This is a genomic window from Methylobacterium sp. SyP6R, from assembly GCF_019216885.1.
Taxonomy (GTDB): Bacteria; Pseudomonadota; Alphaproteobacteria; order Rhizobiales; family Beijerinckiaceae; genus Methylobacterium.
The window spans coordinates 1-56308 of record NZ_JAAQRC020000002.1 but is presented as its reverse complement, the minus strand read 5'-3'; the positions used below and the strand labels follow the sequence as shown (position 1 = coordinate 56308).

Annotated in this window: 49 protein-coding genes and 1 pseudogene (1 of these 50 cut by a window edge); 30 read left to right on the top strand and 20 right to left on the bottom strand. The window is 70.5% G+C overall.

Annotated features, from left to right (window positions below; genetic code table 11):
* Together HBB12_RS29705 and HBB12_RS29700 are read right to left on the bottom strand one after the other, a co-directional pair.
* On the bottom strand, positions 1 to 1819 hold the 5' portion of the coding sequence (locus HBB12_RS29705) for an AMP-dependent synthetase/ligase (RefSeq protein WP_236993283.1). 50 nt of this gene lie to the left of the window's left edge; the window shows 1819 of its 1869 coding nt (coding positions 1–1819); its start codon is at positions 1817 to 1819; the stop codon falls past the left edge of the window.
* A complete protein-coding gene (locus HBB12_RS29700) occupies positions 1812 to 4661 on the bottom strand; it encodes an AMP-binding protein (protein WP_236993282.1) in 2850 nt (949 codons plus the stop codon). Before HBB12_RS29700 ends, HBB12_RS29705 begins: the two co-directional genes overlap by 8 nt.
* 202 nt (positions 4662 to 4863) lie before the next feature.
* Here HBB12_RS29700 and HBB12_RS29695 point away from each other — a divergent pair, with 202 nt between their 5' ends.
* Positions 4864 to 5229 carry a c-type cytochrome gene (locus HBB12_RS29695; RefSeq protein WP_236993281.1) on the top strand — a complete coding sequence of 122 codons (366 nt, stop codon included), beginning with the start codon at positions 4864 to 4866 and terminating at the stop codon, positions 5227 to 5229.
* A 227-nt stretch (positions 5230 to 5456) separates the two neighbouring features.
* Positions 5457 to 5669 (top strand): YgaP family membrane protein, encoded by a 213-nt coding sequence (locus HBB12_RS29690; protein WP_236993280.1) that lies wholly within the window; start codon positions 5457 to 5459, stop codon positions 5667 to 5669.
* Between the two features lie 646 nt (positions 5670 to 6315).
* Here HBB12_RS29690 and HBB12_RS29685 read toward each other — a convergent pair.
* Entirely contained in the window at positions 6316 to 6543 is a 228-nt protein-coding gene (locus HBB12_RS29685) for a hypothetical protein (protein ID WP_236993279.1), read from the bottom strand.
* A 198-nt stretch (positions 6544 to 6741) separates the two neighbouring features.
* Positions 6742 to 7248 (bottom strand): annotated as a pseudogene (locus tag HBB12_RS34335) (methyl-accepting chemotaxis protein); the annotation flags it as partial.
* Positions 7249 to 7611: 363 nt separating this feature from the next.
* Between HBB12_RS34335 and HBB12_RS29675 the strand changes: the two are divergent.
* Positions 7612 to 8694 carry a PAS domain-containing protein gene (locus tag HBB12_RS29675; RefSeq protein ID WP_236993278.1) on the top strand — a complete coding sequence of 361 codons (1083 nt, stop codon included), beginning with the start codon at positions 7612 to 7614 and terminating at the stop codon, positions 8692 to 8694.
* Between the two features lie 29 nt (positions 8695 to 8723).
* Here HBB12_RS29675 and HBB12_RS29670 read toward each other — a convergent pair whose 3' ends face one another.
* Positions 8724 to 9050, bottom strand: coding sequence for a hypothetical protein (locus HBB12_RS29670; RefSeq protein ID WP_236993277.1), 327 nt, complete (start codon positions 9048 to 9050; stop codon positions 8724 to 8726).
* Between the two features lie 496 nt (positions 9051 to 9546).
* On the opposite strand from HBB12_RS29670, the gene HBB12_RS29665 reads away from it, so the two are divergent.
* Positions 9547 to 11766 carry a methyl-accepting chemotaxis protein gene (locus HBB12_RS29665; RefSeq protein WP_236993276.1) on the top strand — a complete coding sequence of 740 codons (2220 nt, stop codon included), beginning with the start codon at positions 9547 to 9549 and terminating at the stop codon, positions 11764 to 11766.
* 396 nt (positions 11767 to 12162) lie between these two features.
* Here the strand turns inward: HBB12_RS29665 and HBB12_RS29660 are convergent, their stop codons facing one another.
* From HBB12_RS29660 to HBB12_RS29650, 3 genes are read right to left on the bottom strand one after another with little or no spacing between them, the layout of a single operon-like run.
* Positions 12163 to 12516 carry a cupin domain-containing protein gene (locus HBB12_RS29660; RefSeq protein ID WP_236993275.1) on the bottom strand — a complete coding sequence of 118 codons (354 nt, stop codon included), beginning with the start codon at positions 12514 to 12516 and terminating at the stop codon, positions 12163 to 12165.
* 23 nt (positions 12517 to 12539) lie between these two features.
* Positions 12540 to 14417 (bottom strand): TRAP transporter large permease, encoded by a 1878-nt coding sequence (locus HBB12_RS29655; protein ID WP_236993274.1) that lies wholly within the window; start codon positions 14415 to 14417, stop codon positions 12540 to 12542.
* 11 nt (positions 14418 to 14428) lie between these two features.
* On the bottom strand, positions 14429 to 15454 hold the full coding sequence (locus HBB12_RS29650) for a TRAP transporter substrate-binding protein (RefSeq protein ID WP_236993273.1): 1026 nt from the start codon (positions 15452 to 15454) through the stop codon (positions 14429 to 14431).
* 88 nt (positions 15455 to 15542) lie between these two features.
* Here HBB12_RS29650 and HBB12_RS29645 point away from each other — a divergent pair, with 88 nt between their 5' ends.
* Positions 15543 to 16211 (top strand): GntR family transcriptional regulator, encoded by a 669-nt coding sequence (locus HBB12_RS29645; RefSeq protein ID WP_236993272.1) that lies wholly within the window; start codon positions 15543 to 15545, stop codon positions 16209 to 16211.
* Here HBB12_RS29645 and HBB12_RS29640 read toward each other — a convergent pair.
* Positions 16190 to 16456, bottom strand: a complete 267-nt coding sequence (locus HBB12_RS29640; protein WP_236993271.1) for a hypothetical protein — start codon at positions 16454 to 16456, stop codon at positions 16190 to 16192. The genes HBB12_RS29645 and HBB12_RS29640 overlap by 22 nt on opposite strands.
* Positions 16457 to 16783: 327 nt before the next feature.
* Here HBB12_RS29640 and HBB12_RS29635 point away from each other — a divergent pair, with 327 nt between their 5' ends.
* From HBB12_RS29635 to hutC, 23 genes are all read left to right on the top strand, one after another.
* Positions 16784 to 17275 (top strand): DUF992 domain-containing protein, encoded by a 492-nt coding sequence (locus HBB12_RS29635; RefSeq protein ID WP_236993270.1) that lies wholly within the window; start codon positions 16784 to 16786, stop codon positions 17273 to 17275.
* 98 nt (positions 17276 to 17373) lie between these two features.
* On the top strand, positions 17374 to 19695 hold the full coding sequence (locus tag HBB12_RS29630) for a sensor histidine kinase (protein WP_236993269.1): 2322 nt from the start codon (positions 17374 to 17376) through the stop codon (positions 19693 to 19695).
* A 111-nt stretch (positions 19696 to 19806) separates the two neighbouring features.
* Positions 19807 to 21129 carry a sn-glycerol-3-phosphate ABC transporter substrate-binding protein UgpB gene (gene ugpB, locus HBB12_RS29625; protein ID WP_236993268.1) on the top strand — a complete coding sequence of 441 codons (1323 nt, stop codon included), beginning with the start codon at positions 19807 to 19809 and terminating at the stop codon, positions 21127 to 21129.
* Positions 21130 to 21287: 158 nt separating this feature from the next.
* Positions 21288 to 22235, top strand: a complete 948-nt coding sequence (locus HBB12_RS29620; protein WP_236993267.1) for an AEC family transporter — start codon at positions 21288 to 21290, stop codon at positions 22233 to 22235.
* Between the two features lie 123 nt (positions 22236 to 22358).
* Entirely contained in the window at positions 22359 to 22805 is a 447-nt protein-coding gene (msrB, locus tag HBB12_RS29615; RefSeq protein WP_236993266.1) for a peptide-methionine (R)-S-oxide reductase MsrB, read from the top strand.
* Between the two features lie 674 nt (positions 22806 to 23479).
* Entirely contained in the window at positions 23480 to 26494 is a 3015-nt protein-coding gene (locus tag HBB12_RS29610; RefSeq protein WP_236993265.1) for a PAS domain S-box protein, read from the top strand.
* Positions 26495 to 26939: 445 nt separating this feature from the next.
* The gene (locus HBB12_RS29605) at positions 26940 to 27098 is read left to right on the top strand and encodes a DUF3309 family protein (RefSeq protein ID WP_093567232.1); all 159 of its coding nucleotides are present in this window, start codon (positions 26940 to 26942) and stop codon (positions 27096 to 27098) included.
* A 130-nt stretch (positions 27099 to 27228) separates the two neighbouring features.
* Positions 27229 to 27402: a hypothetical protein gene (locus tag HBB12_RS29600; protein ID WP_236993264.1), complete on the top strand. Its 174-nt coding sequence runs from the start codon at positions 27229 to 27231 to the stop codon at positions 27400 to 27402.
* Positions 27399 to 27782, top strand: coding sequence for a cell wall-binding protein (locus tag HBB12_RS29595; protein WP_236993263.1), 384 nt, complete (start codon positions 27399 to 27401; stop codon positions 27780 to 27782). Before HBB12_RS29600 ends, HBB12_RS29595 begins: the two co-directional genes overlap by 4 nt.
* A gap of 9 nt (positions 27783 to 27791) precedes the next feature.
* The gene (locus HBB12_RS29590) at positions 27792 to 28742 is read left to right on the top strand and encodes a LysR family transcriptional regulator (protein ID WP_236993262.1); all 951 of its coding nucleotides are present in this window, start codon (positions 27792 to 27794) and stop codon (positions 28740 to 28742) included.
* A 418-nt stretch (positions 28743 to 29160) separates the two neighbouring features.
* The gene (gene relB, locus HBB12_RS29585; RefSeq protein ID WP_236993261.1) at positions 29161 to 29493 is read left to right on the top strand and encodes a type II toxin-antitoxin system RelB family anti-toxin; all 333 of its coding nucleotides are present in this window, start codon (positions 29161 to 29163) and stop codon (positions 29491 to 29493) included.
* A gap of 192 nt (positions 29494 to 29685) precedes the next feature.
* Positions 29686 to 30783 carry an ABC transporter ATP-binding protein gene (locus HBB12_RS29580; protein ID WP_442919392.1) on the top strand — a complete coding sequence of 366 codons (1098 nt, stop codon included), beginning with the start codon at positions 29686 to 29688 and terminating at the stop codon, positions 30781 to 30783.
* A 37-nt stretch (positions 30784 to 30820) separates the two neighbouring features.
* Positions 30821 to 31555, top strand: coding sequence for an HAD-IA family hydrolase (locus HBB12_RS29575; protein ID WP_236993259.1), 735 nt, complete (start codon positions 30821 to 30823; stop codon positions 31553 to 31555).
* Positions 31556 to 31557: 2 nt separating this feature from the next.
* On the top strand, positions 31558 to 32859 hold the full coding sequence (locus tag HBB12_RS29570) for an NAD(P)/FAD-dependent oxidoreductase (protein ID WP_236993258.1): 1302 nt from the start codon (positions 31558 to 31560) through the stop codon (positions 32857 to 32859).
* 31 nt (positions 32860 to 32890) lie between these two features.
* Positions 32891 to 33931: an ABC transporter substrate-binding protein gene (locus tag HBB12_RS29565; RefSeq protein WP_236993257.1), complete on the top strand. Its 1041-nt coding sequence runs from the start codon at positions 32891 to 32893 to the stop codon at positions 33929 to 33931.
* A gap of 503 nt (positions 33932 to 34434) precedes the next feature.
* Positions 34435 to 35304: an ABC transporter permease gene (locus HBB12_RS29560; protein WP_236993256.1), complete on the top strand. Its 870-nt coding sequence runs from the start codon at positions 34435 to 34437 to the stop codon at positions 35302 to 35304.
* Complete coding sequence (locus HBB12_RS29555) at positions 35304 to 36098, top strand: ABC transporter permease (protein WP_236993255.1); 795 nt, start codon at positions 35304 to 35306, stop codon at positions 36096 to 36098. The genes HBB12_RS29560 and HBB12_RS29555 overlap by 1 nt, the downstream gene beginning before the upstream one ends.
* The gene (locus HBB12_RS29550) at positions 36095 to 37807 is read left to right on the top strand and encodes a GMC family oxidoreductase (protein WP_236993254.1); all 1713 of its coding nucleotides are present in this window, start codon (positions 36095 to 36097) and stop codon (positions 37805 to 37807) included. The genes HBB12_RS29555 and HBB12_RS29550 overlap by 4 nt, the downstream gene beginning before the upstream one ends.
* 644 nt (positions 37808 to 38451) lie before the next feature.
* Positions 38452 to 39234 carry a transporter substrate-binding domain-containing protein gene (locus HBB12_RS29545; protein WP_442919401.1) on the top strand — a complete coding sequence of 261 codons (783 nt, stop codon included), beginning with the start codon at positions 38452 to 38454 and terminating at the stop codon, positions 39232 to 39234.
* A gap of 20 nt (positions 39235 to 39254) precedes the next feature.
* The gene (locus HBB12_RS29540; protein WP_236993252.1) at positions 39255 to 39899 is read left to right on the top strand and encodes an amino acid ABC transporter permease; all 645 of its coding nucleotides are present in this window, start codon (positions 39255 to 39257) and stop codon (positions 39897 to 39899) included.
* Entirely contained in the window at positions 39896 to 40558 is a 663-nt protein-coding gene (locus tag HBB12_RS29535; RefSeq protein WP_236993251.1) for an amino acid ABC transporter permease, read from the top strand. The genes HBB12_RS29540 and HBB12_RS29535 overlap by 4 nt, the downstream gene beginning before the upstream one ends.
* Positions 40555 to 41361 (top strand): amino acid ABC transporter ATP-binding protein, encoded by an 807-nt coding sequence (locus tag HBB12_RS29530; protein ID WP_236993250.1) that lies wholly within the window; start codon positions 40555 to 40557, stop codon positions 41359 to 41361. The genes HBB12_RS29535 and HBB12_RS29530 overlap by 4 nt, the downstream gene beginning before the upstream one ends.
* On the top strand, positions 41358 to 42161 hold the full coding sequence (gene hutC, locus HBB12_RS29525) for a histidine utilization transcriptional repressor HutC (protein WP_236993249.1): 804 nt from the start codon (positions 41358 to 41360) through the stop codon (positions 42159 to 42161). Before HBB12_RS29530 ends, hutC begins: the two co-directional genes overlap by 4 nt.
* A gap of 238 nt (positions 42162 to 42399) precedes the next feature.
* On the opposite strand, the gene HBB12_RS29520 is transcribed toward hutC, so the two are convergent.
* Positions 42400 to 42936, bottom strand: coding sequence for a flavin reductase family protein (locus HBB12_RS29520; RefSeq protein ID WP_236993248.1), 537 nt, complete (start codon positions 42934 to 42936; stop codon positions 42400 to 42402).
* 86 nt (positions 42937 to 43022) lie between these two features.
* Positions 43023 to 44375 carry an LLM class flavin-dependent oxidoreductase gene (locus tag HBB12_RS29515; RefSeq protein ID WP_236993247.1) on the bottom strand — a complete coding sequence of 451 codons (1353 nt, stop codon included), beginning with the start codon at positions 44373 to 44375 and terminating at the stop codon, positions 43023 to 43025.
* Positions 44376 to 44561: 186 nt separating this feature from the next.
* Between HBB12_RS29515 and HBB12_RS29510 the strand changes: the two genes are divergently transcribed.
* On the top strand, positions 44562 to 45473 hold the full coding sequence (locus tag HBB12_RS29510; protein ID WP_236993246.1) for a LysR substrate-binding domain-containing protein: 912 nt from the start codon (positions 44562 to 44564) through the stop codon (positions 45471 to 45473).
* Here the strand turns inward: HBB12_RS29510 and HBB12_RS29505 are convergent.
* A complete protein-coding gene (locus HBB12_RS29505) occupies positions 45468 to 46040 on the bottom strand; it encodes a HutD/Ves family protein (protein ID WP_236993245.1) in 573 nt (190 codons plus the stop codon). The genes HBB12_RS29510 and HBB12_RS29505 overlap by 6 nt on opposite strands.
* Positions 46041 to 46465: 425 nt before the next feature.
* A complete protein-coding gene (gene hutH / locus HBB12_RS29500; RefSeq protein WP_236993244.1) occupies positions 46466 to 48004 on the bottom strand; it encodes a histidine ammonia-lyase in 1539 nt (512 codons plus the stop codon).
* A 1056-nt stretch (positions 48005 to 49060) separates the two neighbouring features.
* On the opposite strand from hutH, the gene HBB12_RS29495 reads away from it, so the two are divergent.
* Positions 49061 to 49495 (top strand): GlcG/HbpS family heme-binding protein, encoded by a 435-nt coding sequence (locus HBB12_RS29495; protein WP_236993243.1) that lies wholly within the window; start codon positions 49061 to 49063, stop codon positions 49493 to 49495.
* 124 nt (positions 49496 to 49619) lie between these two features.
* Here HBB12_RS29495 and HBB12_RS29490 read toward each other — a convergent pair whose 3' ends face one another.
* The 7 genes from HBB12_RS29490 to urtB form a co-directional block, all read right to left on the bottom strand.
* Positions 49620 to 50675 (bottom strand): aliphatic amidase, encoded by a 1056-nt coding sequence (locus HBB12_RS29490; RefSeq protein WP_236993242.1) that lies wholly within the window; start codon positions 50673 to 50675, stop codon positions 49620 to 49622.
* Between the two features lie 61 nt (positions 50676 to 50736).
* Positions 50737 to 51048 (bottom strand): FmdB family zinc ribbon protein, encoded by a 312-nt coding sequence (locus HBB12_RS29485; RefSeq protein ID WP_236993241.1) that lies wholly within the window; start codon positions 51046 to 51048, stop codon positions 50737 to 50739.
* 1 nt (position 51049) lies between these two features.
* Complete coding sequence (gene fmdA, locus HBB12_RS29480) at positions 51050 to 52279, bottom strand: formamidase (RefSeq protein ID WP_236993240.1); 1230 nt, start codon at positions 52277 to 52279, stop codon at positions 51050 to 51052.
* Positions 52280 to 52606: 327 nt separating this feature from the next.
* Positions 52607 to 53350, bottom strand: a complete 744-nt coding sequence (gene urtE, locus HBB12_RS29475; RefSeq protein WP_236993239.1) for an urea ABC transporter ATP-binding subunit UrtE — start codon at positions 53348 to 53350, stop codon at positions 52607 to 52609.
* A 14-nt stretch (positions 53351 to 53364) separates the two neighbouring features.
* Positions 53365 to 54138 carry an urea ABC transporter ATP-binding protein UrtD gene (urtD, locus tag HBB12_RS29470; RefSeq protein WP_236993238.1) on the bottom strand — a complete coding sequence of 258 codons (774 nt, stop codon included), beginning with the start codon at positions 54136 to 54138 and terminating at the stop codon, positions 53365 to 53367.
* A 10-nt stretch (positions 54139 to 54148) separates the two neighbouring features.
* Entirely contained in the window at positions 54149 to 55279 is a 1131-nt protein-coding gene (urtC, locus tag HBB12_RS29465) for an urea ABC transporter permease subunit UrtC (RefSeq protein WP_236993237.1), read from the bottom strand.
* 12 nt (positions 55280 to 55291) lie between these two features.
* Entirely contained in the window at positions 55292 to 56218 is a 927-nt protein-coding gene (gene urtB, locus HBB12_RS29460; RefSeq protein ID WP_236993236.1) for an urea ABC transporter permease subunit UrtB, read from the bottom strand.
* Between the last annotated feature and the right edge of the window lie 90 nt (positions 56219 to 56308).

Genomic DNA, 56308 nt, shown 5'->3' with positions numbered 1-56308 from the left:
CCGGCGGCGCCGTCTCCTCGCGCAGGTCCGCGAGCGCGCCGGCGAACCGGCCGTGCAGGACGGCGCGGCGCAGCTTGCGGGTCGGCGTGACGAGGCCGTCCTCGACGGTCCAGGGTCCCGGAACGAGGCGCACGGCCTCGACGCGCATCGCGCGCGGACGATCGCCGAGCGCCCGGGCGATGCGGGAGAGGGCGGCGCGCCGGACCTCCGGACGGTCGAGGGCGCCGGCTTCCGCCGGATCGAGGCCGAGACCGCGGGCGAGCCGCGCGAACTCCGCCGGATCGACCGCCACCAGGGCGCTCAGCCGCGGCCGGCCGTCGCCCACCACCATCGCCTGGAGGACGAGGGGGTCGCGGGCCATGGCCACCTCGACGACCTCCGGCGAAACCTTCTCGCCGGTCGACAGGACGATGAGTTCCTTCATCCGGCCGGTGACCACGAGGCAGCCGTCCCGCAACGCGCCGAGGTCGCCGGTATGCAGCCAGCCGTCGCGCAGGGCCTCGGCGGTCAGCGCCGGCTCGCGCCAGTAGCCGCGCATCACGCCGGGCGAGCGCACCAGGATCTCGCCGTCCTCGCCGAAGCGGATCTCCATCCCGGGCAGGGGCGGCCCGACGGAGCCCGGGACGGTCTGGCCGAGGGCGAAGGCCGCGACCGCCGAGGCGGCCTCGGTCAGGCCGTAGCCCTCGACCAGCGGCAGGCCGAGCGCGAGGCAGAAGCGGGCGACGTCCTCCGGCAGCGGGGCGCCGCCCGAGACCGCGAGCCGCAGGCGCCCGCCGAAGGCGCGGCGCAGGCGCCAGGCCGTCAGGCTCCGCAGGGCGGTGCCCGCGACCCGGCGGGCGAGTCCCAGCGGCCGGCCGTCCCGCCGGGCGGCGTAGAGGTCGAAGCCGAGGGCGAGGGCGGCCCGGAGCAGGTGGCGCGTCGGCGCGGAGCGCCCGGCTTGCTCGGTCACGGTGTGGTGCAGGCGGTCGAGCACGCTCGGCACGACGAGGAGCACGGTCGGGCGCGCGAGGCGCAGATCCTCGGGCAGGTGCGCGACCGAGCGGGCGAACACCACCGGCGCACCGAGGATCAGCGGCAGGACGCAGCCGACCACCCGCTCGAAGATGTGGGCGAGCGGCAGGTAGGACAGGAAGACGTCCCGCTCCGTCCCCGGATTGCGCGCCAGCACCGCGTGCGCGACCGACACGAGGTTGCGGTGGCTCAGCATGACGCCCTTGGGCCTGCCCGTCGTCCCGGAGGTGTAGACCAGGGTCGCCAGGGTGTCGGGACCGATCGCCGGGGCGGGCGCGGGGGCGCCCTCGGCCTGCGCGAGCCAGGGGCCGAGGGCGCGCAGGCGCGGATCGGCCTCGGGACCGGGCACGCCGTCGATCGCGATCACGCACCGCACGGCAGAGAGGCCCGCCGCGTGCTCGCCCAGGCCCTGCCACGCCTCCGGCCGCGGCACCACCACGAGGCAGGTCCCGGAATCGGCGAGCAGCAACGCGATCGTCGCCCGCGCTTCGTCGGGAAACAGCGGCACCACGACGAGGCCGAGCGACAGGGCGGCCTGGTCGAACCAGACCCATTCGAGGCCGTTCGGCAGCCAAAGCGCGATCCGTTCGCCCACGGTCACGCCCTGGCGCGCGAGTGCGGCGGCGCGAGCGGCGACCCGCGCCGCCGTCCCGGCCCAGTCGTGGAAGACGAGACGGCCGGTGCCGGGATCATGCGCCGCGTAGGCCCGGCCTTGCGGGCGGCTCGCGGCCCGGCTCCGCAGCAGGGCCGGGAGGGTGTCCGGCGCCTCGCCTTGGGGCAGGATCGGGGGCTCGCCGCGCTCAGCCATGGCCGTCGGCCCCCGCACCCGGCGCAAAGGTGGGGCCGGCGCCGAGGTCCGGCTCGCCGCATCGCGCCAGGATGACCCCGCGCACCGCGTCGCGCAGGCGGATCGCCGCCGGGAAGCCGGTTCCGTCGGGGGCGATCGGGGCGCCGAGAACGACGCGGATCGTCCCGCGCCGGGGAAACCACTGGTCGGCGCGCAGCCGCGACCGCGTGCCGATGATCGCGGCGGGGACCACCGGCACGCCCGCCCGGCAGGCCGCCGCGAAGGCGCCGAGATGGAAGCCGCCGAGGCCCGGCGCGCGGGTGAAGGTGCCCTCGGGAAACGCCACGATCTGCTCGCCCGCCTCGATCCGCGCGAGGAGCGCGCCCGCATCAGCGACCCCCTCCGCCGTGCCGCGATGGACGAAGGCCACGCCCAGGCGCCGCAGGAACGGACCGGCGACGCGCTGGCCCGCCAGCTCGTGCTTGGCGACGAAGACCGGAGTGCCGGGCAGGATCGCGGCGAGGACCGCCGCGTCGAGGTAGCTCGCGTGGTTGGCGACGATCAGTGCCCCGGGGAGCGGCGGACCGCCCTCGGTGGCGAGCGGCATCCCGGAGAGCCGGAAGAACATCCGCAAGGCGGCGCGCAGGGTCGCGTGGCGCAAGGTCCGGCTCGGCAGGACCAGCATCAGCGGCCACAGGACGGCGCCGAGGGCGACGACGAACCCCCACCAGGCGGCGGCATAGGCCGCCTCGCCCGCGAGCCGGGTGCCGCGCCGCAGCCGCGCCGGGACGCTGCCGAGGGCGAGGCGGGCGAGTTCTCCCCGCGGGCCGGGCCGGGCTCCGCCGAAATCGCCGGATTCGTAGAGCGCCCGCATCGCCGCGCGGCGGATCTTGCCGCTCGAGGTCTTGGGCACGGTGTGGGGCGGGCAGAGCAGGATCTCGTCGGGCGGCTGGTCGAGCAGGGCGGCGGTGGCCCGCATCAGCCTTCCGTGCAGCTCCGCGCGTGCGGCCCCGTCCGTCAGCCGCGTCTCGGCGACGAGGATCAGGCGCTCGGTCCCCGTGCGCGGGTCGCGGCCGGGGATCGCCGCGACGCAGCCCTTGCGCACGCCCGCGACCGCGCCCGCCGCCGCCTCGATCTCGTGCGGATGGATCTTGCGGCCGGCCCGGATGATGATGTCCTTGGTCCGCCCGGTGACGTGGATCTCGCCGCCCGCCAGGTAGGCGAGGTCGCCGCTCTCGAGCCAGTCGCCGCGGAACAGGGCGCGGGTCAGGTCGGGCCGGCGGAAGTAGCCGGCGGTGGCCGAGGGGCCGCGGAACTGCAGGCGGCCCTCCCGGCGCTCGGGCAGCTCGTGCCCGGCCTCGTCGACGATGCGGATCTGGTGGCCGGGCAGCGGCCCGCCGCAGGACGGACACCCGATCGAGTCCCGCGCGCCCGGGGGTGCCGGCCGGGCGACGCCGTCGCGGTCGAGCGCCGCGCGTTCGATCCAGTCGATGCGCGGCCCTCGGCCGAGGGGCGGAAAGGCGAGGCCGACCGCGCATTCGGCGAGGCCGTAGACCGGCATGAGGGACGAGGCCTGCAACGCATGCGGGCCGAAGCGCTCGGCGAACCGCGCCAGCGTGTCGGGGCTCACCGGCTCGGCCCCGTTGGTGAGGACGCGTAAGCAGCCGAGGTCGAGCCCCGTCAGGTCCTCGTCGCGCAAGGAGCGCAGGCAGAGCTCGTAGGCGAAGTTCGGCGCCGCCGAGATCGTGCCGCGGTGCCGGTGGATCGCCTGGAGCCAGGACGCCGGATCCGCCAGGAAGGCCAGGGGCGACAGGATCACCGCGGGCGCCCCGAAATAGAGGCTGCCGAGCCAGCAGCCGATCAGCCCCATGTCGTGGTAGAGCGGCAGCCAACTCACCACCACGTCCGACGACGAGGCGCCGAGCGCCTCGCCCATGGCGCGGATGTTGGCGAGAAGGTTGGCGTGGGTCAGCATCACGCCCTTCGGGTCGCCGGTGCTGCCCGACGTGTACTGGATCAGCGCGAGGCTCGCGCCCGTCGCCGGGACGGCAGCGTGGAGCGGGTCCGCGGCGGCCAGCTCCTCCACGCTCGCCAGCACCCGCAGCGTGTCGACGCGGTCGCGCAAGAGCCGGCTGAAGGGCGCGAGGTCCGGGCTGCCGATCAGGATCTCCGGGCCGGCATTGGCCAGGATGCCGGCCTGGCGCTGCAGGTGGTCCTCGATCCCGGTGCGCCGGAACGGCGGATAGAGCGGCACCGGCACGCCGCCCGCCAGCAGGGTCCCGAGGAAGGCCGGGAAGAAGTCGGGCCCGGTCGGCAGCATGATCGCGACCCGGTCGCCGCCCGCGAGCCCGTGGCCGAGGAGGCCCGCCGCCACGCGGCGGGCGCGCGCGTCGAGATCCGCGTAGGTGAGGATCGTCTCGGGTCCGGCCTCCTGCGGGAGCCGGAGATGCGGCCGGTCGGGATGATGGCGGACGTGGAAGGCGAGCACGTCGAGCAGGGTCTCTGCCCGGTGCGGCTCGGCCGCAGGCGGCAGCGCGCCCTCCTCCCCTGCGACCACCCGGACGGTACGGGCCGCGCCGGCCGCCTGGATCGCGGCGAGAAGGTCGGCGGGTGTCGCCGCCTCGCCGATCAGGCGAGCCGGCAGCGAGACCCGGAAGGTGCGCGACAGGCGCAGGAGAAGCTCGGCCCGACCGAGGCTGTCCAGGGCGAGGTCCCGCTCGAGGTCGCTGTCGAGGTCGACCGGGACCGGCCGGCGCAAGTCGGGATGCAGCTCACTGAGGAGCGACCGGATCACGCCGAGGAGGGCCGCCGCGGCCGGCGGCGTATCGTCGGTCGTGCCGACCTGAAGAGCCGTTCCCGGCACGATGCACTCCCGCTCTGGGCCCGACCCCGACGTAAGGGGGAGCCCGTCTCCTGCCGCAGCCTCGCACCCGCTCCTCGCACCGCCTTGATCTTCCTCAATGTGCGTCCCGCGCCGGGCTGGACTTCTGGGAGTGCTGCAGGCCGCTCCGCGGGCGGACCGGCGGCGATGGGGACGCGGTGGTCGAGACGAGGAGGCGAACGCGATGATCGCAGCGGGCCGTTCCGGTTTTTGCGCCCTCTGGCTGGCGCAGGTCCCCTGGCTTTTCGCGTTCCTCGCCGCCGCACACGACGCGGATGCCGGGCGCGGCCTCGCCTTCGCGCGGGCGCATTGCGCGCATTGCCACGCCGTCGCTCCCCGGGGTGCCGCGTCTCCCTCGGGCAAGGCCCCCACGAGCCCGATGCGGCACGCACCCCCGTTCCGGGACTTGGCCGGACGCATCCCGGTCGACGATCTCGCCGACTTCCTCGTCGAGGGCGTGGCTGTCCGGCATCCCGCCATGCCCGAATTCCGCCTCGCCCCGGACGACGCCTCGGACCTGACTGCCTATCTCAAGTCCCTGAGGCCGTGATCCGTACGCCCGCCGCTTCGCTCCGGTGAGACGGTCGTGTCCGGCATGATGACGATCCGACCTTGATCCATCGCAAGGCGCAATCGATCTCGCCGTCCTATCGACGGTCATGGTTTTTACCTTCGATAGACAAATGAAAAGACCCCATCGAGAGTCTCCGGACATGAATTCCGGAACGAACCTCAGCGTCTCGTCCTGTCGAATCACCCGCGCGATGGATGGCCGCCATGACTGCAAACATCGGAACGATCGACCGTTCGCTTCGGGTCGTCCTCGGCCTGGCGCTGCTGATCTCGGCCTATGATGTCCTATCGGGTATCTGGGTGTGGCTCGCCGCCGCGTTCGGAGCGGTTCTGCTGGCGACGGCCCTCATCGGGACCTGCCCGGCCTATTCCCTGCTCGGCGTCAGCACCTGTTCCGATCGTCTGAGGGGGGCGTGACCGCGGCGCTCTGATCACGCACCGGCTCCGACGGGAGGATCCTTGGCGGCTTCCGCCGATCCGGCTGCTCAGCGTCAGCAGGGACTGTCCCGCAGGCCCCGGGCGATGGAACGGCCGCGCCAGGACGACCTCGCCGAGCGTGAAGAGCGCGATGGTCGCGGCGATGTCCGCCGGGCCGAGGGCCAGCCGTCGTCGCAGCACGAGGAGGGGCGGGAGCGCCTCCGGGATTTGGTCGAGGCCGAAGGCCTGTGCATGAGCCGGCAGCCCGAGCCGGCGCTCGGCGCAGCTGGCGGCGAGGTCCCCGGTGAGCGACGCCGCCGCGAGAGCGAGCCCGGTCGCGGGGCCCCCCCAAGGCGGGGGCGGCGAGCTGCAGTGGCGGCACAGGAGGCCGCAAGCCCGCGATAGGTCTCCCCGGGCCCAAAGAAGGGTCGTCCGTCGGCGACCGTCCGGTCGAGGTCGATGGGCGTCGCGACGCGGTCGCCCAGCAGCGTCCGCGCCAGGATCGGCGCGCCATTCGCGACCGCCAGCAGGATGAGCGGCCTGCCGAGCCGGGCCAGGTCACGCGCAGGGTCATGGTCACGCGCAGGGTCACGGTCACGCGCAGGGTCACGGTCACGCACGGGATCACGCCTGGCGGCGGACCGGCTCATCGAATCCGGTCCCAGGGCTGGGGCATCGTGGGTGAGACCGGGATCTCGGCGGGTGTGCCCGGCGGCACACCGACCGGCTCGTCCTCGCGCGGCAGAACCGGCGAGACCGGGATTCCCGCCGGCTCCGGCACGGGCACTTCCGGCGGTTCGGCCGGCCGGGCCGGAGCCGGATAGGGGTCGGCCGGCGTCGGCCACACTGAGGGATCGCCCGACATCATCGACATGGCCTCCGGCATCGTCCCCGAGCGTGGAGCGCGCCCGGCCGTGCCGCCTTGTCACAGATCAAGCGGCGACGACCGCTGGACCAGCCGTCCCGCGCCGGCCTGCCAGGCAACGGTCCCGCCCGGTCGGCGGGCTCATCCGGCCATGCTACGGGAGGCGTCGCGGACCAGGCGGGCCGCGTCGTCAACCGCCCGGGTCGAGGAGGCCCGCGCGGTCTGGGCCGCGAGGCTCTTCACCTCGGCGGCGACGACCGCGAAACCCTTGCCGGATTCGCCGGCCCGGGCCGCCTCGATGCTGGCGTTCAGCGCCAGCAGGTTGGTCTGGCCGGCGATCTGGTCGATCGTCTCCACGACCTCGCCGATGCGCTGGGCGGCCGCCGCGAGGCCGGTCACCACCGCCGAGGTGGCCTCGGCCTGACCGACGGCCCGCCGCGTCACCTCCAGCGACCGCCCGACCTGCTGGCTGATCGCCCCGACCGACGCGGCGAGTTCCTCGGCCCCCGCGGCGACGCTCTGGGTGTTGCCCGTGGCCTGCTCGGCGGCGCTCGCCGCGGTCACGGCCTGCCGGGAGGTCTGCGAGACCGCAGCCGCGATGCCGTCGAGGTCGCGGTCGATGCCGTGGTGGAGTTCCGCCCGCCGCAGCCGCCGCTCCACGGCCGCCGTGACGTCGACGGCAAACTCGACCACCTTCATCAGGCGGCCGGATGCGTCGATTTGAGTGCAGGACTCCCCAGCAGCATCATCGTCCCCATCCGCGAAACGGGGTCTTCGCCCCTCCCGCCCGCAGATTGCATCCCTGCCGACTGCCGGACCCTGAACGAGGACCCGCAAAAGCAGGCATATGCCGGGATGGTCGACCGGCATTTCCGCTCATTCTCCGGACGCCCGGAACCGGGACCGGCAAATTTGAAAGATTTCCCATCGATGACATGACGTTGCGGCAGGATTGGAGCGGCAGGTACGCCGGTACGCCCTCGCCCAATCCACGATTCGATGCATTTAAGCTTTCCTTAATGGCCCGAATGGCATGAAACCCGCCACTGCGACGCCCGGACGGACAGAGGTGGAGAGATGCCGACGCGTGCCCTGATGCGAGCGCCCCCGACGCAGGCCGCCCCGCACGCCTTCTCCTCGCGCCACTTCCTCAAGCTCATCGAGGATACCGGCAAGGTCGGCTTCTGGTCGTCCGACCTGCATTCCGAGCGGCTGACCGCCTCGCCCGGCCTGTACCGCATCCTGGGGCTCGACCCGGCCACCGAGATGACGTTCGGCTTCGGGCTCGACATGATCCACCCCGACGACCAGGCCGCCCACCGCGACCAGATCGAGGTCCTCCGCTCCGGCCAGGCGGTGAGTCGCGAGTTCCGCATCGTCCGGCCGGACCGGACCCAGCGCTGGATCCTCCACCATGCCGAGGCGATCCTCGGCCCGGACGGCGCCCCCTGCCGCGGCATGGGCGTGGTGTTCGACGTGACGGCCCAGCACGATGCGGCGCGCGCCCTGCTGCAGCGGCACGACCGGCTGAACGCCCTGATCGCCGCCACCGCGTCGGTGTTCTGGGTCAACAAGGCCAACGGCGAGCCGAGCGAGATGCCGCAATGGATGGCGCTCACCGGCCAGACCCACACGCAGATGCAAGGCCTCGGCTGGCTCGACGCCGTCCACCCCGACGACCGCCCCCGGACGCTGGCGGCCTGGACGACGGCGGTGGAGCATACGGCGCCCTACAACACGGATTACCGGGTCCTGTGCGCGGACGGGATCTACCGCTGGTTCAACGCCCGGGGCGCCCCGGTCCTCAACCGCGACGGCTCGGTACGGGAATGGGTCGGGGTCTGCCTCAACGTCCCGGGCCGGACCCGCTACGGCGCCGCCGCGCCCGAGACGCCGCCGGCCCCAGGACCTGCCCCGGCCGGCACCGAGGGACTGACCCCCGGCCAGGTCCGGGCCGCCCGCGGCATGGCGGGCCTGTCGAAGGAGGAGCTGGCGAGGCTCGCCGACGTCTCGATCTCGACCGTCAACCGGCTGGAGGATTCCGGCTCCGTCGTCCGGCCCCGCGCCGACACCGTCCTGGCGGTGCGCCGCGCCCTGGAGAGAACCGGGATCGTCTTCACCTTCGAGCCCGGCGTGAAGCCCGGCCTGCGCGAGGCGTGACGCCACGGGCCCCGGCGATGCGGTGAGCCTCACTCCCGGCGCGCGCTTCCGGGCGGGCCGTGCATCAGGTCGGTATCGATCCACCGCATCACGGTCTGCACGATCTGCGCCGTGGCGAGGGCCGCCTCGCAGAGCCGGCACGAGACGGGGTCTCCGTCCGGCAAGGCGGCGACGACCCGCCGAACGTCGTCCCCGAGGACTTCCAGCGCCTGCGCCAGCGACTCCGACAGGCCGGCGATCTGCACGCGCCGGGAGCCGAGATCGACGCCGGCCCGCGCATCGCGCTCCAGCTGGGCGCAGAGGCGCAGGGCGCCGTCCGGCGTGAGGTGGAGCGGGAGGACCCGAACGTTGGTCATGACGGACCGATCTCCCGGATGGTCGCACCCCGTTCCCCGATCGACGCCGCAACGGCGACCAGGCTCGCCGCGCAGGGGGCGACGCCGATGAGGGCGGCCGGACGGAGAGCCCGAGGTCGCAATGATGGAACCATGACCGTGATCACGAGAACAAGCGGCATGTCGTCGATGGTCGCGAACGGCGATTAAGGAACAACGAATCTTTGCCATTCCTTGTCGTCGTGACGTGACACGATTTCTCGCATTGCCGCTCATCGAACGACGCCGGACGGCGCCGGCTTCCGCGACGATCAAACGCGCATTGATCTGGATCAAACCGCAAAGACAGGAAAAACAACTCACTTGATACATTGGTCTAAAGCCAATTTAAGGACCTGTTAGAGGATCACCTTCGACAGTCTCCGGGCCACACCGGCGACCGGATGACGATCGTCCCCGTCCCGAAGCAGCCGTCCGGGTTGCGTCCGCGGTGTCGCGAGCATCGTCGAGGTCCGCCATGAACCAACCGGCCCGCCCCCCGCGCGGCACGTATCGCTCGATCAAGGTCAAGATCATCGCCGTCTCGGGCATCTGCGTCAGCCTGACCGCCTTCGGCCTGGTCGGCTACGGCCTCTACGCGGCGACGAGCACCGGCGCCCTGGTGGCGGCCTCGACCGAGGAGATCCTCGACCGCAAGAGCAAGGAGAACCTGCAGGCGGTCGCGGCCAACCAGGCGACGACGATCCAGACCAAGCTCGACTTCGCCTTCGCGGCCGCGCGCAACACCGCCGGAGCCCTGGAGGTGATCGGGACCGGCAAGAGGAGCGCGACCCGCGAGGGCCTGCGCCGCCAGCAGCTCAACGACGTCCTGCTCGGGGTCCTGCGGCGGAACAGCGACTTCAACGGCACCTACGCCGCCTGGGAGCCCGACGCCCTCGACGGCGCCGACGACGCCTACATCGACCGGGCCGACATGGGCTCGGACCATACCGGCCGCGCCCTACCCTACTGGACGCGGGGCGCGGACGGAACGGTCGCGCTGCAGCCGCTGGTCGAGTACGACAGCCGCGCCCTGCATCCGAACGGCGTGATGAAGGGCGGCTGGTATCTCGGCCCGAAGGAGACGAGGCGCGAGAGCCTGCTCGCGCCCCTGCCCTACATCGTCCAGGGCAAGCCGGTCGTCCTCGCGACGATCTCGGTGCCGATCCTGTCCGACGGCCGGTTCATGGGCGTGGCCGGCACCGATTTCGACCTCGCCTTCGTCCAGCGCGCCGTCGAGGCGGTGAACGCCTCGCTCTACGAGGCCAAGGGCTCCGTGGCGATCGTCACGCAGGGCGGGCTGGTCGTCGCCTCGAGCCGCCACGCCGCCGGGATCGGGGCGCCGTTGAGCAAGACCGATGCGAGCTGGGAGACCTACGGCGAGGTGCTGCGCGCCGGACGCCGCTTCGTCGGGCACGATGCCGCCTCGGACGAGGTCCGGGTCGTCACCCCGATCACGCTGGGGCGGACCGGCGAGACCTGGTCGGTGCTGATCTCCGTGCCCCGCGCCCTGGTCATGGACGATGCCGCTCGGCTCGGCGCCATGCTGTCGGAGCGCGCGCGCCAGGATCTCCTGTGGCAGCTCGGCGCCGGCGCGGCGGTGGCGCTCCTCGCCCTGGCGATCATGTACGCCTTCTCCGGCAGCATCACCACGCCGATCAAGCGCCTGACCCAGGCCCTGCACGGCATGGCGCAGGGTGAAGTGACGACGGGAATCGCCGGCGCGGATCGGGCCGACGAGATCGGCGACATCGCCCGCGCCGTCGACCGGATCCGGGATCTGACCGAGGAGGACGCGGCGCGGCGCGCCGACCTCGCCGAGGCGGACCGGCAGCGGCTCGAGGCGGAGCGCCGGCGCGCCCTGCACGCGATGGCCCGGGCCTTCGAGGAGGCGGTCGGGGGCATCGTCGGGGCGGTCTCGGCCTCCGCGACCGAGCTCCAGGCCACCGCCGGCGCCATGGCGCAGAATGCCGCGCAGACCGCCGACCGGTCCGGGAGCGCGGCCGGCGCGGTGCGCGAGGCGGCGGCCAATGTCGGCACGGTGGCGGCGGCGGCCGAGGAACTCGGCGGCTCGGTGCAGGAGATCGGCCGCCAGGCGGGCGGCTCGGCGAACCTCGCCCGGGACGCCGCCGAGGAGGCCGCCCGGACCGAGAGCCTGGTGCGCGAGTTGAGCGGCATCGCCGCCCGGGTCGGCGACGTCGTCGGGATGATCGGCACGATCGCCGGCCAGACCAACCTGCTGGCCTTGAACGCCACGATCGAGGCGGCGCGGGCCGGCGAGGCGGGGCGCGGCTTCGCGGTCGTCGCCGCCGAGGTCAAGGAACTCGCCAACCAGACCACCCGGGCGACGGAGGAGATCGGCGGCCAGATCGGCCGGATCCAGGGCGCGACCGGCCAGGCGGTGACCGCGATCGGCGGCATCGCGGCCCGGATCCAGGAGATGAGCCGGGTCGCCACGGCGATCGCCGCGGCGGTCGAGGAGCAGGGCGCGGCGACGCAGGAGATCGTGCGCAACGTCAGCCAGGCCGCGGCCGGGACGAGCGCGGTGACCGCCCACGTCACCGGCGTGGCCGGCGCCGCCGAGGAGACCGGCGCCGCCGCGTCCCAGGTCCTGACCGCGGCGACCGAGCTGTCGCGCCAATCCGAGCAACTCGGCGCCGAGGTGGACCGCTTCCTCGCCACGGTCCGGGCGGCATGAAACCCGCCGGACCGGTTGTCCCACCCTCGACCTCATCCTGAGGTGAGAGCGAAGCGAACCTCGAAGGAGGGCTCCAGAAATCGCGGAGCCGTCTGGAGGCCTCCTTCGAGGCTCCCTACGGTCGAATGCGATCTTCGATCGCCAGCGCCTCAGGATGAGGTGGGAGGGTGGGGCGGCCTCATCTGCACCAATTCTTGGATGCAAAATCTTGCTCGAACAAACTCTAATGATGAGGCGGCGGACCGTGTTGATAATTTATATCCATTAACCGTCAACTATAGCTTCGCAATACTATGATAAAAATGACGATATTTATGCCAATCTATTAAAATATCTTCCAGCTTTTCAAAATCATGCCGCGATCGGCAAAGGCGGACATGCCTATGAACGCTCCTATCACTGACCGTTCTCCGGGACGAAATCCTCCCGCATCGGCGTGAACACGTCGGTCAATGCGCCGGCCTCGACCGCGACGGCGGAGTGGACGGCGCCCGAGGGAACGAGGAAGGTGTCGCCGGCCACGAGCCGCGCGGTCTCGCCTGCGATGGTGATGTCGAACACGCCCCGCTCCACCAGCGTGCATTGCACGTGCGGGTGGGAGTGGGCCGGGCCGACCGCGCCGGCCTCGAAGGCGACCCGCACCAGCATCACGCCCGCATCGTAGGCCAGCACCTGCCGGCGCACGCCCTCCCCGGCCGGCTCCCAGGCGATCTCCGCGCCCCGGGTGAAGACCTGTCCGCACCGTTCCATCCGGTCCTCCGTCACGACGCCCGTCACTTCACGAAGCCCATGCTGCGAGGCAGCCACAGGGTGATCTCCGGCACGAGGGCGATCAGCACCAGGCAGGCGAGGAGCAGGAGCAGATACTTGCCGATCGGCCGCACCGTCTCCTCCAGCGAGACGCCGCCGACCGCGCAGGCGGTGTAGAGGCCGAGGCCCAGCGGCGGCGCGAACAGGCCGAGCCCCATCGCGATGATGAGCACGATGCCGTAATGCAGGGGCGCGATGCCGAAGCCCTGCGCCACCGGCAGGAGCAGCGGCCCGAAGATGATCAGCGCCGGCGCGCCCTCGAGCGCCGCCCCCATGACCACGAGCAGCGCGATCGACACCAGCAGGAAGATCCAGGCGCCGCCGCCGTGGCTGAGCGCGATCATCGCCTCGGCGAGCGCGTGCGGGACCTGGTTGATGGTGAGCGAGAACGCGATGGTCTGCGAGGCCGCGACCACGAACAGGATCATGCCGGCGAGCGTCGCCGAGCGCACGAACAGGTCGGCGAGCGCCCGCAGGCCGAGTTCGCGGAAGCACAGGATGCCGACCACGATCGCGTAGACCACCGCGAAGGCGCCGATCTCGGTCGCGGTGGCGAAGCCCGAGCGGTAGCCGCCGAAGATGATGACGATCACCCCGAGGCTGACCGCGCTCGACCACAGCAGGTGGCGCAGGCCGTGATGCGAGCGCTCGACCGGAGCCGGGCGGGCGCGGGCCGAGAACACCACCACCCCGGCGACGAGGGCGGCGGCCATCAGCAGGGCCGGCAGGATGCCGGCCGCGAAAAGCCCGCCGATCGAGATGTTCGCCACGTAGCCGAGGATGATGAGGTTGATGCAGGGCGGGATCGTCTCGGCCATGATGGCGCTGGCGGCGAGCAGCGCCACGCCCTCGCGCGGGTCCTGGCCGGAGCGGCGCATCGCCGGCACCGTCACGGTGCCGACCGCGGTCACGTCGGCGAGCTTCGAGCCGGAGATGCCGGAAAACAGCACCATGGCGAGGATCGTCACGATGCCGAGGCCGCCCCGCCGCTCGCCGATGGCCCGGCGCAGCAATTCGATCAGCCGCACCGACATCCCGTTCACCTCCATGGCGAGGCCGGTGAGGACGAAGAACGGGATCGCCAGCAGCACGAAGTTGTCGATGCCGCTCGACGCCTGCTGGGCGAAGACCGCCGGGTCGATGCCGCCGTCGGAGACGAGGAACACCAGCGCGCCGACCGAGAGCGCGAAGGCGATCGGGATGCCCGAGCCCAGGGCCACGGCGAAGGCGAGGAGCAGGAGCGCGAGCGGGCTCGGCGCCGCATCGGGCAGGAGGATCGTCCAGCCCGCGACGAGGCCCGCGAGCCCCGCGAGCGCCAGCGCGGCCATGCCGACGTCGCGCCCGCGGAGGTCCGCGAGCCGCGCGGCGATGAACACCGCCATGCAGGCCCCGCCGACCACCAGCGGATAGATGAACAGGTTCTGCGGCAGGCCGAACGGCGTCACTTGCGTCGCCGCGGTCGCCGCGTAGGACAGGGCGCAAGCCGCGAGCGCCAGGACGACGCCGAGTTCGACGAGGAGGCCGGCCGCCTCCATCACGGCGCCGACCGCCGGCGGCACCGCGTCGCGCAGGATGCGGATGCCGACATGGCGCCCATGCGCCACCGCCGCCGCGCCGCCCAGGAACGCCACGACGATGAGCAGCATGCGGGCGACCTCGTCGGCCCATTCGAGCGAATCGCCGGTGGCGAAGCGCCACAGCACGGCGGCGGCCACGACCCCGAGGTCGGCGAGCAGCGCCAGGGCCGCCAGTGCCTGCACGGCGCGCAGGAGGCTCGCGACGATCGCGGCGGGCAGGGACGCGCGGGCCGGAAGGGCGGCCGCGCCGGTCTCGACGACCATGGGCGGGTTCCTCAGGCCTGGGTGATCGCCGCCAGGATCGGCTTCGTCGCCGGGTAGGCCTTGGCGAACTCGTCCCAGAGCGGCGTCACCAGGGCACGGAAGGCGGTGCGGTCGCAGTCGTGGATGCCGACGCCGTTGCCCTTCAGGGTCGCCAGCGCCCGCGCCTCGATCGCGGCGGCCTGGCCGCGCTGGAACGCGGTCGCCTCCGCGGCGGCGGAGAGGAAGGCGTCGCGATGCGCCGCCGGAACCTTGGCGAAGGCCCGGTTGCCGATGACGATCGTCTGCGGGTTGCAGATGTGCCGGGTGAGCGTGACGTGTTTGGCCACCTCGTAGGCCTTGATGGCGAGGATCGTCGGCGCGTCGTGCTCCATCCCGTCGATCACCCCGGTCTGGAGCGCGGTGTAGACCTCGCCGAGGGACATGGGGGTCGGCGAGGCGCCCATGGCGCGCAAGGTGGCGACGAAGTTCGCCACCGGCAGCACCCGGATCTTCTTCCCCTTCATCGCCGCCGGGGTCTCGGCGGCCTCGCGCGCCGTGACGTTGCGGCCGCCCAAGCTGTAGCCCCAGCTCAGCACCTTCACGCCGATCCGGTCGGAGAAGATCCGGTCGAGCTGCTGGCCCGCCGGCCCGTCGAGGATCGGCCCGGCGCTCTCCATGGTCGGGAAGAGGTAGCCGAGATCGAGGACGCCGATCTCCGGCGCCAGCGTCGACCAGATCGAGGAGCCGGAGATCATCATGTCGACGACGCCGAGCTTCACCGAGCCGACGACGTCCGATTCCTTGCCGAGCTGGTTGTCGGGAAAGTAGCGCACCTGCACGGCGTCGCCGGTCTTGGCCTTCAGGCTCGCGGCGAAGCGGTCGTACCAGAGCCAGTGGGCCGAGTTCGGATCGGCGGGCAGCGAGGAGGAGAGCCGCAGGGTGACCGGCGCGGCCCTGGCAGGGCCGGCCCGCAGCAGGGCGGCGGCCGGGAGCGCGCCGAGGCCGAGCGCGACGGTGCGGCGGGTGAGGCGACCTGGAAAGGGGAGACTCGGGGTCATGTTATCCTCCCTTCAGCCGGCGCCCTTCTGGTGGGGCGTCCGACTTGTATGGTAGTGTATGCATATCGCGCGGAGGCTGTGAAGCGGAATGATCGAGGTGACGACGGGCTCGGCGGCGGAGCGGGTGGAGGCGTCGCTGCGGCGCTCGATCATCGCGCTCGACGTGCTGCCGGGCACGCGGCTGTCGGAGCAGGAGATCGCCGCCCGCCACGGCGTCTCGCGCCAGCCGGTGCGCGAGGCGTTCATCGGACTCTCCCGCACCCGCCTGGTGGAGGTGCGCCCGCAGCGCGGGACGGTGGTGACCAAGATCTCGGTCTCGCAGCTGATGCAGGCGCGCTTCGTGCGCGAGGCGATCGAGATCGCGGTGGTGCGGCGCGCCTGCGAGACCTTCGATCCGACGAGCCGGCGGCGGATCGACGACCTCCTGGCGCTGCAGGAGGAGCGGGCGGCGGCGGGCGACCATGCGGGATTCCAGCGCGCCGATTCGCTGTTCCACGCGGCGCTCGCCGAGGGGGCGGGCTGCGCGCTCGCCTGGGAGGCGGTGCAGGACGTGAAGGCGCATCTCGACCGCGCCTGCCAGCTTACGCTCGCCGACGCCGCCGCGATGCTGCCCCTGGTGGAGCAGCACCGCGCGATCCTCGCCGGCATCGACGCCCGCGCCCCGGAGGAGGCCGAGGCGGCGCTGCGCCACCACCTGTGGGAGATCGTGCGCGCCCTGCCGCGGGCCGAGGCGCGCTACCCGGATCTGTTCGAGTAGGCGGCGCCCTCGGCCCGCGGCCGGTCGAGCGCCGCCTCGGTCCCGAGGAGCGCCGCGAGTTCGCGCGCTGACTTGGCGGCGGCCGCGGCGCAGCGCATCGCGCAGCGATAGCCGGCGAGGTCGTTCTCGGTCAGCCGCTCGGCGGCGGCCGCGAAGAACATGGCCGCCAGTTCCATGCATTCGGCCGCGCAATGCCGGATCATCTCCGGCGTCCCGTGCGCGGGGCCGGCCGCTGGCTCGTCCATCGCTCTCCCATCCGGCACGCGGTCCGGCGCCCGCACCGGGCAAGTCCGTCGGGCGGGGTGATCTGGCCCGCCGCGCCGCGCCGGGCAAGCCCGCGCGACGACGCGGGCATCGATGCCGCGAGCCGGGACCGGCCGCGGCCTCTCCTCGGACAATGCATCGCGCTCCACTCGGAAGAGTCTCTCTGTCGTTCACGTCCGCGCACGCAACATTCGACGGAATAGTCGTGAAACCGAACCGACGTAGTGAACGCCCCGCTTCAGTCCGGGGCCGATGACGGCGCAAGACGCCATGAAGAGTCGAGCCCGGCACCCGCAGGATCCACGTCCATGAACGCCATCGCCATCGCCGTCACGGCTGCCGTCGTCGCCGGCAGCGCGGCTTTTGCCCATGGCAGCCGGCCGGCGCCGCCGCAGAAACGGGCCGGCACGCTGACCTGCACCACGCGGGCGACGGCCGGCCTCGTCTTCGGCCTGACGCCGGTCGCCGATTGCACCTTCGTGGCGAGCCGCGGCGGGTTCCGGCAATCCTACGTCGCCCTGTTCTCCCCCGCCCATCGCGTCCGCGACACGTCGGTGCCGGAGACGATCCGGTGGGACGTGATCACGAAGGACGGCTTCAGCCGCCCGGGCATGCTCGGCGGCGCCTTCGACACCCTGACGGACCGGCCCGAGATCAGCCGCCTCTCGGGCGCGACGGCCTCCCGGGGCGGGCCCGTCACCCTGAGGCTCGTCGGTCATTCGGGGCAGCGGATCGCGAACTTCGCGCTCGGCACTCCGCGGGTCGGCTTCGCGGCGGCGACGGACGTTCTGGTGCGGTGAGCCTCGCGGCACGCGTGATCGCAACGGCCTGCTGGACAACGAACGACCGGTTTTGCCAGAGTTGCGCCCCCTCCTCCCGCCACGAGCCTCGTTCCAGGGTGCGCCTCCTCCGATCTTACGGCGTCGCCCGCCGGGTGTTCATCGTCGGCGCCATTCCGGTCGTCGTCGCGATGGTCATCGCCGTGGCGGCCTGGCTGCTCCTGATCGAGGCGGAGCGGGCGCGCGACGGGGCGGTTCTGTCGAGCGAGACGGTCCACACCTTCACGCTCCTCAACAAGGCCCGCGACGACTATGTGGGCCGGCCGGCGGGCGCCGGGGCGGCGGCGCGCGACCGCTTCGCGGCGCTGGCGGCGAAGGCCGCGAGCCAGCTCGGCCAGCTCGAAGGGGTCGCCCGGATGCAGGACCAGGCGGCGCTGATCGGCACCGTCCGGCAGGACCTCGCCGCCCAGGTCGACGAGATGCGCCGGCTGGCGCAGCTGGAGGGCGAGATCGAGATCGCCGCGGCGGGCATCGCGCGGCGGGCCGACCGGCTCGTGGCGCTGACCGACACCGAGCGCCGCCGGCAGCAGGACGAGAATGCGCGCCTGGTCGCGGTCCTCACCGCCCGGGACGACGCGCTCGAGCGCAACCAGCGGGTCGTCAGCGCGCTGCGCGACCTGCGCGAGGCGATCTCGGCGGTCGAGCTCAACAAGACCCGGATCGGCCAGCCCGTGTTCCAGATCGAGTTCGACGAGCTCGCCGCCGACATCCGGCTCCTCGACGAGACGGGGACGCGGCTGACCGCCGTCCTCGCCGGCCAGCCCGAGGCCGGCCAGCTGACCGCGCTGCTGCGCTCCTACCGGGCGCGGAGTCAGAGCGACGCCGGCTTGAACCGCGTCATCGCCGAAGGGTTCGAGCTGACCCGGGCGACGCAGTCGGGCCACGCCCTGATCGCCTGGTGCGACCGGCTGATCCGCGAGACCGTCGACGCGCAGCGGCGGCTCCAGGCCGAGGTCGCCGCCTTGATCCGGCATTCGGTGACGTCGAACGAGGCGGAACTCGCGACGCAAGGGATCACGCTCGCGGCGTTGCGGCTCGCGCAGCAATCCGCCTCCGCCCTCGACCGCCGCAGCGCCGAGGAGGCGGCCGCCGTCGTGGCCGAGGGCGCGGAGCTTGCCGGCCGCGCCGAGGGCCTGACGGCGGCCTCGCCCCTCCCGGGCGACATGGCGACGGCGATCCGGGGCTGGCGCGCCCAGCTCGCCGCCACGGTCGATCGGGTGCGGGAGCAGCAGGCGGCGATCGCCGCGATGAACGGCGGTGACGCGAGGCTCGGCGCGAATGCGCAGGCGCTCAACCGCGCCTTCGTCGACGATGCCGACCGCGTCGGCGCCGCGATCCGCCGGCTGCTGCTCGCCGGCGCGGCGGGGGCTCTGTTCCTCGGCACGGTCGCGGTGGTCAGCGTCGCGCGCTCGATCACGCGGCCTTTGCGCCTGCTCACCCGCAACGTGCTGCGGGCGACGACGGATCCGGGCATCGTGCGGGTCGGCCTCGCCTCCCGGCGCGACGAGCTCGGCGACATCGCCCGCGCCTCCGACACGTTCCTCGCTGAATTGCGGCGGCGGGAGGAGGGCTGGCGGGAGGCCGCGCAGCGCGCCGACGCGGCGCTCGCGACCCTGCGCCAGGCCCAGGACGACCTCGTGCGCTCCGAGAAGCTGGCCTCGCTAGGCCAGCTGGTGGCGGGCGTCTCGCACGAGATCAGCACGCCGCTCGGGATCGCGCTCACCACCTCGACCCAGGTCCAGAGCGAGTCGACGGCCTTCGAGGCCCTGGTCAACGAGAACCGGCTCTCGCGCTCGCGCCTGACGCAGCACGCCGCCCGGATGCGGGAGGGCGCGCAGCTGATGACCCAGAACCTGATGCGGGCCTCCGATCTGCTCTACAGCTTCAAGCAGGTCGCCTCCGACCAGGTCTTCGAGGAGCGGCGCGTGATCGATCTCGGGGCGTGGATCGAGGAGCTGCTGCGCAGCCTGCGCGCGCTGGCGCGGCCGGGCCGGCACGAGATCGCGGCGGACTGCCCGGAGGCCTTGAGCCTCGACACCTATCCGGGGGTGCTCGCCCAGGTGCTGACCAACGCGGTCAAGAACGCGATCGACCACGGCGCACGCGAGGGCCGCCCCCTGAGGGTCGTCGTTGCGGCGCGAGCCGAGCCGACGCGGGTGCTCGTCGAGATCAGCGACGATGGGGCGGGCATCGAGCCCCGGCACCTCGACCGCGTCTTCGACCCGTTCTTCACCACCGCGCGCGCCCGCGGCGGGACCGGTCTCGGCCTGCACATCATCCACAACCTGGTCGCGCATCGGCTGCACGGCAGCGTCGAGATCGGCAGCGTCGTCGGGCAGGGCACGTCCTTGCGCCTGCTGCTGCCGCGGCAGCTCGGATAGAGCGCTTCACGATCGCGCTGCAATCGCGAAGCGCTCTCGGTCTTTGTCTGCCACATTTTCTTCGACGAACGGTATTCACTTCGTCGGAAAATGCCCTGGGGAGGACGGCCCATGTTTACAGGACGCGTGATCGCGCGCCTCCTCGCCTGCTTTCTGGCGTTGTCGCCGGTCGCGGCCCGTGCCGTGACCGAGCTTCAGCTCTGGCACTCGCTCGACGGGGCGAACGGCGCCCTGGTGGCGCGCATCGCCGAGGAGTTCAACGCCTCGCAGAGCGGCTACCGGGTCGTCACGATCTACAAGGGGCCCTATGCCGAGACGATCAACGGCGGCATCGCGGCCTATCGCGCCGGGGCCGCGCCGCACATCCTGCAGGTCTTCGAAGTCGGCAACGGCACCATGGCAGCGGCGATCGGCGCGGTGAAGCCGGTCTCGGAGGTGATGGCCGCCGCCGGGCGGACGATCGCGCCGGACGCCTTCCTGCCGGTGATCGCCACGAACTACCTCGCCCGCGACGGCAGCATGCTGTCGCTGCCCTTCAACATCTCCGCCATGGTGATGTGGATCAACCTCGACCGCTACGAGGGCGCCGGGCTGGATCCCCACCACCTGCCCGAGACCTGGCCGCAGGTCTTCGAGGCCGCCCGCGCCCTGCAGCGTGCCGAGCCGTCCCGCTGCGCGCTCTCGACCGCCTGGCCCACCTGGGCGCATATCGAGCAGTTGTCGGCCTGGCACGGTAGACCGATCGCGACCCGGTCCAACGGGCTCGACGGTTTCGATGTCGAACTCGTCTTCAACAAGCCGTTCCAGGTCCGGCACCTGCAGAATATCGTCGATCTGTCCCGGGAGGGGGCGTTCCGCTACGCGGGCCGGACCAATCGCGGCGAGGCGCTGTTCGCATCGGGCGAGTGCGCCCTCTTCCTCACCTCGTCGAGCCTGTACGGGACGATCGCCGCGCAGGACCGGTTCCGGTGGACGATCCGGCCGATGCCGTATTACCCCGACGTGGTCGACACGCCCCGGAACGCCGTCCTGGGCGGCGGCTCGCTCTACGTCATGCAGGGCAAGACGACGCAGGACTACGAGGGCGTCGCCGCCTTCCTCGACTTCGTGCTGAGCTTCCCGGCGCAGGCGCTCCTCTACCGCAACACCGGCTACGTACCGGTGACGAAGGCCGCCCTCGCCGACGCGGAGGCGTCCGGCTTCTACGCCCGCCACCCGATGCTCCGGGTCGCCGTCGACGCGATCACGCGCCACCCGCCGACCCGCGACACGGCCGGCATCCGGCTCGGCAACATGCTGCAGATCCGCGACCTCTGGGCCGAGGAGATCGAGGCGGCGCTCGCCGGCACCAAGACGCCGCAGCACGCCCTCGACGACGCGGTGGCCCGCGGCGACGCGGTGTTGCGCCTCTTCCAGCGCCGGACCGCGCGGTGAGGGCTGTCGACGCTCCGCGCCCTGCCCCCGGTTCCCGTCCCGGGCGACATTGAGGGCCCGCGGGCGTTGCCGGGATCGTCGCCGGCATGCGACAGCCCGCATTCTCCGCTTGCCGGCCACGTCGCAGCACTCGCCTCCCCAGACCGGACCCCGACAGCATGTCGAACCTCGCGACGATCGCGTCGACGCTCGTCACCGTAATCCTTCCCGTCTTCGGCCTGATCGTGATCGGGCGCCTGATCGTCCGTTTCGGGATCGTCGACCGAAGCGAGACCAGGGGCCTGACCGGCCTGATCTTCTGGATCCTGCTGCCTTCGCTGCTGTTCCTGTCGATCGTCGGTGCCAGGACGGCGCCGCGCCTCGACGTGATCGCCGTCTACTTCTCGGTGGCGCTGCCGGTCTTCGCCCTGTCGGTCCTCCTCGGCCTCGCGCTCTTGCGCATGACGATCGCCCAGGCGGCGGTGTTCGGGCTGAACGGGGCGTTCGGCAATACCGTCCTGCTCGGCATCCCGATCGTCGGGGCGGTCTGGGGCGGCGCGGGGCTCGCCATCCTGCTGTCGATCATCGCCGCCCACTCGCTGCTCCTCTTGCCGGCGGCGACGGTCCTCGTCGAGCTCGACCGGGGCGGGCCGCAGCGGCGTCTCCTCGCCACGGTGCGGGACACGGTCGTCGGCAGCCTGAAGAATCCGATCATCTCGTCGATCCTGGCGGCCTCCGTCTGGAACGGGACCGGCCTCCCCGTCCCGGAGGCGCCCCGGCGGATGCTGGAACTCCTCGCCGGCGCGGCGCCGGCCCTCGCGCTGATCAGCCTCGGCGCCTCGCTCCCGGTCCTGCATCGGGGCCATGTCGGCCCGCCCGTCCTGCTCGCCGTCGTGATCAAGCTCGCGGTCATGCCGCTCTGCATGGCCCTGGCGGTGACCGTCGCGGGGATCCCGCAGCCGGCCGCGATCGTCATGGTGGTGACGGCCGCGCTGCCGACGGGCGCGAACGCGTTCCTCCTCGCGCACCGGTCGGGCGCGATGATGGAGGTCTCGGCCGCCACGGTGGTGGTCGCGACGATCGTCTCCGTCGCGACGCTCACCGCGATCGTCTCGGCCGCGTCCTGAACGGGGGCTCGACCTGCCGCATCCGTGCATCCCGCCCGTCACGCCGCGCATGACGGGACGGTCGTCGTCGCGGTGCGCAAGCGCCATATTGCGGTCGAACGAAGACGCCGCGGAGACAGCCGAATGCCGACCTACGAGAAGACCGACGCCGCCATCGCCCGGCTCACCCCCGAGCAATACCGCGTCACGCAGCAGAACGGGACCGAGCGGCCCGGGACCGGGGAGTACCTGGAGAACAAGAAGCCCGGAATCTACGTCGACATCGTGTCGGGCGAGCCGCTCTTCGCCTCCTCCGACAAGTACGAATCCGGCTGCGGCTGGCCGAGCTTCACCAAGCCGATCGAGCCGGCCCATGTCGCGGAGCTGCGCGACACCACCCACGGCATGATCCGGACCGAAGTCCGCTCCAAGCACGGCGACAGCCATCTCGGGCACGTCTTCCCGGACGGTCCCCGGGACCGTGGCGGCCTGCGCTACTGCATCAACTCGGCCTCGTTGCGCTTCGTGCCCCGCGAGCGGATGGAGGACGAGGGCTACGGCGCCTATCTCGACCAGGTCGCGGAACGCTGAAGACGGCCGGCGGACGCGAGGCGGCGGATGGCGGCGGCCTGGAGGTCCTGCGATCCGATCGTGCGGTGAGGGTTTGTTTGCCTTGCGCGATGAAACCGCCGGGACATCGTCCGTTTCATGCCACCGGCCCGAGGTGCCGACGCATCGATTCGATCTCGGTCAAGCCCGAGATCGACGGTGCCGTGGCCCATCTCGGATTGTCGACATCGCACCAAAAGCTTGGCGACGATTCGAGGACGGAGCCAACGGCTGTTTCCAAAGACCGCTGGTCTCATCCGCGACCTTACCTTGGGGTCGTGGGTGAGACGGAACAACGGCGATGGCTCGAACGAGCTCTCGATCCATCGCGGGCATGATGCCTTTGCCGCATCTTGCGGCCGTCCGCCGAGCCCTGAGGAACCGCCACCGCGACAACCTCCTTTCCGCGACGTCCGCTTTGACAGCCGCCTCTCCTTGTGAGACCGCTCAAGCTGCGGATCGCCGGCACGCGCGTGCCGGCTCTCCCGCCGGCCGAGACCGCGACCGAACCCGCCCGCGGCACCCTCGCGTCACCACCGAAATGTCAAAGAGGTGGCGCTCATGGTGCCGTGGCCGTTCGGCGATGGGTCGGACGGGCGGACAGCCACAAGGTCGGCCGGTCGCGCCGCGGGCGCGCGAGGCGGAGACGGAACGTCATGCACGGCAGATCCGATGCCATTCTCTACGTCCCGGCCTTCCTCGCCGACGGCAGCAGGATGAGCGCGCTCATCCGCGGGCACGATTGGAGCGCCTCGCCGCTCGGCGAGCCCGCGACCTGGCCGTGCTCCCTGGCGACGCTCGTCGGCACGATGCTCGCCTCGCACCAGCCGATGTTCCTCGTCTGGGGGAGCGGGCGGACGCTCCTCTACGCCGGCATCCTCGGGGACAGGCATCCGGCGGCCCTCGGGCGCGACTATCTCGAGGTCTGGTCCGACATCAGGGCCGGTCTCGAACCCCTGGTGAACGAGGCCGCGTCCGGCCGCCCGGTCCATACGGACGCCGCCATGCACACCCTGGAGCGGGACGACGAGCACGAGGCGGCGCGGTTCTCCCTCTTCTTCGCGCCGGTCCGCGATGCGGCCGGGCGGGTCGAGGGTCTCTCCGGCGCCTGCCCGGCGATCCCGGGCCATTCCCCCGCGGTCACGGGCGGGACGCGGAGGGAGGTCCACGACAACGAGGAGCGGCAATCCTTCCTGCTCGACCTCAGCGACGCGCTGCGGCCGCTGACCGCGCCGACGGACATCGCCGAGGTCGCGGCCCGCCGTCTCGGCGAGCGGGTCGGGGCCACCCGGGTCTTCTACGCCGAGATCGCCGGCAGCCTGATGACGGTCGAGCGGGACTATACGAAGGGCGTCGTATCGCTCGTCGGGACGCACTCGCTGGCGGATTTCGGCCCGGACCTGCTGGCGGCCTACCGCCACAACGCGGTCGTCGCGGTCGGCGACATCGCCGCGGACCCGCGGTTCGGCGAGGAGGCGAGAGCCGGCCTAACGTCGCGCCAGGTCGCCGCCTATGTCGACGTCATCCTGTTCCGGGAAGAGCGGTGGGTGGGGCTCTGGGCCGTGCAGAGCGCGACCCCGCGCGCCTGGACCCAGGCCGAGGAAAACCTGATCCGGGAGGTCGGAGAGCGGGTCAAGGCGGCGATCGAGCGCGGCCGGGCCGAGACGGCCCTGAGCGAGAGCGAGGAGCGCCTGGCGGCGATCTTCAACGGTGCCTCCGTCGGCCTGTCCGAGGTCAGCGCCGAGGGCCGCTTCCTGCGGGTGAACACCGAACTCTGCCGCATCCTCGGACGATCCGCCGACGACCTGCTGGGGCTCGACTTCACCGCCGTCACCGACCCGGACGACCTGTCGCCGAGCCTGGCGGCGGTCGCGGAGACGATCGGGACGGGACGCAGCACCTCCCTCGACAAGCGCTACCGGCGCCCGGACGGCACCGCGATCTGGGCCAATACCAGCATCCGGCGCCTCGACGACGCGGAGGGCCGCTTCAAGAACTTCCTGGTCGTGACGGTCGATCTGAGCCGGCGCAAGGAGACCGAGCACCGCCTGGCCGAGAGCGAGCGCCGCCTACAGGAACTCAACGAGACCCTGGAACAGCAGGTCTCCGAGCGGACGGCGGAACGCAACCTGCTGGCCACCATCGTCGAGCGCACCGACATCATGGTGATGGCGGCCGACCTCGACTACACCATCCTCGCCATCAACAAGGCCAATGCCGACGAGTTCGAGCGCATCTACGGCGTGAGACCGAGAGTCGGCGACAACATGCTCGCCCTGCTGGCCGACCAGCCCGAGCATCAGGCCCAGGTACGGGCCGGCTGGGGCCGGGGCTTGGCCGGCGAGGAGATCACCGTGGTCGAGGAATACGGCGATCCCCGCCGCGCCCGCGCCGCCTACCAGATCAGCTTCCGCACCTTACGCGACGCGACCGGCGCGCGCACCGGCTGCTACCAGTTCGTCATGGACGTGACCGACCGGCTGCGCGGCCAGGCCGAGCTCGCCCAGGCCCAGGAGGCCCTGCGCCAGTCGCAGAAGCTCGAAGCTGTGGGGCAGCTCACCGGCGGGGTGGCGCACGACTTCAACAACCTGCTCACCATCATCCGTTCCTCGGTCGACTTCCTGCGCCGGCCCGACCTGCCGGAGGCACGCAAGCGCCGCTACCTCGAAGCGGTCTCCGACACCGTCGAGCGGGCCGCCAAGCTCACCGGCCAGCTGCTGGCCTTCGCCCGGCGCCAGGCCCTCAAGCCGGAGGTCTTCGATGTCGGCCAGAAGGTGCGGGGCATCGCCGACATGCTCGATACGCTCACCGGCGCGCGGGTGCGCGTCGTCACCGAGGTGCCGGGCGCGCCCTGCCTGATCCGGGCGGATCTGAGCCAGTTCGAGACCGCGCTCGTCAACATGGCGATCAATGCCCGCGACGCGATGGACGGCGAGGGCACGCTGACCCTGCGGGTGTCCTGCGGTTCGGCTCTGCCCCCGATCCGCGGCCATGCCGGATCGCACAAGCCGTTCGCCGCCGTGGCGCTGACCGATACCGGCACGGGCATCCCGCCCGATGAGATCGGCCGGATCTTCGAGCCGTTCTTCACCACGAAGGAGATCGGCAAGGGCACGGGGCTGGGTCTGTCCCAGGTCTTCGGCTTCGCCAAGCAATCGGGCGGCGACGTCGACGTGCGCAGCACCCCCGGGCGGGGGACCACCTTCACGCTCTACCTGCCGGAAGTGGTCTCCGAGGACCGGGCGACCGGCGACCGTCCTGCGCAGGAGGACGGCCTAGCCCCCCTCGGCACCGGCCAGCGGATCCTCGTGGTCGAGGACAATGTCGGCGTCGGCCAGTTCGCGACCCAGATCCTGGAGGATCTCGGCTACCGGCCGGTCTGGGCCGCCAATGCCGAGGAGGCGCTGGAGGAAATCGGCCGCGGGGTGAGCCGGTTCGATCTGGTGTTCTCCGACGTCGTGATGCCGGGCATGGGCGGCGTCGCCCTGGCGCAGGAGTTGCGGAACCGCTCGCCGCACCTGCCCGTGGTGCTGACCTCGGGCTACAGCCACGTCCTCGCCCGATCGGATGCCCACGGCTTCGAGCTCTTGCACAAGCCCTATTCGGCCGAGCAGCTCGGCCGCATCCTGCACCAGATGCTCGGCCTGCGGGCGAAGGTCGGGGCGATCTAGAGCACGGCCCGATCACATTGCAGCACGATACAAGACACGGATCGAGGCACGCAGAAGCCAAGTCTTGGCTCAAGATTTCCCACTCGCGACCTCATCCTGAGGTGTTGGTCGATCGAAGATCGACTGACCTCGAAGGAGGGATCCAGATAGACCTGAAGCTCCTGGAGCCCTCCTACGAGGCTCGCTTCGCTCACACCTCAGGATGAGGTCACGAGTGGGACCGGCGCCGCCGATGAACCGCCCTGCCGTGTCTCGTGATCCGCCGGGCGAGCCGGCCAGCGATCGGCGTAGCGCCCCGTCGGGCCGCCGATTCCCCCCTCTCAATCCGAACGACGGCGTGCCCGGGCAGCGTCATCGACCGATAAAGACCGCCGGCCCCATGGAACGAAAAGCACCCCGACGGCATTTCTCCGGTCAGCCAGCTTGGCCGTAAGGACTGCCACCTATGACTCTTCTGATCATCCTCATCCTGCTCATCCTGCTCTTCGGTGGCGGCGGCAGCTTCTACGGCGGTGGTCGGTACCGCACCGGCGGTCTCGGCATCGGCGGCATCCTGCTGATCATCCTGGTCGTGCTCCTGCTCACCGGCCGCATCACCATCTGATCCGCCTCGGCCCGGCCATCCGCCGTCGCCCGAACACCTGCGGCGGGTGGTCCTGTCCTGCGGCGGAGCGCCGGGCGCATCGCCCCTGGCCCGAGTCCGCCCTATCTGCCGCTCTCGGAAGGAGACGCCCATGCCTGACGAGAAGCCCGGGGCCGAGGACGACCGGGAGACCAAGCGCGACGCTGGACAAACGCAGCCGCGGAGCGACGATCGCCTCGTCGACGGCCGCCTCGATCCGGACGCGCAATCGCCCGACGACGAGCGCGCCAAGCCCTTCGACCCGAAGGAGAACGACCCGGCTTGACCGGGGGCGGCGCCGGGCCGATGCCTCTTCGCGCCCGCTACGAGGCGGCCGTGGCCGACTTGCGCGAGCGCGTGGCCGCCTTGCGCCGCGACGGCCTGCCGGCCGAAGCCATCGCGCGCGCGGTGCATGCCGAGCGCCTGCGCCTGGCGGCCCACTTCAAGGCCCTGACGCCGGAGCCCTACCGCACCCGCATCGTCGAGCGGACGGTCCGGGTCTACGGCAACGCACTCGGCCCCTCGATCGACTTCCTGAGGGTGCGGGGCAAGTCGTGGGAGGCCATCATCGAGAGCGCGACGCGGCCGGGGCCGCCGGTCGGCCTCGACCCCGAGCCGGGGGATGCCGCGGCCGGGCCGGCCCCGGCGCGTGACAGCGAGGCCTGAGGTGCGACTATGAACCCGCTCCGCCGCATGCTGCCCTCCAACCACGCCCTGTTCGTGTTCGAGGCCGTGGCGCGCAACCTGAGCTTCACACGGGCGGCGGCCGAGCTGAACGTGACGCAGCCGGCGGTCAGCAAGGCGATGGCGCAGCTCGAACGCCATCTCGGCGTGCGCCTGATCGACCGCTCGGGCGAAGGCATCGCGCTCACCGAGGACGGTGCGATCCTGCATCGCCGGGTGGCGAAGGGCTTCCGGGGCATCGAGGCGGCGCTCCGCGAGATCGACATCCGCCGCACCGGCATCGACACGGTGACGCTCTCCCTGTCCTCGGCCTTCACCACCCACTGGCTGATGCCGCGGATCAACACGCTGCAGGAAGCGTTTCCGTCGGTCGATTTCCGCTTCCAGCTGATCCCGGGGGCGCTCGCCGGGCCGGTCGACGACGTCGATCTCGGCATGCGCTTCGTCGAGGGGCCCGACCTCGACCACGAGGCGGTATTCCTGATGAACGAGGTGATGCTGCCGGTCTGCAGCCCGGCCTACCTTGCGGGGCGGGAAGCCGATCCCGACAGCCGCACCACCTTCGTCAACCTCACCGCCACCTCGCCGATGTGGACCGGCGGGGTCGATCCCGGGCCGGACTGGAACGGCTCTCGGGCCTCGCTCAACTTCTCGGATTACGCGGTGGTGCTGCAGGCCGCCCTCCTCGGCCAGGGCGTGGCGCTCGGCTGGGCCAGCGTGGTCTCGCACTGGCTCTCGACCGGCGACCTCGTGCCGGCCGCCTCCCGCCTCACCCGCACGGCGCGGGAATGCCAGCTCATCCACCTGCGCTCTCGGCCCCTGCGCCGCTCGGTCGCCGCCGTGCGCGACTGGATCGTCGCCGAGATGCGTGCCGACGTCGCGAAGGTCGACGGGCTCTATCCGGAACTCGGCTTGAAGCGGGCGTGCTTCGAGAGGGCGTGAGACGAACTCGGAGCCTGTTCGACGTCCTTGATGGAATTTACACCCTCCGGGTCATTCCGGGGCCGCGGAGCGGAGCCCGGAATGACCCGAAAGGTGTCGGCTCCGCAGCATCCAAACGAACGGTCAGATGGCCGAATAAAGTTCATAGCCTGTGTGAGCAGAATTTTCTACAAATTATTTGAGTAAGGCAGGATCGCCTCATCATTCTACCTCATCCTGAGGTGTTAGCCGATTGAAAATCGGCTGACCTCGAAGGAGGGCTCCAGGGATCGCAGAGGCATCTGGAAGCCTCCTTCGAGGTCAGTCGATCTCCGATCGACTGACACCTCAGGATGAGGTGGAAGGATAGGATATCCCATGATCCCTTTCAGCGTTGGTCAGACCGATCCGCTCAAACAGGCGCTCAGGAAAAGAGACGATGACCGCACAGACCGTGGCCGTGCTGGCCGCCGAAGACGATACCGAATCCCAGGCCGATCGCCTGGCCGTCGCCGAGTTCCGCCGGCGGCTCGCCGCGGGGGAGGAGGAGATGATCCCCGTCGAGGTGGTGGACCGCTTGCTGAGCGGCGAGAACCGCGTCCGCGTCTGGCGTGAGCATCGTGGCCTCACCGCGACGGCCCTGGCCGAGAAGGCCGGCATCGCCCAGGCCTTTCTCTCGCAGATCGAGACGGGGCGCCGGGAAGGGACCGTCGAGACGTTGCGCAAGCTGGCCCGAGCCCTCGACCTGACCCTGGACGATCTCGTCGGCTGACCGCCATCGGGGCGCACGGGCGAGCCAGCCAAGCCCCGTGCCTCTTCATTCCAACCCATAACCTGGAGTTATGAGGCAGCGGATTCTTTCGACATTGAACCGGCGCGGCGCTTTTGTGAGCATCCGGTCCATCGGCGGCACCGGACGCGAAGGCGGCACCCCACGATGGCGGCAGCGGGCACGAATTCGGGCGTGAGCGGCGGACCGCTCGCCGGCGGCAGCGTCGGGGTATCGATCCGCAACGCCACCCGGCGCTACGGCGCCTTCACGGCCCTCGACGACGTCTCGCTCGACGTCGCGCCGGGGGAGTTCCTGTCCCTGCTCGGCCCCTCGGGCTCGGGCAAGACCACGTTGCTCGGCATCCTCGGCGGCTTCATCGTGCCCTCCTCCGGCAGCGTGCATTTCGGCGCGGCCGACGTGACGGTGCTGCCGCCGCACAAGCGCGACATCGGCGTGGTGTTCCAGAACTACGCCCTGTTCCCGCACCTGAGCGTCGCCGAGAACGTCGCCTTCCCGCTGCGGGCCCGGCGCGAGCCCAAGGCCTCCTGGGGTCCGCGGGTGGCGGAGGCGCTCGCGATGGTGGAACTCGCCGGCTACGAGGCGAGGGCGATCTCGCAGCTCTCCGGCGGCCAGCGCCAGCGCGTGGCGCTCGCCCGCGCCATCGTCTTCCGGCCGCGGCTGATCCTGATGGACGAGCCGCTCTCGGCCCTCGACAAGCACCTGCGCGAGACGATGCAGATCGAGCTGCGGCGCCTGCACCGGCAGCTCGAAGCCACCATCATCTACGTCACCCACGACCAGCGCGAGGCGCTGACGATGAGCGACCGCATCGCCATCCTGCGCGGCGGGCGGCTTGCCCAGGTCGACACGCCCGAGCGCCTGCACGACCGGCCGATGAGCGCCTTCGTGGCGAGCTTCATCGGCGAATCGACCCTGGTTCCGGTGACCCGCGCGGGGTCCGACGCCGTCGCGCTCGGGCCCACCCCCCTGCGCAGCGCCCGGCCGCTGCCGGCGGGCGAGGCCCTGCTGCTGGCGATCCAGACCGAGAAGCTGATCGTGGCGGGCGACACGGCCCCCGAGGGCTACAACCGCCTGACGGGCCGCGTCACCGACGTCGTCTACCAGGGCGAGAGCCTGCGGGTGTTCGTCGCCCTCGATGGCGGGCCCGAGATCTCCCTGCGCCAGCCGGCCCACCATGCCGGACGCCTCGCGATCCCCGCCCCCGGCGGCGCGATCACCGCCCTCCTCCATCCCCAGGACACGATCGTCGTCCCGGCGGAATCCGCCTGACCCCCTCCCCTCCTCGCCTTACGAAAAGGACGACCCCATGCCCGCCCCCTCCCTCGATACCTTCAAGGTCCTCACCTTCGACGTCGTCGGCACCCTGATCGACTTCGAGAAGGGCATCCTCGACCATCTGCGCGCGGTGTCCGGCCGCAGTCCGGCGGAGTTGAGCGACGCGACGATCTTCGCCTCCTACCTCAAGGGCCGCGAGCTGAACTACGAGCGGTCGAGCGAGGTCTTCGCCGACGTCTACCGCCACGTCGCCAAGGAACTCGGCTTCCCGAACTCGGACGCCGATGCCGACGCCTTCCAGCTCTCGGTGCTGCGCTGGCCGGCCTTCTCGGATTCGGTCGCGGCCCTGAAGCGCCTGCGCAAGCATTACCGCCTCGTCGCGATGACCAATGCCGACCGCTCGGCCTTCTCGTTCTATTCCCACACCCTCGGCGGCCCGTTCCACGACAGCGTCACCTACGACGAGGCCGGGGTCGCCAAGCCCAATCCGCAATTCTTCGCTTTCAACCGCGGCCGCCAATCGGCCTTCGGCTACAAGCAGAGCGACATGCTCCACGTCGCCCAGAGCCAGTACCACGACATCGGCATCGCCCGGGACCTCGGCTACACCGTCTGCTGGATCGAGCGCCGCCAGGGCCTCGAAGGATTCGGCGGCACGCCCGAGCCCGAGCGGCTGACCACGCCCGACTATCACTTCCCGACGCTCGAAAAGCTCGCCGACGCCGCCGATGCGGCCTTCGCCGCCGCCGCCCGGCAGGCGGCCTGACGATGACGGCCTTCCCGAAGCCTCCGGCCGCCTCGCTCTGGGCCGCCGGCGCCGTGCCGGCCGGGCGCTTCGGGCCGCTCGACGGCGACGTCCAGGCGGATGTCGCGGTCGTCGGCGGCGGCTATACCGGCCTCTCGGCGGCCCTGGCTTTGGCCGCGCGCGGCGAGCGGGCGGTGGTGCTGGAGGCCAACGCGATCGGTTGGGGCGCCAGCGGGCGAAACGGCGGCGTCGTCTCGGCGAAGTACCGCCCGTCGTTCCAGGCGATCGCGGCCCGGCACGGGCTTGCCGTCGCCAAGCGCATGCACGCGATCGCGTACGACTCGGTCGAGACCCTGGAGCGGCTGATCGCCGAGCACGGCATCACGGAAGCCAACTACGCCCGGGTCGGCCAGCTCAAATGCGCCCACACGCCCGCCACCCTGGCGGCGACGGTCGCCGACAGCGAGTGGATGCGCCGGGAGATGGGCGACGGCTCCGTCTCCGTCCTGTCCCGCGAGGCGGTGGCGGCGGAGACCGGGTCGCAGGATTTCGTCGGCGGCGTGCTCTCGACGAAGGCCGGGGGGCTGCACCCGCTCAACTACGCAAGCGGCCTCGCCCGGGCGGTCGCCGACCGGGGCATCGCGATCCACGAGGCGAGCCCGGCGACCCGCTTCCACCGCGAGGCCGGCGGCATAAGGGTCGAGACGCCGGGCGGCTCGGTGCGGGCGCGCCAGGTGATCGTGGCGACGAACGGCTACACCGATCTCACCGGGGCGGGCGCGTCCTTGCGCACCCGCCTGATCCCGTTCCGCAGCGCGATCCTCGCCACCGAGCCCTTGTCCGACAACCTGCGCGCCGCGATCCTGCCGAGCCGGCGGATCTATGTCGAGACGCGGCGGATGATGCGCTGGTTCCGCATGGTCGATGGCCGGATGGTGTTCGGCGGCCGCGGCGCCTTCGGGCGCTCCGATTCCGAGGCCGCCTTCGCGACCTTGCGGCAGGCGATGGTGCGCACCTTCCCGGCGCTCGCCGATACAGCCATCGCCTATCGCTGGTCGGGCCTCGTCGGGATGACCCTCGACGCCCTGCCGCATGTCGGCCGGCTCGACGACCGGGTCAGCTTCGCCATGGGCTACAACGGGGCCGGGGTCGCGATGTCGAGCCACCTGGGAGGCCTCGCCGCCGCCTTCGCCCTCGGCGAGAGCCCGGACGTGGCGCTGCTCGGCGCCCGCGGCTTCCAGCCCGTCCCGTTCTACGGCTTGCGCGAGCCGGTGATCCGGCTCGTCGCCGGCTGGTACCAGTTCCTGGATTCGATCGGCCGTTAGGGTACGGCCTCAACATAGAGGGGAAGTCGAGATGGCGTCGCTGATTCGAACCACCGTCCTGGCCTGCCTCCTCGGCACGGCCGCCCCGGCGCTCGCCGCCGAGCAGATCACCTTCGTGTCGCAGGGCGGCGCCTACCAGCAGGCCCAGACGGTGGCGATCCTCGATCCGGCCGCCAAGGCGCTCGGCATCACCATCAACCAGGACAGTGCCCCCGATGCCTGGCCGGTGATCCGCACCCAAGGCGCGACCGGCAAGCCGACCTGGGACGTGGTCGACACCCCGACCCAGGATTGCGTGCGCGGCGGCAAGGCCGGGCTGATCGAGAAGCTCGACTTCTCGAAGATCCCGAACGCCGCCGCGATCCCGGCCCTGTACAAGACCGACTATTCGGTGCCCTACGAGTTCTATTCGAGCGTTCTTGCCTACAACAAATCCAAGTACGGCAAGAACCCGCCGCAGAGCTGGGCCGATTTCTGGGACGTGAAGAAGTTTCCGGGCGCCCGCGCCTTGCGCAACCACCCGCTGGCGACCTTGGAGGCCGCCTTGATGGCCGACGGCGTGGCGCCCGACAAGCTCTACCCCCTCGACGTCGACCGGGCCTTCCGCAAGCTCGAACAGATCAAGCCGCACATCGCGGTCTGGTGGACCTCCGGCGGCCAGTCGGCGCTCTTGCTCCAGGGCGGCGAGGTCGACATGGAGATGATCTGGAACGGCCGCGCCGCCGCGGTGATGGAGGCCGGCGCGGATGCCGATTTCAGCTTCAACCAGGGCATCCTGCAGAACACCTCGCTCTGCATCCTGAAGAACGCCCCGAACCTCGCCACCGCGGTGAAGTTCGTCAACCAGGCGATCGACCCGAAGCTCCAGGCCAACCTGCCGCTCAACATCCCCTACGGCCCGGGCAACCCGGCGGCCTTCGACACCGGCATCATCCCGGCCGCGCTGGCCGCCAAGCTGCCGAGCGCGCCGGACAACGCCAGGAAGCAGGCGGTGCTCTCGGCCGAGTGGTGGACCTCGGAAGCCGGCGAGGCGGCGCTCAAGCGCTGGGCGGATTTCGTGCAGAAGAAGTAGGGCGCGCGCCGCCTTCCTGAACCCTCCCCCCTCTGCGGGGGAGGGTGGCCCCCGGAGGGGGCCGGGAGAGGGGACGCCGCTTCCGGAAGTCACTGAACCGGTCTGACGGGCGCCCTCTGGATCAGCGTCGCGCTGCCCCTCTCCCGGCCCCTGCTGACGCAGGGACCACCCTCCCCCGCAGAGGCTAGCGGATTCACACTTCTCCTCAGAGAGCTAACCCCCTGTAAAGGTGCGCGCTTTCCCCTCCCCCTTGTGGGGAGGGGTTATGGGGATCGAAGATCCCGCGTGGGGGTGGTGCAGGAGGCACCGCTGAGTCTCCTCCGGCACCACCCCCACCTCCAACTCCTCCCCACAAGGGGGAGGAGAGGCGCGCTACCTTTGAGGGAAAAGCGCTCAAACCGAGATGTGTGAACATGCTAGCCCGCAGAGGGGGGAGGGTTCGCGGTGGCGACGTTCCGCCCTTTCCGTGACCCAGCCGAGTCCATGCCTTCGGACACCCCGCCATGACCTCATCCAGCCCCGCCCTGCGGCGGCATGAGCGGCGCGAGCAACTCCTCGTCCTCGCGCTGCTCAGCCCCGCCCTCGCCGTGGTCACGGCGCTCCTCGTGGTGCCGCTCGCCTGGCTCGCCGTGCAGTCGGTCACCGCCGACGGAGCCTTCACCCTCGAGCATTACCGGCGCTTCCTCACCGAGGACATCTACTGGCGCAGCTTCCTGCTCACCTTCCGCATCGCGCTCACCGTCACGGTGCTGGCAGTTCTTCTCGGCTATCCCGTGGCGTTCGCGGCGGCGACCCTGCCGCGGCGCTGGAGCGTCGTGGTGCTCGGCCTGGTGATCCTGCCGTTCTGGACCAGCGTGCTGGTGCGCGCCTATGCTTGGATGGTGCTCTTGCAGCGCCGGGGCCTCGTGAACGGCATGCTCCAGGGGCTCGGCCTCACCGACCAGCCGATCGCGCTCATCAACAACGAGTTCGGCACGGTGCTGGCCACCCTGCACATCCTGCTGCCCTTCATGGTGCTGCCGCTCTACGCCACGATGCAGCGCATCCCCCGCGACCTGATGCTGGCCGGCGCCAGCCTCGGCGGCGGTCCGCTCCACGTCTTCCTGCGGGTGTTCCTGCCGCTGTCGATGCCGGGCGTGGTCGCCGGCACGGTGCTGGTCTTCGTGCTGGCGCTCGGCTTCTACATCACGCCGGAGCTGCTCGGCGGCGGGCGCACCTTCATGGTGTCGATGCTGGTGAGCCGCAACGTCGAGCTCTACAACCAGTGGGGCGCGGCGAGCGCCATCGGGGTCGTGCTGCTGGTCTGCGTGGCCGCCCTGTTCTGGCTCGCCTCCCGGGTGGTTCCCCTCGAGCGCATCATGGGAGCCCGCTGATGCCGGCCTCGCTTCTCGCCCGCCTCACGCTCGGCACCGTCGTCGCCCTGGTGCTGCTGTTCCTGGTGGTGCCGATCCTGATCGTGGTGCCGATGTCGTTCTCGAACGCCCGGTTCCTCACCTTCCCGCCGCCCGGCTTCTCGCTGCGCTGGTACGAGGCGTTTTTCGGCAGCCCGGCCTGGATGCAGGCGGCGCGGGTCAGCCTCGGGGTCGCGCTCGCCACCGCTCTCGGCGCGACGCTGATCGGGACGGCGGCGGCCTACGCGCTCAGCATGAGCGGGTCGCGGCTCGCCCGCAGCCTGACGGTGATCCTGCTCCTGCCGCTGGTCGTGCCGATCGTCATCACGGGTATCGGCGTGTTCTTCGTCTTCGCCAAGACCGGGCTGCTCGCCACGCTGCCGGGGCTGGTGCTCGCCAACGTGATGCTGGCCACGCCCTACGTCGTCACCTCGGTGCTGGCGGGCCTGCGCGGCTTCGACCCGGCGCAGGAGATGGTGGCGCGCAGCCTCGGCATGAACCGCCTGCGCGCCTTCCTCAACGTCACCCTGCCGCAGATCCGCCCGAGCGTGGTCTCGGGGGCCCTGTTCGCCTTCATCTCGGCCCTCGACGAGACCGTGGTGGCGATCTTCATCGCCGGCGGCCAGAACCAGACCCTGACGAAGCGGATGTTCACGTCGCTGCGCGACGAGATCGACCCCACCATCGCGGCGATCTCGTCGCTGCTGACCGCCGCCTCGCTGATGGTGGTGGTGCTGGCGAGCCTGAGCGCCCGCAAGTCGTCCACCCGGTCATGACCGCGATCCTGATCCTCGGCGGCGGCTCGGCGGGCTGCGTGCTGGCCGCGCGGCTCTCCGAGGAACCGTCGTTCCGCGTCACCCTGGTGGAGGCGGGCGACGACCTGACCGCGGCGGGAATGCCGCCGGAGATCCGCAGCCGTTATCCCGGCCGGGCCTATCTCGACCCGCGCAACATCTGGCCGGCGCTGAAAGCCCGGATGGGGGCGCCGGCCGGCAACCGGCCAGAAGCACCGCCGCCGCGGCGCTACGAGCAGGCGCGGCGCCTCGGCGGCGGCTCGGCGATCAACGCCATGATGGCCAATCGCGGCGCGCCCGGCGATTACGACGAGTGGGGCGCGCTCGGCGCCGAGGGCTGGTCGTGGGAGACCTGCCTGCCCTATTTCCGCAAGCTCGAATCCGACCGCGATCGCGACGGGGAGCTGCACGGCCGGGACGGGCCGCTGCCGATCCGCCGGGCCAAGCCGGATCAGCTCTCGCCCTTCGTCGCCGCGACGATGCGGGCGCTCCAGGCACAAGGCCATCCGGCCGGGGCCGACCAGAACGGCCCGTGGCGCGACGGGGTCTATGTCGGCACGACCGCGATCTCGGATGAGGGCGAGCGGGTGCCGGTCTCGATCGCCTATCTCACCCCGGCGGTGCGGGCGCGAAAGAATCTCACCGTGCGCACCGGCCTGCTCGCCGAGCGGATCCTGTTCGAGGGACGGCGGGCGGTCGGCGCCGTGGTGGCGCCGCTCGGTGGCGGCCCCTCGGAAACGATGTCCGCCGACCACGTCGTGGTGGCGGCGGGCGCGATCCACAGCCCGGCCCTGCTGATGCGCAGCGGCGTCGGGCCCGGGGCGATGCTGCGCCGGCACGGAGTGGGCGTGATCGCCGACCGGCCGGGCATCGGCCGCAACCTGATGGAGCATCCCTCGATCGCGGTCTCGGCCTACCTGACCCGCGCCGGCCGGGTCCGCGACCGGGGCGAGCATCACGAGCAGGCGATCCTGCGCTATTCCTCGGGCCTGTCCGGCACGCCGGACGGGGACATGCACGGCGCGATCCTGTCGCGGACCGGCTGGCACAGCTTGGGCCACCGGATCGGCGGGATCTTCTTCTGGGTCAACAAGTCGTATTCGCGCGGCGAGGTCACGCTGGGCTCGCCCGACCCGCGGACCGAGCCGCAGGTCGATTTCCGCATGCTGTCCGATCCCCGCGACCTCACCCGGCTGATGGACGCGGTCCGCCTGGGCGCCCGGGCCCTCGGCGATCCCGCCCTGGCGGGTCTCCGCGGCCCGGTCTTCCCGGCGAGCTATTCGCCGCGGGTCGCCCGGGCGGCAGCGCCGAGGCCCTGGCCGGCGGCGCAGCGGGGGGTCCTGTCGGGGCTCCTCGACATCGCCGGCCCGGCTCGCGCCGCGCTGATCCACGGCCTCGTCACGCAAGGCATCACGCTGGAGCGCCTGCTCGGCGACGAGCGGGCGCTCGCCGCCTTCGTCGCCGCCGAGGTCGGCGGCACCTGGCACCCCTCCGGCACCTGCCGCATGGGCGCCGCCGACGACCCGATGAGCGTCTGCGACGGCGCCGGCCGGGTGCGCGGCATCGACCATGTGAGCGTCTGCGACGCCTCCCTGATGCCGACGATCCCCCGGGCCAACACCAACATCCCGACCGTGATGATCGCCGAGCGCATCGCCGACCTGATCCGGCGGGAGGGTGCGGCGGTGTGATACCAATGGCCCAAGATGCTGACGCATCGGGCCATTGACCCATCTCGAATTTTCAATTTCAAGCCAGAGGCTTGGCGAAAATTCGAGAGCGGAACCAAAGGTCGTTTCCAACGACCGTTGGTATGAGCCCGTCTCTCGCACCCACGACCTCATCCTGAGGTGCGAGTGAAACGAGCCTCGAAGGAGGGCTCCAGAGAGCGCCGAGACTTCTGGAGCCCTCCTTCGAGGTCAGTCGATCTTCGATCGCTGACGCCTCAGGATGAGGTCGTGGGTGGGAGAGGACGGTGCCGCAATTGCATCGTCCTGTCGTGTCCCGTGGACCGATAGCGGTCCCGTGATGGGAGACGCACGCCACCGGACGGCCTTGCCCACCGGCACTGCACGAAATTTGACCCCGGACCACACGCGCACCACGCCCTGCCGCCCCGCCCGGCCCGCTCCGTGCGCCGCTCCGAACGGCACGACATGCCTTATTTTTTCCCAGGGCGAAGCGGGCCCACCGATTGACTTGAAGGCCGGAATGACCCTCATATGTCTAATCATAATACCGGCCGGCCCCGTTCAGGCGCGCTGACTTATCCCAGTGGGAGCCCTGCATGAACAAGCGTCTCTTCGTACAGATCACACTTGGGCTCGGCCTGGCGATGACCACGCCGATTCTGGCGCAGGCACAGGACGCGCTGGCACGGGTCAAGACCGAGGGTGTCCTGAAGGTCGGGACCGAGACGGCCTTCGCCCCCTTCGACTTCATCGACGCGACCGGCGAGCATGCAGGCTTCAACGTCGATGCCTTCGCGGAGGTCGGCAAGGAACTCGGCGTCAAGATTAAGTGGGTGGAGCTGCCCTGGGACGGCGTGCTGCCGGCCCTCGAAGCCGGGCAGTTCAACATGGTGGCGGGTCCGGCCACCATCACCAAGGCGCGTATGGAGCGGTACCGTTTCCTGTCACCCGTCGCCGAGGCGACCGTCGCGATCTTGCGGCGCGCGAAGGACGACACGATCAAGACGCCCCAGGACATCGCCGGCAAGACCGTCGGCGCCGGCAAGGCGACGGCGCAGCTCGCCCAGCTGAAGACTTTCGGCGCGACGCTGCCGAAGCCGGTCGAGACGCGCGAATATCCGGGCTTCAACGAGGCCTATGCCGACCTCGCGGCGGGCCGCATCGCCGCCGTGGCGAATTCGCTGCCGAACATCGCCTACGTGGCGTCGAAGCAGCCGGCCGTCTTCGCGGTGGTCAAGCCGCCCTTCGGCCAAAAAAGCTATTTCGGCTATATCGGCACCAAGAAGCCGGACGATCAGCCCCTGCTCGACGCCGTGCAGGCCGCGCTCGTCAAGATCAAGACCGACGGCCGGATGAAGAAGCTGCAGGAGAAGTGGTTCGGCACCGCGTTCGACACGCCGGACGTCGCGCCGGAGCCGAGCTTCTGAGTTAAGCCTGCGAGAGCCCGATGTCCGCGCGACTGTTCGAACTGATGCTGAAGGCGGCCGGCACCACGGTCGTCATCAGCTTCGTGTCGATCGGGATCGGCCTCCTGATCGGCATCCTGGTCTGCGCGGCCAAGCTGTCGCCACGTCCGTGGCTGCGCTGGCCGGCGGTCCTGTTCGTCAGCTTCTTCCGCGGCGTCCCGCTCCTCGTCCAGCTGCTCCTGATCTACAACCTGCTGCCGGCGATCGGCCTTGCCGTCCCGAGCCTGGTCGCGGCGCTGATCGGCCTGTCGCTCTGCACCGCCGCCTATCAGGCGGAGAACCTGCGCGGCGGCTTCACCAGCGTGCCGCGCGGTCTGCTGGAGGCGGCCGACATGGTCGGCCTGTCGCCCTGGCAGCAGTTCCGCCGCATCCGCGCGCCGATCGCGCTCCGGCTCACGGTGCCGGCGCTGGTCAACGAGGCGATCCTGATCCTGAAGGCGTCCTCGCTGGTCTCGGTGGTCGGCGTGATCGAGCTGACGCGCACGGCGCAGAACCTCGCCGCCTCCACCTACGAGCCGCTGCTGTTCTACTCGGTCGCCGGCGGGCTGTACCTGGCGATCAACTGGATGGTGGCGGGCGGCGGCAGCCTGACCGAGCGCGCCTTGCGCCGGGGGCGGCTGGCATGAGCTTCGACGTCTCGGTCATCGTCGCGGCCTTGCCGGCCATCCTGTCCGGGCTCAAGGTCACGCTCGGCATCTGGCTCGCCGCCACGATGATGGGCGCCGGCCTCGGCTTCGTCGTCGCCGCGCTCCGGCATTTCGGGCCGCGTCCCCTCGGCCTCGCGTTGCGGCTCGCAGTCGAGATCTTGCGCGGCACCCCCTTCCTGATCCAGATTTTCCTGCTCTATTTCGGCGGCCCGTTCGTCGGGATCAGCCTCGATCCGGTGCCGGCCGGGCTGCTGGGCCTCACCATCTACGCCGCGGCCTATTTCTCCGAGATTTTCCGGGCGGGCTTTGCCGCGGTGCCGCGGGGCCATGTCGAGGCGGCGCAATGCGTGGGCTTGAGCCAGACCCAGATCGTCCGGCGCATCCTGATCCCCGAGATGACCATGCTGGTCCTGCCGCAATGCGTGAACATGGCGGTGGTCCTGGTCAAGGAGACGGCCGTCCTGTCGATCATCGCGGTGCCCGAGGCGACGGCGGTCATCAGCGCGCTCGGCTCGCAGCAATACGCCTTCGTGGAATCGCTGTTCCTGCTCGCCATCATCTACTGGGGGCTGGTCGAGGCCTGCGGCTGGGCCGGCCGGGCGCTCGAAACCCGGCTCTCGAAGTTCAGGTTCGCATGACGACCTCCCCCTCCGCCATCTCCATCCGCCACCTGAGCAAGAGCTACGGCCACACCGAGGTCCTGCATGGGATCGACCTCGAGATCGCGCGTGGCGCCACCACCTGCCTGATCGGCCCGTCGGGCTCGGGCAAGTCGACGCTTCTGCGCTGCATCGCGTTCCTGGAGGAGGCGACGCGCGGCACGATCCTGATCGACGGGCAGCCGCTCGGCTTCGAGGAGCGGCCGGACGGCACGCGCACCCGCCTGGCGCCGCCGCGCATCCGCCAGGTGCGCTCCGGCATCGGCATGGTGTTCCAGCAGTTCAACCTCTGGCCGCACATGACGGCGCTCGGCAACGTCACCGAGGCGCTCGTCACCGTGAAGGGCCTCTCCCGGCAGGAGGCCGAGGCGCGCGGCATGGCGCAGCTGCGCCGCGTCGGGCTCGAGGCGCGGGCCCGGCACTACCCGTCCGAACTCTCCGGCGGCCAGCAGCAGCGCGTCGCCATCGCCCGGGCGCTCGCGCTCGAACCGGAGATCCTGCTCTTCGACGAGCCGACCGCCTCCCTCGATCCCGAACTGACCGGCGAGGTGCTGAACGTCATGCGCGATCTCGGGACGGAGGGCATGACGATGGTGGTCGTCACCCACGAGATCGGCTTCGCGGCGAGCGTCGGCCAGCGCATCGTCTTCCTCGATCACGGCCGCGTCCTCCTGAACGGGACACCGGCGGAGCTGTTTGCCGCCCCGCGCCATCCCCGCCTGACCCAGTTCCTCGAAACCTACCTCGATCGCGGGGCGGCCATGTTGCTGAAGCCGGCGTGAGCGCGACGGATCGGACGACCCGCGGGAAGGCTCAAGGCGCGGATCCCTCCGAGCTTGCCTCCGACATTGCCAAGGGGGCAACGCGGCACGATCACATCGTCGAGGACATCCGCTCGCTGATCGTCGACGGGCGCTGGCTGCCGGGGTCCCAGCTCCCGGTCGAGACCGATCTCGCCGAGCGCTACGGCGTGTCGCGCATGACCATGAACAAGGCGCTCGGCCAGCTCGCCCGCGAGGGCTTCCTGGTGCGGCGCAAGAAGAGCGGGACGCAGGTGGCGCAACCGCGCGCCGAATCCGCCGTGGTGGCGATCGCCGATATCCGCGACGAGGTGCGCCGCTCGGGCCGCGTCTACCGCTTCCACCTGATCGCGCGCCGGATGCGGCCGGGCCGAGAGGAGGACGCCGTGCTGCTCGGTGCGTCCAGTGGCGGGGAGGTGCTGTGGCTGCAGGGCCTGCACCTCGCCGACGACCGCCCGTTCTGCCTCGAGACCCGCCTGATCAACCCTGCCGTCGCCGAGGGTGCGAAGGACCAGGACTTCACCGCTTTGGCCCCGGGCGCCTGGCTGCTCGAAGCCGTGCCCTGGAGCGTGGCGAGCCACCGCGTCCGGGCGGTGAACGCGACGGTGACCGAGGCCAAGGTGCTGGAGCTCGCGGTCGGCGAGGCTTGCCTGGAGATCGTCCGGCGCACCCAGGTCGCGGGCGAGTGGGTGACCGGCGTCAGGCTGCTCTATCCCGGCAGCGAGCACCAGTTGGTCGCGAATTTCGGGCCGGATGCGGTTGGGGGGCCGGGGCGGGGGTGAGGCCTGGCCGGCGGCAGAAAGTGGCGCGGGTTCCCCCTCCCCCCTCTGCGGGGGAGGGTGGCCCCTGCGTCAGCAGGGATCGGGAGAGGGGCAGCGCTACGCCGATCCAGGGGGCGCCTGCCAGAACGGTTCCGCCATATCCTGAAGCGGCGTCCCCTCTCCCGCCCCGCATTCGCGGGGCACCCTCCCCCGCAGAGGGGGGAGGGGGAAACCCGCGCTCTTCTTGAGGGGAGTCGCCTCACCCCTCCCCCACCACGAACCGCCCATACCCCCCGTCGCAATACAGCAGCGGATCGGTCTCCCGCGCGCCGATCGCACCGGCGATTCGGGCGATCAGGACCGAATGCGTGCCGTAATCGTGGCAGACGTCGATCGCGCAGAACAGGGTCGCCTGCGCCTCCTCCAGCCACGGCAGGCCCTCGACCGCGTCGCCGCCCGTCCGCATCTGCCGCCAGGTGCCGTGGTCGAAGCGCGCCGCGGAGGGCGCCTGGGCGATCGCGGCGGCGAGGTCGCGCTGCGGCGATCCCATGATGCCCAGCGAGAAGGCTCCCCGCGCACGCAGCGCGCCGTGCGCCGAGGCGGTGCGGTTGACGCAGACGAGGAGTGAGGGCGGCTCCATCGAGACCGAGCTGACCGCCGTCGCCAGCATTGCGTGCCGCTGAGGCCCGTGCTCGGTCGCGATCAGCGCCACGGTCGAACCGACGCCCCGCCAGACCTCACGGAAGGTCTCGGCATCCCCCGGTCGCAGCACGGGACCGGCCTCGTCTCCGCTCATCGCCGCCACTCGCCCATCGCCGCCCAAATCGCCGTCCCCGCTCCGACGCAGCCCCTCCCGGGGCATCCGCACAGGCATCGTCATGCTCATACCCTGCCGCGGGCCGCCGCGTAACGGTTCCGGGGTGTGGACAAGCCGAGATTGTCCCGCAGCGTCGTCCCCTCGTACTCCTCGCGGAACAGCCCGCGGCGGCGCAGCTCGGGGACGACGAGGCGGGTGAAATCCTCCAGGCTCGACGGCAGGGTCGGGCACATCAGGATGAAGCCGTCCGCGGCCTTCGTCTCGAACCATTCCTGCATGAAATCCGCGACTTGACTGGGCGTGCCGGTGAGCCCGTTGCCGGTGTGCCGCCGGGCGTAATGCGTGATCAGCTCGCGCATCGTGTGGCCCTGCGTGACGAACTCCTTCAACTCCTCGAACATCGCCTTCGAGCCCTTGGCCGAGGCGGGCATCCGGTCCATCGGGAACGGCTTGTCGAGATCGGCGCCGTGGAGGTCGGTCTCCAAAAATTCCTGGAGCATCAGCAGCCCGACGTCGGGGTGCATCAGCGCGACCAGCGCCTCGGCCTTCGCCTCGGCCTCCTCTCGCGTCTCGCCGACATTGATGACGATGCCGGGCAGGATCTTGAGGTCGTTCACGTCGCGGCCGTAGCGGGCCATCCGCCCCTTCACGTTGGCGTAGAAGGCCCGGTTCTTCTCGATGTTCGAGGCGAGCGAGAAGACCATCTCGGCGGTGCGGGCGGCCAGCTCCATGCCCTGCTCGGAGCCGCCGGCCTGGGCGATCACCGGCCGTCCCTGCGGCGTGCGGGCGATGTTCAGCGGGCCGCGCACCTGGAAGTGCTTGCCCTTGTGGTTCAGCGTGTGGAGCTTGTCCTTGTCGTGATAGACGCCGCTCTCCCGGTCGAGGAGCAGCGCGTCGTCCTCGAAGCTGTCCCAGAGGCCGAACACGGTATCGAGGAATTCCTCGCCGCGCTCGTAGCGCTCGGCATGGGGGGCCAGGCCCTCGCGGTTGTAGTTGTAGCCGGTCTCGTCGTGGTCCGAGGTGACGACGTTCCAGGCGATCCGGCCGCGGGAGATGTGATCGGCCGAGGCGAACAGCCGCGCGATGTTGTAGGGCTCGTAGTAGCTCGTCGAGGCCGTCGCCACGAACCCGATCCGGTCGGTGTGCTGCGACAGGGCCGTGATCGCGGTGATCGGCTCGAAGCGGTTCATCTTGGTGGGGTTGCGGGCGAGCGCGCCCGCCTCGCCGACCGCGCTCGCCGGGGAATCGGCGAAGAACATGAAGTCGAGCTTCGCGGCTTCCGAGATCGTGGCGCAGCGGGTCAGGTGGCCGAGGTCGTTGGCGCCGCGCACGTCGCTGTCCGGATGCAGCCACGCCGCCGGATGGAAGCCGAACGTGTAGACGAAGGTGCCGAGCTTGAGCTTGTCCGGTCGGGGCATTCGCGGGTCTCCTCGGGGGCTCGGCCTGCGGCCTCCTGGGATGATGCGGCAGGTCTCAATGGGCCGAGTATGCCCGGGGGCGGGCTTGCCGGGACCGGAGAAATTCTGCTTCATGCTTTAGAAGATCTGTCCGCCCCACGATCCGTCCGCACCGGCCGAGGCTACCCGCATCATGTCCCGCCGCTCATGTCTCCCCTCCCCCCTCTGAAGGCGCTGCAGGCCTTCGACGCGTTCGGGCGGACGGGCAGCTTGGCGGCGGCCGCCGCCGATCTCGGGGTGACGCCGGGCGCGATCAGCCAGCAGTTGCGCAAGCTCGAGGCGGCTTTGGCGGCGAGGCTCGTGGAGCATGACGGCCGGGCCCTGCGCCTGACGCCGCTCGGGGCGACCTTTCACGGGCGGATCCGCCAGGGCTTCGCGGCCTTCACGGAGGCCGCCGCGACCTTACGGGACGCGAATGCCGACGTCATCGTGCTGTCCTGCCTGACGACGGTGCTCGGCAAGTGGATCGGCCGCCGGATGCGGGACTGGACGGAACTCGACGCTCAGGCCCGTGTCTCGCTCGTCGGCAGCGACGCGGAGCCGGATTGGAGCCAGGGCGCGGTCGACCTGCGCATCTATTACGGCGGCCGGCACCATCCGCCGCACCGCACCGAGCTGTTCACCGATCGCATCGTGCCGGTCTGCGCGCCCTCCCTGATCGAGGGGCAGAGCCTGTCAGGCCCGGAGGACATCCTGCGCTTTCCCTTGTTGCACATCGCCTGGGATCCGCGCTTCGGGGGAAATCCCGGCTGGGCAGAGTGGGGTCGGCTGATCGGTGCCAGGCCGCCGCCCGCCAACCTGACCTACGGCCTGTCCGGCAGCGCGATCGACGCGAGCCTGGCCGGCCAGGGCTTCGTCCTCGGGCAGCTCGCCTTCATCGGCCCGGAACTGGAGACGGGCAAGCTCGTCATTCCCTTCGACCTGCGGCTGCCCCTGCCCGAACCCTATTACCTGGCCTGGAACCCGGATTCCTTGCACAAGACCGGCGCGCGGGCCTTCCAACGCTGGCTCCTCGGCGAGGGCCGGGCGCAAGGACTCGTCTCCGCCCCGCCGCTATGACGGCCCGACGGCGTCGATCTCGATCACGACGAGGTCGAGGATGCCGTCGCCCGCGATCGTCGCCCCGCCCTCCAGCAGGAGGGCGTCGCGGCCTCCGAGCGAGACCGTCCGGCCATCCACCGCGACGGCCGACGGCGCGACGGCGACGAGGACGATCCAGCGCCCGCCCGCTGCGAAAGGCGTAACGCCGCCGCGGAGCCGGGTCACCCGCTGCCGGCAGGCGATCCGCCGGGTCATGACGTTGAGATCGGTGATCGCCCCGGCGACGAGGCGGGCTGCGGCCGGTGCGTCGCCGGGAAAGGCCAGCGGCGGGGAGGCCGGCGTCAGGCGGTGCGATCCGTGCCCCTCGACGGCGAGGTCCATTCCCTCGCCGTCGAGGAGCGCGAGCGTCCGGTCGATGCCGGGAAACGGCGAGAACGGCCCGTCCGCCGCGACTGTCGCCATGGAGACCCGCCAGTCGAACCCGCCGAGCCCGGTCTCCGGGGGATGGACGACGATCTCGACGGTCTCGCCGCCGCCGTTCTTCCACGGCATGCGCCGGTGATCCTCGGCCTTCAGAAGACGCATGGGGCGTGGACCTTCTCGGTGGGCGGGGGGCGTCTGGGACAAGGAAGAGCGAAGATTTTTCCGATAGGTTTTAAGACAGAAATTGAATAATAACTACAGTCTTAATCGAGCCCAAGCTCCGCTCTGCGATATGGGTTGGTATCAAAATGCCCTGCGTTCGATGACACTCTCTCAACGCCCCCGCGCGTAACCCTCCCCCCTCTGCGGGGGAGGGTGGACCCTGCGTCAGCAGGGGCCGGGAGAGGGGCAGCGCGACGATGCCAAGTATGGCGCTTGCCAGAACGGTTCAGTCATTTCCGGAAGCGTCGTCCCCTCTCCCGCCCGGCTCCGCCGGGCACCCTCCCCCGCAGAGGGGGGAGGGTGCCCGGCGGCGTCTTGGGAAAAAAGTTGCACGCTGCTCACGAGCGGAGCGACCCTGAACGAACTCACCCCAGCGCCAAACCCGGCAAAATCCCAGCGGACAAACTCCCCTCGATCGTACCGTCCGCCACCAAGCCAGCGGCCGCCCGCAGGTCGTCCGCGAGGTAGCGGTCCTCCTCCAGGGGACGCACGACCCGGCGGATTGCGCCGAGCGCCCGCTCCAGCTCCGGGCTCGTCCGCAGGGGCCCGCGCAGCTCGACGCCCTGGGCACCGGCCAGGGCCTCGATGCCTAAGATGCCGAACAGGTTCTCGGTCATCGGCAGCAGGCGGCGGGCGCCGTGGCAGGCCATGGAGACATGGTCCTCCTGGTTGGCGGAGGTCGGCGTCGAATCGACCGAGGCCGGATGCGACCGTTGCTTGTTCTCGCTCATCAGCGCTGCCGAGGTCACCTCGGCGATCATCAGGCCGGAATTCAGGCCCGGCTTCTTCGCCAGGAAGGCCGGCAGGCCGAAGGACAGCGCCGGATCGACGAGGAGCGCGATCCGCCGTTGCGCGATCGAGCCGATCTCGCAGACCGCGAGCGCGATCTGGTCGGCCGCGAAGGCGACCGGCTCGGCATGGAAGTTGCCGCCCGACACGACCTCGCCGTCGGACAGGACGAGGGGGTTGTCGGTGACGGCGTTGGCCTCGATCTCGAGCGTGCGCCCGGCCTGGCGCAGGAGGTCGAGGCAGGCCCCCACCACCTGCGGCTGGCAGCGGATGCAATAGGGATCCTGCACGCGCTCGTCGCCCTCGACGTGGCTTTCGCGGATCGCCGAGCCGTCGAGGAGCGCCCGCAGGGCCGCGCCGGCATCGATCTGGCCCTGGTGGCCGCGCAGTGCATGGATCTCGGGATGGAACGGGGCGGAGGAGCCCATCGCGGCATCGGTCGACAGGGCGCCGGTGACCAAAGCCGTGCGCAGGGCCCGGAAGGCCCGGAACAAGCCGGCCAAGGCCAGGGCCGTCGAGACCTGCGTGCCGTTGATGAGCGCGAGCCCTTCCTTGGCGGCGAGCACGACCGGCTCCAGCCCGGCGCGCCGCAGGGCCTCGGCGCCGGGCAGCCGCTCACCCTCGAAGAAAGCCTCGCCCTCGCCGATCATCACCGCCGCGAGATGGGCGAGCGGGGCGAGGTCCCCGCTCGCGCCGACCGAGCCCTGGCCGGGAATGGCCGGTACGACGCCGCGGGCGAGCATCGCCTCGATGAGGCGCACGATCGCCAGCCGCACGCCGGACGCGCCCCGGCCGAGCGAGACGAGCTTCAAGGCCATCACGAGCCGCACCACCTCGGGCTCGAGGAGGTCGCCAAGCCCGCAGCAATGCGACAGGATCAGGTTGCGCTGGAGGGTGGCGAGGTCGCCGGGCGCGATCCGGATCGAGGCCAGTTTCCCGAAGCCGGTATTGATGCCGTAGATGGGCACGTCGCCCTCGGCGATCGCCGCGATCCGGGCCGCGCCTCGCGCGATGGCCGCGTCGCAGCCCGGCTCCAGCCGCACCGCGACGCCGTCGCGATAGACGCGTTCGAGGTCCTGGAGCGACACGCGTCCCGGATGGAAGGTCAGGGTCATGGCGGGGTCCTCGTCGGCGTGGCGAAGCGCAAGGACATCCGGGGCAGCGTCCGGCGCAGCAGGAGGGACGCCCCGCGCGAGACCGGCAGCCCGCGCGGCCGGAGCCGGAATGCGCTCCTCGGTTCTGGCTTCATGTATAGACATTTAGCGGCGATTGGCAAGCGCGGCACGGTCGCCGCGACGGGGGGCCGGCGATTCGACGCCGCCGATGAGGCTCGTCGACCGACACCGCGTCGTCGATCGACCTGTCGGCGCGGACCTGCACGCGCCGCTCGAGACCGTGCCGACCCCGGATGAAGACGGGCAAGCACGGCCGGTCGCCGGCACGGCTGCAGCCGTTGCGAGGTCAGAACGGCGGCAATCGGTGCGATGCCCTCTCGGGCGCGGGCGTTCTCGTCGAGGGCCGTGCGCGACCCCTTTCCGCGGATCAGGATGGACCGCGGGGCCATGGAACGCCCTCGGACGGGTGCCGAAGGGAGGCACGACATGGCTTTTCAATATCATGTATAGGCTTTTTAGGCCGTAAATAGGCTCAGCAGGACGTCGCCCGCATGTTCCGTTCGCAGTACGCACCTGCACGAGGGACGCCTGCGCCCCGCCCGACGACGTCGATGCCGGCTCGTCCTGGACGATGCACCGCAATCCAAAGTCCGGGAGCCGCGTCAGACGACTCCGTTCTCCATCGTCCCGGATCCGGCGATAGGTATCCTCCGGGCCTGCACCACGCTGCCGGCGGGGCGACCTCCGGGGCCACGGCGCGCACCGCCTCCGTCATCGCGCCGGGAGGCCAGGTATGTTCCTGCCGTGCGCGCCCTCGTCGCCTCTCCGATCGCCGTCGGGCGCTGCGTCGCCGAGATCGGACCGCCCTCCCGGCCGGCGCCGGGAGCGTCCGGAGAGCCGTCGCGAGCGAAAGCTTTCGATCGTTGCCGACAGCATTGGCACAGTCCTGAGGACGAAGGTCCGGGCTGACAGCGGGCGGCCGATCGTTGCAAGCGAGGGCCGAACGGATGCGAATTCCGTCCCGGTCGAGACGGAATGCCTCGGGGAGACACGCGCATGCATGTGACGATCGAACAGGCCGAGACCGCGATCCGTGCCGCCCGCGACAAGGCGGCCGCGCTCGGCACGCAGATGTGCATCGCCGTCGTCGATTCGGGCGGCAACCTGAAGGCGTTCCACCGGATGGACGGCGCCTGGGTCGGCTCCATCGACATCGCGCGGAAGAAGGCGAAGACCGCGGTGTTCTTCGGCATGAAGACCGGCGCGATCGGCAGCCTGTCACAGCCCGGTGGTCCGCTCTACGGTATCGAGCACTCGAATGACGGGCTGATCACCTTCCCGGGCGGCATTCCGATCGTCGATGCCGGCGGCGAGATGTCCGGCGCGATCGGCGTCTCGGGCTCGTCGGTCGAGAACGACGACGCGGTGGCGCTCGCCGGAGCCCAGGCCATCGGCGACACCGAGTTGCCGGCGCATCCCTGGCGCACCTGAGCGGCTTGCCGTCGGACTCGGAACCGCGGGATGGGCCTTCCGGCGGCCACCCTGGACCGCCGTGGAGGTCCTGCGCGATTTTTCCACCCCAGGAGCCGCGCATTGCACGCGCGGCCCCTCGGCTTCACCGCCTCTCACGACGCGTCGCGGTACCCTCACCCGCGACCGGGATGCCCTCGATGGGGCATTCGGGCGTGCCGACGCTGGCGCGGGTGATGCCTCGCACCGCGTCGCGGGTGCCGTCGGGGTCCTCGATCCAGCGGCGATAGAAATCGTAGGGGCAGGCCGACAGCCCGTGCCGGTTCTCGCGGGAATTGATCATGCCGGTATAGCCGCGGTGGAGCAGCTTGAAGAGGTGGTTCTCCGATTGCCAGTGCTGGCGCGCGTCGCGGATCAGAAATTTCGACAATGCGGCGTACTGGATGCCGTTCTCCTCCTCGCCGCACTCGCCCAGCGTGCGTCCGTCGAAGCCGATCACCGCCGAGTGGCCGAAATAGCTGTAGACCCCGTCGAAACCGGCCGCGTTCGCCACCGCCACGTAGACGTTGTTGGCAAACGCCATCGCCTTCGACATCAGGACCTGCTGCTCCTTGGCCGGGTACATGTAGCCCTGGCAGCGGATGATGAGCTCGGCGCCGCGCATGGCGCAGTCGCGCCAGATCTCCGGGTAGTTGCCGTCGTCGCAGATGATCAGGCTGATCTTGAGACCCTTCGGCCCGTCGGAGACGTAGGTGCAGTCGCCCGGGTACCAGCCCTCGATCGGCACCCAGGGCATGATCTTGCGGTATTTCTGCACGATCTCGCCCTGGTCGTTCATCAGGATCAGGGTGTTGTAGGGCGCCTTGTGCGGGTGCTCCTCGTGCCGCTCGCCGGTGAGCGAGAACACGCCCCACACACCCGCCTTGCGGCACGCCTCGGCGAAGATCGCGGTCTCCTCGCCGGGGACGGTCGCAGCGGTGTCGAACATCTCGGCGGCGTCGTACATGATGCCGTGCGTCGAGTATTCGGGAAAAATCACCAGGTCCATGCCCGGAAGGCCTGACTTCATGCCGACCACCATGTCGGCGATCTTGCGGCAATTGGCGAGGACCTCGGCCTTGGTGTGCAGGCGCGGCATCTTGTAGTTGACGACAGCGACGCCGACGCTGTCGTGGCTGCTGGAAATGTCGCCGTGATGCATGGCGGGTCTGTCCTCCCTCGGTCGGGATCCCCTCGCTCCGCCCGGAGCGAGGGGACGGGCGTCAGTGGCTGATCATCCACGGCCGGGCGGCCGGGAAGCCCTTGGCGGCGGCCGGGGCCGCCGCACTCGTCTTCGGGGCGCAGCAGCCGCAGCCGGCGCCGTGGCTGCGCTTCGGCGCGTGGCGGCTCCGCTCGTTGGTGGCGTGGGCGGCCTTCAACCCGGCATCCATGCCCGACAGGCGCGGCGCGGTGAGGAAGGCGCGCTCGCAAGTCCCGCCGCAATCCGGGCAGTCGTGCGGCTCGCGGAACTGCGACATCGGGCGCAACACCGTGAACGGGCCGCACGCCTCGCAGGAATAGTCGTAGACCGGCATGCTACTTTTCCGGGGAGATCGGCATCTGGACCGAGCCGTCGAGATATTGCGTCGGCCCGGCGGCGCTCGGGTTGATGTCGAAGTCGAAGATGCCGGTCGGCAGCCACAGGGTCGCACAGGCATTCGGCACGTCGACGACGCCCGAGATGTGGCCCTGCACCGGCGCGGTGCCGAGGATCGAGTAGGCCTGGGCGCCGGAATAGCCGAACTTCTTCAGGTACTCGATCGCGTTGAGGCAGGCCTGGCGGTAGGCGACCGTCACGTCGAGGTAGTGCTGGCCGCCGCTCTCGTCGACCGAGATTCCCTCGAAGATGAGATGGTCGTCGAAGCGCGGGACGATCGGCGACGGCTTGAAGATCGGGTTCCTGATCCCGTACTTCGCCATGCCGTCCTTGATGACCTCGACCTTGAGATGGACCCAGCCGGCCATCTCGATCGCGCCGCAGAAGGTGATCTCGCCGTCGCCCTGGCTGAAATGCAGGTCGCCCATCGAGAGGCCGGCGCCCGGGACGTAGACCGGGAAGTAGATCTTCGAGCCGCGCGACAGGTCCTTGATGTCGCAATTGCCGCCGTGCTCCCGCGGCGGGACGGTGCGGGCGCCTTCCGCCGCCGCCTTGTCCTTCGCCTCACCCGACAGCCGGCCCATATGGGCGGTCGGTCCGAAGGGCGGATTGGCGAGCCCCGGCACCCGGGTCGGGTTGGTGGCGATCAGCGCGGTCTCTCGCTCGTTCCAGGTCGCGAGCAGCTTCGGATCGGGCAGGCAGCCGATCAGGCCGGGATGGATCAGGCCAGGAAAGCGCACGCCCGGGACGTGGCGCGACTTGGTGAACATCCCCTCGAAGTCCCAGATCGACTTCTGGGCCAGCGGGAAGTGATCGGTGAGGAAGCCGCCGCCGTTCTGCTTCGAGAAGAAGCCGTTGAAGCCCCATTGCGACTCGGGCTTGGCGCCGATGTCGAGGAGGTCGACCACCAGCAGGTCGCCCGGCTCGGCGCCCTCGACCCCGATCGGGCCGGAGAGGAAATGCACGATCGACAAATCGATGTCGCGCACGTCGTCGGCGGAGTCGTCGTTCTTGATGAACCCGCCGGTCCAGTCGTAGGTCTCGACGATGAAGTCCTGGCCCGGCTTGACGTAGGCCACCATCGGGATGTCCGGGTGCCAGCGATTGTGCACCCTATCGTTCTCGTAGGCCGACTGCGTCAGGTCGACCTTGATCAACGTCTCGGGCATGCGTTTCCCTTTCCCTGGAGCGGGGGATGTCCCGGCTGGCGACCGGGATCGTGGGTGCGGGGCGAAACGAGCCTCCGCGATACTTTCGGATCGGAGTCTACCTCGACTGTGTATTCTCTCCCGCCCTCGACCTCATCCTGAGGTGCTGGCGATCGAAGATCGCATTCGACCAACGGGAGCCTCGAAGGAGGGCTCCAGGTAGCTCCGAGACCTCTGGAGCCCTCCTTCGAGGTCAGTCGATCTTCGATCGACCAACACCTCAGGATGAGGTCGAGGATGGGACGAGGAAGACGAGCGCAATGTCCTTCTCGACCATCGAAGAGCCGTTCAAACCGACAGGTAGCGGGCGACCTTCGCCTCATCGACGTCGGCGCGGTCCTCCTCGTGGACGATCGCTCCGTTCTCGATCACCAGTACCCGGTCGGCGATGTCGAGGGCGAAGCTGAGCACCTGCTCGGAGACGACGATCGAAAGCCCGCGCTCGTCGCGAATCGTCTTCAGCGTCCGGCCCATCTCCCGGATGATCGAGGGCTGGATGCCCTCGGTCGGCTCGTCGAGGAGCAGCACCTTCGGCCGGCTGGCGAGCGCCCGGGCGATGGCGAGCTGCTGCTGCTGGCCGCCCGACAGGTTGCCGCCGCGCCGGCCCTTCATCTCCAGGAGAACCGGGAACATCGCGTACAGATCGGGCGGGACCTTGCTCTCGCCGGTGACGGTGAGCCCGGTCTCGATGTTCTCCTGCACCGTCATGGTCGAGAAGATCATCCGCCCTTGCGGCACGTAGGCGAGGCCGGCGGCGACGCGCCGGTGGCTCTTCATCGCCGTCACGTCCCGGCCCGCGACCCGGATCGTGCCGCTCTTGACCGGCAGGATGCCCATCAGGGTCCGCATCAGGGTCGACTTGCCCATGCCGTTGCGGCCCATCACGGCGACGATTTCGCCGGGCGCCAGGGCGAGGTCGATGCCGTGCAGCACCTCGCTCTGGCCGTAGGCCGCGTGCAGGCCGGTCACCGTGAGCATCGGTTCGGCGCCGGGGGCCGGCCTGGGGGCGGAGGCGGGAACGGTCTGGAGCATGGCTTTGCCTCCCCTCAATGCCCGAGATAGACTTCGACCACCTTCGGGTCGGTCTTGACGCGCTCCATCGAGCCCTCGGACAGGACCTTGCCCTGGTGCAGCACGGTGACCCGGTGGGCGATGTCCTCGACGAACTTCATGTCGTGCTCGATTACCAGCACCGAGCGGCCCTTGATGATCTGGTGCAGCAGCTCGGCGGTCTTCCTGCGCTCGGCAACGCTCATGCCGGCCACCGGCTCGTCGAGCATCAGCAGTTCGGGGTCCTGGATCAGCAGCATGCCGATCTCGAGCCACTGCTTCTGGCCGTGGCTGAGGAACTCGGCCCGCTTGGCGAGATGATCCTTCAAGAAGATCATCTCGGCGATCTCGTGGATGCGGTCGCGCACCTCGGCGTCGCGCTTGAACGTCAGGGCGCCGAGCACGCTGCGGCCGCGCGGGAACGAGATTTCCAGGTTCTCGAATACCGTCAGGTCGTCGTAGATCGACGGCGTCTGGAACTTGCGTCCGACCCCGGCCTGGACGATCGCGCTCTCGGAGAGCCTGGTCAGTTCCGTGCCCTTGTACTTGATCGAGCCCGAGGTCGCCCGGGTGCGGCCGCAGATCAGGTCGAGCACCGTGGTCTTGCCGGCGCCGTTGGGGCCGATGATGACCCGGATCTCGTCCGCGTCGACGTAGAACGACACGTCGTTGACCGCCTTGAAGCCGTCGAACGAGACGGTCAGGGCCTCGACCGCGAGGAGAAAGTCCGGTTGGCCGGCACTCGCGCCGGGGAGGATGGCGGCGTTCATCGAAAACTCCTCACTCGGCGGGGGCGCCCTGGGGCAGCGGGGCGACGGGTTTGGGGCGGCGCGCCAGCCGGGGTTCGACGTGCTGGCGCCAGATGCCGGCGAGCCCGTTGGGGAAGGCGAGCACCACCGCGATGAACAGGGCGCCGAGGCCGAACAACCAGAGTTCGGGGAAGGATTCCGAGAAGGTGGTCTTGGCCCAGTTGACGAGGAGCGTGCCGTAGATCGCGCCGAACAGCGACAGCCGTCCGCCGACCGCGGCGTAGATCACCATCTCGATCGACGGCACGATGCCGACGAAGGACGGTGACATGAATCCCACCTGGAGGGTGAACATCGCCCCCCCGATCGCCGCGAAGGCGGCGGCGAGGCAGAAGGCGAAAATCTTGAAGCTCGCGACGCTATAGCCCGAGAAACGGACCCGATCCTCCTTGTCGCGCATCGCCACCAGGATGCGGCCGAGCTTCGAGCGCTTGACGTGTTGTGCGATCAGTACGCAGGTAACGAGGAGGCCGCCATTGACGAAGTACAGGACCGTCTTCGCCGCGTCGGTGCGGATGTCCCAGCCGTGGAGGGTGCGGAGATCCGTAATCCCGTTGATGCCGCCGGTATAGCCTTGCTGTCCCACGATCAGGATGGTCAGGATCGCGGCGATGGCCTGGGTGATGATCGCGAAGTAGGTGCCGCCGACCCGGCGCTTGAACATCGCCGCGCCGATGACGAAGGCGAACGAAGTCGGCACCAGCACGACGGCGATCAGTGTCAGCGGCAGGCTGTGGAACGGCTTCCAGAACCACGGCAGCGCCGTGATCTGGTTCCAGTCCATGAAGTCCGGGATGCCCGGTGTCGACTGGATCTTGGTGTTCTCGACGGATGACGCCTCGAGCTTGAGGTACATCGCCATGCAATAGCCGCCCAGCCCGAAGAACACGCCCTGGCCCAGCGACAGGATCCCGCACATGCCCCAGCAGATGACGAGGCCGAGCGCCACGAAGGCGTAGGTGAGATACTTGCCCACCAGGTTGAGCCGGAACCCGTCGAGGGCGAGCGGCAAGAGGCCGAAGATCAGGGCACAGAGGAGGGCGAGGGCCGCCCATTCCATCGGCTTCATGAACGGGTTGTCATTGACGGTCGGGAGTTTCATGGGCAGGCCTCCTCAGCGCCGGACCTTGAGGGTGAAGAGGCCCTGCGGCCGCAGCATCAGGATAGCTACGACGGCGAGCAGGGTGATGACCTTCGCGGTCGAGCCGGAGAGGAAGAATTCGAGGGTCGACTGGGTCTGCGAGATCGAGAAGGCGGACGCGATAGTGCCGAGCAGGCTCGCTGCGCCGCCGAAGACCACGATCAGGAAGGTGTCGACGATGTAGAGCTGGCCCGAGGTCGGCCCGGTCGAGCCGATCATCGTGAAGGCCGAGCCGGCCACCCCGGCAATGCCGCAGCCGAGGCCGAAGGTGAGGCGGTCGACCCGGTCCGTGTCGATGCCGACCGCGCCGGCCATCACCCGGTTCTGCATCACCGCCCGGACCTGCTTGCCGTAACGCGACGCGAAGAGGAGGCCGGCCACCGCCAGGGTGATGAGCACGGTGATCGCCATCACGAACAGGCCGTTGATCGGGATCTCGATCGCGTCGGTGGCCTGCACCGAGCCCATCATCCAGGACGGCAGCTCGACACCGACCTCGCGGGCGCCGAAGATCGACCGGTAGGCCTGCTGGAGGATGAGCGACAGCCCCCAGGTGGCGAGCAGCGTGTCCAGCGGCCGCTTGTAGAGGTGGCGGATCAGCCCCCATTCGACCAGCATGCCCAGCGCCCCTGCCGCCAGGAAGGCGAGCACCATCGCGACGAAGAAGTAGGCCGGGAACAGAGCCGGCAGGTGCGCCTGGAAGAAGCCCGAGCACAAATAGGTCATGTAGGCGCCGAGGATCATGAACTCGCCATGCGCCATGTTGATGACGCCCATCTGGCCGAAGATGATCGCGAGGCCGAGCGCCATCAGCACGTAGACCGAGAACAGGATCAGGCCGGCAAAGCCCTGCATGGCGAAGATCGCGCCGAGGTCGCCGAGCGAGTATTCACCGAACATGGGTGGGCTCCGGCTGGAATGTTTCAAGATGTCTTGTGCGTGATGCGCGCCTGCCCCCTCCCCCTCTGCGGGGAAAGGAGTGGCACTGGT

Excerpts from the sequence above, each read along its gene's own strand:
- HBB12_RS29695 (WP_236993281.1), top strand. The coding sequence starts at position 4,864 with ATGATCGCAGCGGGCCGTTCCGGTTTTTGCGCCCTCTGGCTGGCGCAG.
- HBB12_RS29690 (WP_236993280.1), top strand. The coding sequence starts at position 5,457 with ATGACTGCAAACATCGGAACGATCGACCGTTCGCTTCGGGTCGTCCTC.
- HBB12_RS29685 (WP_236993279.1), bottom strand. The coding sequence starts at position 6,543 with ATGTCGATGATGTCGGGCGATCCCTCAGTGTGGCCGACGCCGGCCGAC.
- HBB12_RS29675 (WP_236993278.1), top strand. The coding sequence starts at position 7,612 with ATGCCGACGCGTGCCCTGATGCGAGCGCCCCCGACGCAGGCCGCCCCG.
- HBB12_RS29670 (WP_236993277.1), bottom strand. The coding sequence starts at position 9,050 with ATGACCAACGTTCGGGTCCTCCCGCTCCACCTCACGCCGGACGGCGCC.
- HBB12_RS29665 (WP_236993276.1), top strand. The coding sequence starts at position 9,547 with ATGAACCAACCGGCCCGCCCCCCGCGCGGCACGTATCGCTCGATCAAG.
- HBB12_RS29660 (WP_236993275.1), bottom strand. The coding sequence starts at position 12,516 with ATGGAACGGTGCGGACAGGTCTTCACCCGGGGCGCGGAGATCGCCTGG.
- HBB12_RS29655 (WP_236993274.1), bottom strand. The coding sequence starts at position 14,417 with ATGGTCGTCGAGACCGGCGCGGCCGCCCTTCCGGCCCGCGCGTCCCTG.
- HBB12_RS29650 (WP_236993273.1), bottom strand. The coding sequence starts at position 15,454 with ATGACCCCGAGTCTCCCCTTTCCAGGTCGCCTCACCCGCCGCACCGTC.
- HBB12_RS29645 (WP_236993272.1), top strand. The coding sequence starts at position 15,543 with ATGATCGAGGTGACGACGGGCTCGGCGGCGGAGCGGGTGGAGGCGTCG.
- HBB12_RS29640 (WP_236993271.1), bottom strand. The coding sequence starts at position 16,456 with ATGGACGAGCCAGCGGCCGGCCCCGCGCACGGGACGCCGGAGATGATC.
- HBB12_RS29635 (WP_236993270.1), top strand. The coding sequence starts at position 16,784 with ATGAACGCCATCGCCATCGCCGTCACGGCTGCCGTCGTCGCCGGCAGC.
- ugpB (WP_236993268.1), top strand. The coding sequence starts at position 19,807 with ATGTTTACAGGACGCGTGATCGCGCGCCTCCTCGCCTGCTTTCTGGCG.
- HBB12_RS29620 (WP_236993267.1), top strand. The coding sequence starts at position 21,288 with ATGTCGAACCTCGCGACGATCGCGTCGACGCTCGTCACCGTAATCCTT.
- msrB (WP_236993266.1), top strand. The coding sequence starts at position 22,359 with ATGCCGACCTACGAGAAGACCGACGCCGCCATCGCCCGGCTCACCCCC.
- HBB12_RS29610 (WP_236993265.1), top strand. The coding sequence starts at position 23,480 with ATGCACGGCAGATCCGATGCCATTCTCTACGTCCCGGCCTTCCTCGCC.
- HBB12_RS29605 (WP_093567232.1), top strand. The coding sequence starts at position 26,940 with ATGACTCTTCTGATCATCCTCATCCTGCTCATCCTGCTCTTCGGTGGC.
- HBB12_RS29600 (WP_236993264.1), top strand. The coding sequence starts at position 27,229 with ATGCCTGACGAGAAGCCCGGGGCCGAGGACGACCGGGAGACCAAGCGC.
- HBB12_RS29590 (WP_236993262.1), top strand. The coding sequence starts at position 27,792 with ATGAACCCGCTCCGCCGCATGCTGCCCTCCAACCACGCCCTGTTCGTG.
- relB (WP_236993261.1), top strand. The coding sequence starts at position 29,161 with ATGACCGCACAGACCGTGGCCGTGCTGGCCGCCGAAGACGATACCGAA.
- HBB12_RS29575 (WP_236993259.1), top strand. The coding sequence starts at position 30,821 with ATGCCCGCCCCCTCCCTCGATACCTTCAAGGTCCTCACCTTCGACGTC.
- HBB12_RS29570 (WP_236993258.1), top strand. The coding sequence starts at position 31,558 with ATGACGGCCTTCCCGAAGCCTCCGGCCGCCTCGCTCTGGGCCGCCGGC.
- HBB12_RS29565 (WP_236993257.1), top strand. The coding sequence starts at position 32,891 with ATGGCGTCGCTGATTCGAACCACCGTCCTGGCCTGCCTCCTCGGCACG.
- HBB12_RS29560 (WP_236993256.1), top strand. The coding sequence starts at position 34,435 with ATGACCTCATCCAGCCCCGCCCTGCGGCGGCATGAGCGGCGCGAGCAA.
- HBB12_RS29555 (WP_236993255.1), top strand. The coding sequence starts at position 35,304 with ATGCCGGCCTCGCTTCTCGCCCGCCTCACGCTCGGCACCGTCGTCGCC.
- HBB12_RS29550 (WP_236993254.1), top strand. The coding sequence starts at position 36,095 with ATGACCGCGATCCTGATCCTCGGCGGCGGCTCGGCGGGCTGCGTGCTG.
- HBB12_RS29545 (WP_442919401.1), top strand. The coding sequence starts at position 38,452 with ATGACCACGCCGATTCTGGCGCAGGCACAGGACGCGCTGGCACGGGTC.
- HBB12_RS29540 (WP_236993252.1), top strand. The coding sequence starts at position 39,255 with ATGTCCGCGCGACTGTTCGAACTGATGCTGAAGGCGGCCGGCACCACG.
- HBB12_RS29535 (WP_236993251.1), top strand. The coding sequence starts at position 39,896 with ATGAGCTTCGACGTCTCGGTCATCGTCGCGGCCTTGCCGGCCATCCTG.
- HBB12_RS29530 (WP_236993250.1), top strand. The coding sequence starts at position 40,555 with ATGACGACCTCCCCCTCCGCCATCTCCATCCGCCACCTGAGCAAGAGC.
- HBB12_RS29520 (WP_236993248.1), bottom strand. The coding sequence starts at position 42,936 with ATGAGCGGAGACGAGGCCGGTCCCGTGCTGCGACCGGGGGATGCCGAG.
- HBB12_RS29515 (WP_236993247.1), bottom strand. The coding sequence starts at position 44,375 with ATGCCCCGACCGGACAAGCTCAAGCTCGGCACCTTCGTCTACACGTTC.
- HBB12_RS29510 (WP_236993246.1), top strand. The coding sequence starts at position 44,562 with ATGTCTCCCCTCCCCCCTCTGAAGGCGCTGCAGGCCTTCGACGCGTTC.
- HBB12_RS29505 (WP_236993245.1), bottom strand. The coding sequence starts at position 46,040 with ATGCGTCTTCTGAAGGCCGAGGATCACCGGCGCATGCCGTGGAAGAAC.
- hutH (WP_236993244.1), bottom strand. The coding sequence starts at position 48,004 with ATGACCCTGACCTTCCATCCGGGACGCGTGTCGCTCCAGGACCTCGAA.
- HBB12_RS29495 (WP_236993243.1), top strand. The coding sequence starts at position 49,061 with ATGCATGTGACGATCGAACAGGCCGAGACCGCGATCCGTGCCGCCCGC.
- HBB12_RS29490 (WP_236993242.1), bottom strand. The coding sequence starts at position 50,675 with ATGCATCACGGCGACATTTCCAGCAGCCACGACAGCGTCGGCGTCGCT.
- HBB12_RS29485 (WP_236993241.1), bottom strand. The coding sequence starts at position 51,048 with ATGCCGGTCTACGACTATTCCTGCGAGGCGTGCGGCCCGTTCACGGTG.
- fmdA (WP_236993240.1), bottom strand. The coding sequence starts at position 52,279 with ATGCCCGAGACGTTGATCAAGGTCGACCTGACGCAGTCGGCCTACGAG.
- urtE (WP_236993239.1), bottom strand. The coding sequence starts at position 53,350 with ATGCTCCAGACCGTTCCCGCCTCCGCCCCCAGGCCGGCCCCCGGCGCC.
- urtD (WP_236993238.1), bottom strand. The coding sequence starts at position 54,138 with ATGAACGCCGCCATCCTCCCCGGCGCGAGTGCCGGCCAACCGGACTTT.
- urtC (WP_236993237.1), bottom strand. The coding sequence starts at position 55,279 with ATGAAACTCCCGACCGTCAATGACAACCCGTTCATGAAGCCGATGGAA.
- urtB (WP_236993236.1), bottom strand. The coding sequence starts at position 56,218 with ATGTTCGGTGAATACTCGCTCGGCGACCTCGGCGCGATCTTCGCCATG.